The following is a 57,671-nucleotide window of genomic DNA, read 5'->3' as shown; positions in this document are numbered from 1 at the left end:
AGCGGCTCTCTCGACTGGTACCGCCGGTCCCGCCGGTCTCCCCGGTGATGGGGCAACGGCCAGGGTGGGCAGCGCCGCAGGAAGGGGCGCGACCACCGCCGGTGCGGTCGCTGCGGCGTCCACGGTGACAGTCGTGGCCATGCCCCCGCTCCCGGAGGAGTCGGCTGTCACTGCCCCTGCGACGGCGGGCCAGCACGGCCCGCCCGGTCGGCGGGGCAGGCCCTGGCGGATGCCCTGCGGAGGCGTCACCACGTGCTACGCCTCCGTCTTCTTGATCTCCGCGATGAGCTGCGGCACCACGGTGAACAGGTCGCCCACGACACCGAAGTCGGCGATCTCGAAGATGGGGGCGTCCTCGTCCTTGTTGATCGCCACGATCGTCTTCGCGGTCTGCATCCCTGCGAGGTGCTGTATTGCCCCCGAGATGCCGAGGGCGATGTAGAGCTCCGGCGAGACCTGTACGCCCGTCTGTCCCACCTGGAACGACTGGGGCACGAACCCGGCGTCGACTGCTGCGCGAGAAGCGCCGACCGCGGCGCCGAGGGAGTCGGCGAGCTGCTCGACGAGCGCGAACTGCTCCTTCGAGGCAAGGCCCCGACCGCCCGAGACGACCTTCGCGGCCCCGCGCAGTTCGGGCCGCTCACCGCTCTTCTCAGTGGGCTCGACCGCACCGACCGCGGCTGTGGGCCGGCCGCTCGCGGTGGTATCGAGCAGGACCACGTTCGCGGGTTGCGCCACGACGCGCGCCTCGACTGCGCCCTGCCGCACCGTGATGACGGGCGCGCCGTGCGTTACGGCCGAGGTCACCGTGTAGGCCCCGCCGTAGGCGGAGTTACGCGCAATCACCCCTAGGTCGTCGCGACCCACGCCGATCGCGTCGACGATCAGCCCTGCGCGTGTCCGGGCAGCGAACCGGGCTGCTACCTCCCGGCCCTCGACAGAGTCAGACACGAGGTTGCGTGCGACCGCGCGCACTACAACCTGATCCTCGCCAGGCTTTCAGGGGCGTGAGCAGGGCCTTGGTCACCGACTGAAACGACGATCAGCGTGGCCCCTCAGCTCTGCTGCGACGCGTGCGGATTCTTGACGCGGATTCTCTCATGCGACCCCGCCCTGGCTCAGAGGGCCGGGGCAGCCGGTACGGCCGTTGACCAACGCCCATGGCCCCTCAGCAGCGATCTTGAAGAGCGCGATGATTTTGGCCTAGGGGCGTGCATTCATCTGTCAGGCTGAAGGTATGGGAGATTACAGATGGCGTGAGCGGCCCAGACGCAATGTCCGACGACCAGGCGGACTCGCGCACGAAGCCACTACTCCCGCGCGCCCGGTCGGCCAGCCCCGAGCCCAACTTACGTCCCCACCAGTGCCCCAACTCTCGATCGACGCAGCGGTTGCAATCGTCGCCGCCACGGCTAGGGGTACTAAAATCCTGCGTGTAATGGCGGTAGCTAACACACCGATGACCGCTCACCAGATTCGCGCCCAGATTGAGGATGGTCGCGCCCGGACCCGGTTCTACGCGCTGCTCGACGACCTCCTTGAGGTCGGCGTCATCTTCACCATTGGAACCCACACCGACCAGCGCCTTTACTCTCCCCATCTAGCCCTTGCCCAGTCCGCCCTCACCATCTACCGCAGCGCCCTAGGAATTTCACCGTCTCCGGGTGCAGACCCGAAACCTATCCACCAGGACATTCGACTCCGTGCCTTGCCCACTGAAAAGCAGCCCGAGCGCCACGCCCCGGTCGACACGGCCGGCCAGGCCGAAATCCTGGAGGATACCCAGCCCCGCGACGCCTGAACCACCCTGCCGCACCCTCAGGGCCCAATTGCTACGCGCGCATCGAACTCACAGCAGCCGACGCACGGCTACACGTGCTCTCAGCATCGATGGCACGCGACCGCGCCTCGTCGGACGAAGCCAGTGGTGCTGCCAGAACTACCTGTTCGGCAGCACCACGCCGGCCCCGCGTTAAAGGCCAAGGCAAGCCTCTTAAGACACGGGCTGTGGGGCCAGCTCATCGAATCGCTGCAGTGTCGGGCTGCGGCCCTCTGGCAGGTACGGGGTCTCGCCCCGGGGGAGCGAGGATTCTGGCCCCGGGGCGAGACTCTTGCCGCGAACTGGTGGTCGGCGGCGCCCCGCAGTAGGGCTACTTAGTCTGCCAGGGCACGCTCGCAGCCCTGGCACGAGTGGTTCGCTGCCAGCGTGGGCCAGGCCGAGTCGTCGCCGAGGCCTGGGTCACCCAAGACCAAATCTCGCTTGGGTGCTAATCAGCGACGCAAGCGCGCCGGACGAGCACAAGGGTGCCGGTGGTCGCCCTCCAGGGATTAACCACCGGCACCTGCCCACCCCAGCACCTATCTGAGAGGACACTCCTAGTATGAGCACACACGCGTCGGAGCCTGGGCCAAAATCGGCCGCCGCAGCGACTCGCCCTCACTCCATGGATCCCACACCGCAGCCCGGCCTACAACGACGTCACGACATCCATTCCGTCTTCCACGACCGCAGATCATCCATCCCGCGGCGCGTTGACCGGTTGTGAAGGACTCGCTGGACCCGCTCGAGCTCAGTTGATGATCGCAGCATGGTTGGACCGTCGCGGGAATTCCTAACACAGGAGACAGTTGGTGTCCGATACTACGGACTGGTGGCAAGTGCCAGCGGCACTGATGCCCTTGCCCGGAATCGACACGCCGAACTATCGGATAAGAGCCGCTACTATGAATAGTCAGATCAACTCGTGTCCGCCCCGGGCGGGCAAGGTCCCGTCGGCCCTCGTGGGGCGCACGGCGAACGGACGAACAGCTCGCTCCCTGATCTTGTACGGGCTATGAGGAGTGGGTAAGGTCGTCGACCTCGAGGCCACCCAGGATGATCGTGAGGCTGACGTCGTTCGCCGCCGTTTCACCTGAAAGCTCCTCATATCGGCGCGGTCCCTGAAGTCTCGCCGAGAGGTTATCTCCGAGAAGCTGCAAGCCGCCCTCGGGACGGTCTCGGCCTTCTCGATCAAGGCTGGGCCATCAGGAGTCGATCTCGGTGTGCAGGTCACCCAGGGGCGAGGTGACACCGGAGACCTCTCCTTCGACCTCGAGGAACTCGTAGAAGACCTCGCACCAGCACTCCGAGAAGCCAAGATCGGGTTCGCCGTGTTCGTCGACGAGGGCCACACATCCCTTGCCGACGCACAAGCAGCCTCCGTCTACGACACCGCTGCCCTCGACGACTGTTTCTTGCGTTCGCGTTGGGAGCGGGCGACCTCTTCGAAGAAGCAGAGCGCCGATCGGTGTCCAAGCTCGTTCAGGGCACATGAAGAAGGGCTGATCTACGCGCCAGAATGGGCAAGGTTGCCTTTTCTGTGCCCCACATGGCCAGTTACATCAGCCGTCAATACGCCGCGGACCCCACAGACGACTGAGTCGCAACGGCCGTAGCGAGCTCACGAGAGCAAAGTCGAATTTCCTCACGGGTAACGCTGGGATTCCTGACCCAGATGGCCTGGTGCCAGTGCAGCGTCTGGTTCTGCTCTGACGGCCTCGGCATCAGGCGTGGGGAGGATTCAATAGGCTCGTCAGCACGCCGGTCGCCCCGTGATCCTCCTCGGCGACTGCTGGTCCTTGGTCGAGGATGAGGCGCCTTCCGGTGAGTAGACCGGCCATTGGGCCAGTCGGGCCAGGACAAGAGCCTGGGATGTGTCGACGAGCAGGATGGGATCATGTGCCATGAGGAGCGAGCCGCGACCGCCGGCCGGCGGCAAGGGCCTGCCGCTTGGTGAGATCGAGGCCTCTACTGGATTACTCAAGCGACCCTGCATGGCCACCTGCGCATCCTGGAAGACCTGGGGTTCGTCACCGGGGACGTCCCGCGCGACCGACCGGCGTCGAGGGCGTTCGGTGCGATACAGCTTGTGCCGTGAGCAGTTCGCCGAGCACCTGGCCATCTGGCTCACCTGGACGCTTGGGGCCGATGCTTCCGCACACCGCGCACACGAACCCATCATGGTCACGGCGCCACGAGGAGCTCACCGAACCAAAGCACATGAGCAACCACGGTCGGGACCCGGGCTTCTAATCGCCTGTAGCTTCAGGTTGATTGCGCCCCTTGTCGTTCCCTAAGTCTTCCCATCAGTGCCCAACGGCGCCTCGACCAGTTCGATCGTCGCGGAACCCACCTCATCCAGTGACTGACAGGCTTCAGAAGTGGGCGGGAGAGACGTCGTGTTGCGTGCGGTCGAGAGCGGCACGGTAAACGGCCAGTCGTTCGATCTGGAGCTCAGTAAACATCGGAGCGGCGTCGACGTCATCCGCATGCCCGGTGTAGAGGAGGAGGGTCAGGATCTCGTCTTGGGTGTCATCGAGCTCGGCCAGACGAGTATGGTCAGCAGTGTTCAGCCGCGACCAGGCATCGGCGAACGTAGGCGCGCTCAGTGTCTCAGGATCACCTGCGCGGGCTCTCCGTGGCAGGCCGGCCTTGGTCGCATGACGTGCCGAGTTACTCGCCTCCCGCGCGGTCACGAGCCACCTTCCTGGGTCGCGAAACCGTTCCGGACAAGCGCTTCGATCTCATGGCGGTAGTAGCGGCGATGCCCGCCCATAGTGCGGATCGTGGAGAGTTTGCCGGCCACGGCCCAACGATGGACGGTCCTTGGGCCGACGCGGAAGATCCGGGCGACCTCGGCAGTGGTCAAAAGGGTTGAATGAGGTAAGTAGTCCATCGTGTCCTCAACTCACTGGCGAGGTTGGCGCTCGCCCTCGGCGTGGTAGGGGTCATTTGACGTGTTGGATGGGGGCTCGTGGTAGAGCCCGTCTACCGAGAGGCCGTGGCAGCGCCTGGTGGGGGACCCGGTCTGTCCGAGAGCCTGGCGTCCCTCGTTGCGGCGATTGCCGCCGCCATCAAGGTTGCGCTACTGATGCGTTGTCTGATCCGGTCCTCCTTGCTGAACGCCGCCCCACTCAGCGCGATGTAACATGTAACATGTTACATGTTACATCGAACATGACTTGCCTTGGCTGTCGGCGTGGGCTGCGACGCCAACAGAGGCGCCACCCCGTCAAGCACGGTTCGGGACATCAGGCCCTCGCTCTTCGCATGGGTGATCGATCGGCTGCGACTCACGGACCTGCTCGACTTTGTCCAGGTGACGCGCGCCCCTGACAGGTCGCCAGGTCAGCTTGTAGTGCTAGGCGGTGACTTTGCACGCTGTGGCCGCCGGGTGGCGACGGGGCGCAGGATCCTCGAGGAGAAGGGCTTCGATGCACATTTTCGCTTTCGATATGAGGGCAACTGTGCCTGTGCTGGCTGCTGAGTTCTCGGGTTGTGAGGATGGTCGAGGATTATGACGACTTTTGGGCTTGAGGGTGATGTCGGTTCGGCTGGTCGTGGAGCTGGGTGCACTCCCGCGGACATGGGTAGTTCCTCATGTCTAGAGTGCGCGCCTCACGTAGGGGGTGGGTATGGACGTGGGGTGTCGGTGGAACTTGCCACCCCACCGGCTCCCCGTCGCCCCCACCGAACGGATGTGCGAACCGCGGTAGCCAACTACACTTCTCGGCTGCACCAGTCCTATGGCACTTCGAGCACAGGGCTCGGCCTTGGCGTGCGGCACGTGGTCGCCGTGATCGATCGGTGCCTTGCGGCGACTCCTCAGTGGGAGGGGGTGCGCTTGGTCGAGCAACTTAGCCAGATATGTGAGGAGTGTTTCACTTTGGTCGACGAGTCTTGCCCGGGGGAGGAGTTCAACACGGGCGTGGCTCTAGCTGCGAGTGACTTGTACATCGCCCTGAACACCTGGCCTTCGCCCTACTTTTGTGGTGAAGTCTTGGACGCGCCGCTCGACGCTCGCACGGCCGTGCGCCTCGGTGGCGCGCAATGACCTGAGGCTCGATGCGGACGCACCTAGTCCTTATGTCGCATATATGACATAAGGTCCATTATCGGCGCCTCGAAGTGGGGTTCCGGCCGGCGGGCTACGATCGGTGGTCGAGCTCATCTTCGATGACGGCTTCGAGCTCGGCCGCCGTCGGGAGCACGCGGCGGGTTTCGGCCGGCAGGCCTTGGTAGTCGGCCACGGCGACAGGTGCGCTGGTGCTCGCCAGTGCGTACTTGACGATCGGGCCCGACTTGCCCGTGCAGAGCAGGATCCCGATCGTCGGGGCATGGATCTCCGGTCGGCGGAGCTGGTCATCGATGATCGCGATGTACGTTCCTAGCTGGCCCAGGTGGCCGGGCTCGAACGAACCGATCTTGAGCTCGACCACGACGTAGCGCAGCTGCTCGACATGGAAGAACAGCAGGTCGACGTAGAAGTCATCCACGCGGTCCGAGGCGTCATCGGGCACGCTCAGGCGGACCTGTCGGCCGACGAAGGCCATGCCGCGCCCGAGCTCGAGCATCGTGTCCTGCAACCTGTCCATGAGTGCCTGCTCGACGTCGCGCTCCGCGACCCGCTCGACCAGGGCCAGGTGCTCGAACACGTACGGGTCCTTGACCAGCTGCTGCGCGAGCTCGGAGTCCGGCGCCTCGAGCGCGTGCGCGAAGTTCGTCGGCGCAGCACCGAGCGCCGAGCGCAGACCGGCCTTGATCTGGTGCTCCAGCACAGCACGTGACCAGCCATCCTGAGCCGCGCGTGCCGCATACCAGTCGCGTTCCTCGCGTGACTGGAGCCGCTCCAGTAGGACCACGACATGCCCCCAGGGCAATCGGCCAACAGGCTGTTGGCCGAACTCCTCGAGCGTTGGCCAAACCTCCGCGATGCGACGCATGTTCTTCAGATTCGACGGCGACCAACCCCGCTGATCCGGGAACTCGCGCCTTAGATCCGCTGCCAGGCGGTCGATGACCTTGCTCCCCCACCCCGCGACCTGCTGACGATCGAGAATCTCGTGCCCCACCGACCAGTACAGCCGGAGGACCTCAGAGTTCACCGCCCGCGCAGCCCGGACACGGGTCGCACGCACCCGCGCCTTCAGGTCAGCGAGTAGCGCGGCGTAGCCAACAGGCTCGAGGTCAAGTCCCGATGACGTCATGAGGACATCCTGCCCGAAGCCGCCTCGCCCTCAGCATCGACGAGGGCGTCCGAACCTCGACGTCCGTGTCGGAGCCGGGGCAAGATCCGTCTATCGTGGTGATGGGACCCCTGACTCGCCCAAGATGCTGGCGTGAGATCAGGGGTCTCATCGTCGTCTGTGGCGAAAACCCGGGGTTCCGCGACGTCGCAGAACCTTCTTTCGCGACGCCTGACAAACGGTCGGTTTTGCGACGTAGAGCTCGGATGGACGCTCCACCAGCGACGAAGCACGGCGGAGCGTCTCCTGACTGCCGCCACCTCGACGCGTGCAATGCCGCAAAGTGCCGATATGGCCTCTTCCTCGCAGGTCTGAGGAAGGGGACTTACCACTCAGAAAGACTTGTCGGCGTCGCAGGCATTCACAAGTACGGCTTTCCCCGCGACGTCTGGACTCACCTCTGGCATCCTCGAACTCACCGTTCCAGACGCCTGTGTTCCTGGCAGGCACCGGGACCGCTGCTCCTCGGTGGGCCCTCATGCAAACCTCGGCACCGAAGCACGGAGGCTGTTCAATGGCGGCAAGCAATGGCAGTGACCCAGGGCGATCGTCCTCTCTCGACCCACACGTGAACGGCAGGACGCAGAATCAGGCGAACAACGCCGGGAAGATCACCATCTTTGGGCTGGCGATCCTCAACATCGTGGCGGTCGTGAGCCTGCGCGGTCTGCCAGCGGAGGCGGAGTATGGGCTCAGTTCGATCTTCTACTACGTTTTCGCGGCGGTGTTCTTCCTTGTCCCCGTCTCGCTGGTGGCTGCGGAGCTCGCGACGGGCTGGCCGGAGAAGGGCGGTGTGTTCCGCTGGGTCGGCGAGGCCTTCGGCGGGCGGTGGGCGCTGCTCGCGATGTTCATGCTGTTCCTGGAGGTGACCATCTGGTTCCCTACGGCGTTGACTTTCGGTGCGGTGTCCCTCGCGTACACGGGACCCGACAAGAGCTTCGACGCGCAGCTCTCGGGGAACAAGGTCTTCGTGCTCGTCGTCGTGCTTGCGGTCTACTGGCTTGCGACGGCCATTGCCTTACGCGGCGTGCAGTCCTTCACGCGCATCGCGAAGTGGGGCGGCATCATCGGCACGATCATTCCAGCGGTGATTCTGATCGTCCTGGGCTTCGCTTACCTCATCTCGGGGGAGAAGTCCCAGATCGATCTGGCCTGGGGGGATGTCCTGCCGGACTTCTCGAAGTTCGGGAACGTGGTTCTGGCGGCGAGCATCTTCCTGTTCTACGCCGGCATGGAGATGAACGCGATCCACGTCAAGGACGTCAAGAACCCGACCAGGAACTACCCGATCGCAGTCATGATCGCGGCCCTCGGGACCGTCATCATCTTCGTACTCGGCACCCTCGCGATCGCGTTCGTCGTCCCGCACGCCGACATCAACCTGACGCAGAGCCTGCTTACCGCGTACAACGACATGTTCGCGTGGGCCGGGATCCCCTGGGCCGCGCCGATCATGGCGGTGGCGCTTGCCATCGGCGTCTTCGCGGGGATCGTGACGTGGGTCGGTGGTCCGTCCTCGGGACTGTTGGTCGTCGCGAAGGCCGGGTACCTCCCGCGGTTCTTCCAGAAGACCAACAAGAACGGAATGGCGACCCACATCCTGCTCATCCAGGCCTTTGCCGTCACCATGCTCTCCGTGCTGTTCGTCGTCCTGCCGTCGGTCCAGGCCGCCTACCAAATCCTCAGCCAGCTCACCGTGATCCTGTACCTGATCATGTACATGCTGATGTTCGCCGCGGCGATCTACCTGAGATTCAGCCAGCCTGCACGCCCCCGGCCCTACCGGCTGCCCGGAGGAACCACCGGGATGTGGATCATCGGTGGGGCGGGCTTCATCGGATCGCTTCTGGCGTTCGTGTTCAGTTTCATCCCACCGGACCAGATCTCTGTCGGCAGCCCCGCGCTGTACGTCAGCATCTTGGTCGTCCTCGCCATCATCTTCGTCGGCATCCCCTTCCTGGTCTACCGCGCGCGCAAGCCGCACTGGCGAGACCCTGACAGCGACTTCGCGCCGTTCACGTGGCAGGCCGAAGGGGGGCACCCCGGCATCCCGTCGACCTCGTCGACCCCGACGAGCAACGCCGTGACGCAGGCCCCCCCGGACCGCCCGGCTGACGCCCCGAAGCAACCCATCTAAGGCGGTCTGTGATGACTCTAGAAATAGGTCGAATCTCCGATGCCGTCCAGTCAGCCCACCGTGACAACGAGCACCTGGCGGGCGGGACGAACGCGAGCTACATCCCGTTTCTCGCGTCGGTCGACCCGAGCCTATTCGGCATCGCGGTCGTGACCGTGGACGGCCAGGTGGTCGAGGCGGGAGACACGGGGTTCGAGTTTGCGATCGAGTCCATCTCGAAGGTCTTCACGATGGGACTCGCGATGGAACACGTGGGCGCGGACGCGTTCCACGCGAAGGTCGGTGCCGACCCGACGGGCCTGCCCTTCAACTCGGTCATGGCGCTCGAGCTGCACAATGACCTGCCCATGTCGCCGCTCGTCAATGCGGGTGCCATGTCCTCGACGAGCCTGGTCCCCGCAGTCGGCGCCGAGGATCGGTGGCGCAAGATCCTGGCGATCCAGAGCGCGTTCGCGGGCCGCGAGATCGTCCTGAGCGACGAGGTCAACGCTTCCGAGCAGAGCACCAACTTCCACAACCGCGCCATCGCCTGGCTGCTCTACGGGGGCGGCGCCATGTACTCGGACCCCATGGAGGCATGCGACGTCTACACCCGGCAGTGCTCGACCCTCATCACGGCCAAGGACCTCGCGGTCATGGGTGCGACGCTGGCCGCGGGCGGCATCAACCCGCTCACGAAGGAGCGCGTCGTAGCGGCGGCCACCGTCCCGCACATGCTCGCCGAGATGACCATGGAGGGCCTCTACACGGCGTCGGGGGACTGGGCGTACACCGTCGGGCTGCCGGGCAAGAGCGGAGTGGGAGGTGGCCTGATCGCGGTCGCCCCCGGGCAGCTCGCGATCGCGGCCTTCTCACCGCCGCTCGACCCAGCAGGCAACAGCGTTCGCGGGCAGGCCGCCGTGGCTCAGGTCGCGAACGCGCTCGGACTGGGGCTCTACCGCACCCCCGGGGCCTAGTGCCCCGACCGTAAGCAGGCCCGACGTCCCCGACGGCGGGCCGAGGACCGTTCGACGAAGAGGAGAGACCATGTCTGGATCCAACCGAGGCGCCGAGTCCGAGGAGCGCGACGTCGTCGCGGTCAACCCGCTCTTCGCCCGTCCGGGAGAAGCGACCGAGCTGCCCCGCAACGTGCTCCCTGCGGGGGAGTCCCTCCCGGAGACCGCGTACCAGATCGTCCACGACGAGGCGATGCTCGACGGCAACGCCCGCCTCAACCTCGCGACGTTCGTCGGGACGTGGATGGACCCGTACGCGCAGCGGCTGTACGAGGAGACCGCCGACAAGAACATGATCGACAAGGACGAGTACCCGGCGACGGCCGCGATCGAGACGCGCTGCTGGAAGATGCTGGGCGCCCTGTGGAACGCCCCGGACCCGGAGAACACGATCGGGACGTCGACCATCGGCTCCTCGGAGGCCGCGATGCTCGGCGGGCTCGCGCTCAAGCGGCGCTGGCAGCACGCGCGCCGCGCGGCCGGGAAGCCCACGGACCGGCCCAACCTGGTCCTGTCGAGCGCGGTGCAGGTGTGCTGGGAGAAGTTCTGCAACTACTGGGACGTCGAGGCGCGCTACGTCCCCATCTCGCTCGAGCACAAGGTGCTCGACGGGTTCGAGCTCGAGAAGTACGTGGACGAGAACACGATCGGCGTCGTGGCGATCCTCGGGGTCACGTACACCGGCATGTACGAGCCCGTCACGGAGATCGCCGCCGCCCTGGACCGCATCCAGGCCTCGACGGGGCTCGACGTCCCCATCCACGTGGACGGGGCCTCGGGGGCCATGATCGCCCCGTTCATCCAGCCCGAGCTCGAGTGGGACTTCCGCATCCCGCGGGTCGCGTCGATCAACACGTCGGGACACAAGTACGGGCTCGTCTACCCCGGGCTCGGGTGGGTCGTGTGGCGGGACGTCGCCTCGCTGCCCGAGGACCTGGTCTTCCGCGTCAGCTACCTGGGTGGCGACATGCCCACGTTCGCCCTCAACTTCTCGCGGCCGGGAGCACAGGTGCTGCTCCAGTACTACCTGTTCCTGCGACTCGGGTTCGACGGCTACCGCAAGGTGCAGCAGGCCTCCCAGGACGTCGCCCTCTACCTCTCAGGCGAGATCGCGAAGATGCCGCAGTTCGACCTGTGGAACGACGGGAGCGACATCCCCGTCTTCGCGTGGAGCATCGCGCAGGGGCACGGCAAGCACTGGAACCTCTACCACCTCTCGGACCGCCTGCGGCTCAAGGGCTGGCTGGTCCCCGCGTACCCGATGCCCGCGGACCTCGAGACCCTGACGGTCCAGCGCATCGTGGTGCGCAACGGGCTCAGCATGGACCTCGCGCACAGCCTGATCGACGACCTGCGCACCGAGGTCGACTACCTCGAGGCGCTCTCGGGACCCATGCCCGTCGAGGGACAGCACCCGGGCTTCCACCACTAGCGGATAGTCAACTGAAGCTACCAGCTCCCTTAAGCGCTGCCACCACCGAATCCGGGCAGGATCGACTGCCCAGGCATCGACTCCACGGCCAAACACCGACCCTGTTGCACCTAAGAGCCTGACGAGGCCCCTGACTCGCCCCAAGATACTGGTGCGTGATCAGGGGTCTCGTCTCGCCTAGTGGGCCAGTGCCTCCCAAAAACCCAGATTCTGCGAAGCCGCAGAACCCGTTTGTGCGACGCGTGACGAACGGTCGGTTCTGCGCTGCCAGGCGCCGTTGTGGACCTTCGACAAGTCGACGGAGGCAACCTCCGGGACGTCCGGCTCGCCCATGGTGAGCGCAGGCGCACTATCGACTGCGTCCGGAGTCAGCTCAGCGCCTGGCCGAGGTGAACGATGTGGGCTGTGTCGTCCGCGCCAGGAGGCTGCGCCCAGATCACCTGGTACACCTCATCCCGCCCATGCACCGGAACGGCTACGGACCATGCGGTGCCCCCAAGAATGCGCAGAGCCGTCTGCCGAGCGCGCGGCAGACCCTCGGCGATCGCGCTGAGCGCATCCTGGATCTCCGCCCACAGTGCAGCGTCGTGGGTGCGGTACGTCTCGGCGTTCTCCGCGGCCAGCGACTCGAACGTGAGGTGCACGCCGATCACCATCCTCTCTGCGCCTAATCTACCATGAAGTGGTATCGGCCCTTTTTTGGTGCTGTCCGCCTTGACCTAACAGCCAGTTAGTAGCAAACTGGTAACTGCGTCGTTGCTGGTCTCGGGCACGAGACGCGTAACGCGCCCCGCCGGATCAAGTGGTCTAGGCGGAACCTGGCGAACGGACATGGCATGAGCAACACCATCGAGATCGATGCCCGCGGCCGAGCGGCTCTCGGCAAGGTCGCCTCGGCTGGGACCTACCGCGCTACCACCCGACCAGATGGTTCTGTCCTGCTCGAACCAGCCCAGGTGCTGACTCGGGCAGAAATCGCGGCGCTAAGTGACGCACACGCCGCCGAAGCGCTGCGCCGGACCTTCGAAGGAACCCACGAAGCTGTCGAGTTCGACTGGCAGCGCTGACCTCGCGCAAACGCGACGGTGACCCCGCACGACAGATCGTCGGGGTCATCGTCGCGTTGCGTCTCAGGCGGCTATTTTCCTAACAGGACACCGCCCACAGTCGCAGCTACTTCCGCCGGAGAGACTTGGCAGTTTCAGCGATGAAGCGTGCCGTCAGGGCGAACACGAGGTCACATTCCCCGACCGTCAAGTCGCGCGTTCGGTGGTGCCGCTTCCGGCCCAAAGATGACTCTGGGTCCACGTAGTCCATGCCGTGCACGATCGCGTTTCGGGCCTCGAAGAACGGGTCAAGGGCCGCGAGGTCGTGGTCGGGAACCGAGGTGCGGCCGATGCCAAGAGCGTCCCGCACGCGGCTCCTGAGTTCCCCGGAGCCCTGATAGCTCGCCTTGGTGCGTGCGTTCACGTAGAACTGAATCAGTTCGGCTTCGGGATCGGTCGCGAGCACTGCGTCTCGAAACGGCTCCGACGGCTTGGGGGCGCTTAGCTCCTGCTTCAGGAACTCCTGGAATCTGGCTCGTGCGCCCGAGTTCGGTCGGCGAATGAGAGCCGGTAGAGCATCCCGGCACAACCGCTGGAGGCTCGCGTCGATTCCGCTCGACGTGAAGACGAGCGCTGCGCGCAGCAACTCGATCTCGTCATTCGAGTACCGTCCGCGCGTCTCCCCGGTGGAGTCCTTCTTCTGCTTGCGCACGATGGCCAACGATTCGAGCAGGGCGCTCGTGCTTCCGTGCGCAGCTTCGAGGTACTTCCACGCTTGGCGCACCTGAGGTGCCTTCCCGCCGGGCGCTGGGGGTAACGGTGCAAGAGTCGGGGGTAGCTGGGGCGCTGGCGAGGGGACGGAGGCAAAGGTGGGCGCCACTTCGAGCGCCGGCAGTGGTGCGCTCATCGGTGGCTCGCTCCCCATGGATTGATGGTCCCTGCCCCCGAACAACCAGTCGACCCGCACTACGGGTGATCCTTGCCTAGAGTCCGGTGCTGGGAGGTAAGTATGACGGCGAGCAGGATGTTCGTGCTCGCCGATGAGCGACTGAACTAGGACTGCCGCCCTGGGGCCTCGAGCGCTCAGCGACGCTCGACGGCGTCGGCCCACAGCCAGGCCCACCCCTCGCGCCCGTGGGGATCGAGGTAGCGGACCCAGACCTGGCGACCTGCCCAGGCGATGGCCTCGCCGTCGACGCGGTGCTCGCCGGTCTGACGCTGGGTGATCCACGCTCGTACCGGGATGCCCTCCTCGGGACGCACGATCGCGGCCTCAACGCGCGCGAGCTGCGGCGCCTCCTCGGCGCCGTCGCGCAACGGAACGGACTCGAACCCGGCGGGCCATCCGCCTGTCGGCGACCGTCGACGGGAACCCATCACCCCATTCTATTCGAACGCCTGTTCGATTAGTGACGGATACTGGATGGGTGACGAGGACCGCGCTCGAGGCGCTTGAGGCTGCTCGCGCGACCTTGCGTCGCGCCGAGCTCCGCGCCGGTGTGCGCTCGTCGACGACGTCTGCGCCCGATGTCGAGGAGGCCGATCGGCCACTGGGAGCGATCCTCGACGGCGGCCGCTTGCCGGTCGGCGCGGCGAGCGTCATCCAGGGGTCGACGTCGCTGTTGCTCGCGCTGCTTGCGCAGTCGCAGCGCTCCTCGGGCTGGGTCGCCGTCGTCGGGGCCCCTTCGCTCGGCTACCTCGCGGCCGCGCAGGCCGGGATCTCGCTCGAGCGCCTGGCCGTGATCCCGCACGCCGGCGAGGATCCTGCCGGCGTCGTCGCAGCCCTGCTCGACGGCATGCGGTACGTCGTCGTGGGCCCCGCCACCGCGCTCAGCACCTCCGAGCGTCGGCGCCTGCTCGCGCGCGCTCGGGAGCGCGGTGTCGGCCTGGTCAGCACGCGAGAGTGGGAGCAAGCCGCCGTGCGCCTGGACGTCGAGGCCCACCGGTGGTCGGGGGTCGACCGCGGCTCGGCCTACCTGCGTCGCTGTGAGCTTGAGGTCGCTCGCACCATCCGCGGCACCACCGATCGTTGGACCCTGACGCTGTCGAACGGCGAAGGCCCTCACGGACTCGTGGAGCCGGGCAACGCACGGCTACGGCAGGCGAGCGGATCCGCGCCGCTTCGTCTGGTCGTTTGACGTTGGTTCGTCGCCCCCGGACCGCACCATCGGAGGGCTTCGAAGGAGCGATCTGGGCCCGAGATTGCCGATCGTGAAGGCGCCCTCAGGTCGGGGCGAAGAACGCCATCGAGAGGCTATGCGCGCGGGCGCGCTACGCGCCGGGTGCGTCGAATCGATCTCCGGCCGAGCCTGTCGACCCGGTAGCTGGGCTCGCTTCCTGTGCGCGCTTGGAGTTGGCTTGGGCGCTGGCCCGGCGGCGCGTACGGGCCTTCTTCACCGGCTCGCCGAAGCCGATCTTGCGCAGCTCGTCGACCGTCCAGCCTGCTGCGAGAGCGGTGTTGAACGCCTTGACGTCCTCTCGCTCCGCCGAAGCGACGCGCTCGGCCATCCTGCGTTGAAACTCAGCAAGCTCGCGCCCGGTCTCTTCGCGCACATCAGCCACACCTTGTCGAGCCTCTGCTACTGCTCGAATCGCGGACATGCGAGCCTCCTGTGCTCGCTGTGCGCGCGCCAGAGCATCTTCCACGCTGAGTGTCTTTGCCATGCCTCCAGCGTAGTGAGAACTCCAGGCCTACGGAACCCCAAAGGCGCCGTCCACGGCGTCGGGCTTCGAGAGCCCCTGCGAGGGCGATCAGCGACAGGTGCTCGCCGAAGAGCGAATGATCCTGGCGGAGCAAGCTAGAGACTTAGCCCTGCTAAGTTGCTTGAGCGCTGGACGGCTGCGCCGCCCGCTGCCACACTTGGGGTGTGGTCCCCGCGCAGGGCGGGGTCGCTGCGCTGGGCATGAAGGGCGGTGAGACGGAATGAGCCAGGACAACCCGACGGGTCGTCGCGAGAGCCGTCGTCGCCGTGCCAATGTCGCCGGCGGAAGGCAGCACAAGCACGAGGTGAAGGTCTCCCCAGAAGAGGAAGGGTTCCTGCTGCGTCTGGCCGCTGAGCAGCACGTCACGGTGTCGCGTCTTCTGGTCGAGTCGGCTCTCATGTCGGGCGCTGCCGAGACACCGACCGAGCGAAAGAACGCGATCGCCACGCTCTTCGGTCTGCACCGGCTGCTCGCATCGATCTCCAACAACGTGAACCAGATCGCACGTGCTACTAATGCGACGGGCGAGGTGCACACGGAGCTGCGTGCAACCCTCGACGCGACGCGTCGAACTGCCGAGCGCATTGACCGCGCCATCGACGGGTTGAGCCTCCCGTGATGCCGAACGTCGTGCGGGGCGATCGCATGGCCGGACTGATGAGCTACCTCGCCGGCCCGGGACGCCACAACGAGCACACCGAGCCGCACCTGGTCGCCGGTGACCCTGCGCTCATGGCATGGCACGACGACGCCGAGCTTGGGCACGAAGGAGCGATGGCGATCGCGCGCCATCTCGACCAGCCGCGCACCGCGTTCGACGTCGAGGTAGCCGGCGGCCACGTATGGCACTGCTCGCTGTCCATCCGCGCCGAGGAAGGGCTACTGACCGACGACCAGTGGAACGCCATCGCGAACGACTTCGTGACCGCCATGGGGTTCGACGACAACGACGGCAGCAAGGCTCCCTGCCGGTGGGTCGCCATCCGTCACGGCGTGTCCTCGAACGGCAATGACCACATCCACCTCGCGGTCAATCTCGTGCGCGAGGATGGCACCAAGGCTTCCGCCCACCGCGACTTCGTTCGTGCGCAGAAGGCGGCGCGCGCGCTCGAGGTGAAGTACGGCCTTGAAGAGCTGGAGTCGGCTGGTACCGAGCGCGCAACGCGCGGCTACAACCCGGCCGAGCGGGAGGCACAGGCTCGCGCTCGAGCGCGCGCGAAGTACGACCGCAACCGCACGAGTTCCCCGGGCCAGGGTCTACCCACCTGGGACGCTCTGAGCGGTCCCGAGCGGCGCGCGCTGATCACCGCGGAGACCACGGCGGATCAGCCGCGGCACGGACTCGCCCGGACAGTGCGCGGCTGCGCGACCGCGGCCCAGGACGAGGGCGAGTTCGTCCGACGACTGCGCCGGGCCGGCGTCCTCGTTCGCCCGCGATTCGCCGACGGCCGGACCGATGTGGTCACCGGCTACTCGGTCGCTGCGCGCCCCCAGCACGGAGAACGCGCGATCTGGTACGGAGGCGGCCATCTGGGTAGAGACCTCACCCTTCCGCGCCTGCGCAGCGGATGGCCCGACGACCCCACAGCGGCGACTACCGCTGCCGCCGAGTGGAACGCTGCGAAGCGTGGACGACGTGTCGCCGCGCCCGGGCGCGAAGTGCACGAGCCCGACCCCAAGCTCTGGGAGCAGTACAGCCGCGAGATCGGCGCACTGCGCGAGACGCTGCGTGCCGTCCCGATCGAGGACCGCGACACCTGGGCACGCGTCGCGCGAGACACCGCCGGAGCGTTCGCAGCGTGGTCACAGCGCGTGGAGGCTGAACCCGGACCACTCGCGGCGGCCGCCGATGCACTGGCGAAGTCGGCCCAGACACGACACCGTCCGGTGCGCCCGACCAAGGCCGGCATGGTCGCCGTCTCGGGCGCCGCGATGCTGCTCGCCTCCGCCGCCCGAGGCGGCCAGGGAACCGCCGCACAGGCCATCATGCTGCGCCAGCTCGCGAACCTCGCGAAGGCGGTCCATGACGTGCACCGCGCATCTGGCGAAGCCCGCCGCGCGGCCGAGATCGCGGCCGCCGAACGGAACCATCTTCGACGGCTTGCCGCGCGACTGCCACAGCCCGTAGCGAGCGGGACAGGGGTTCCCCTGGCACCGGAGGTCACAGCGACCATGCAACGAGTGCAGCAGGGTCACGCACCAGAGGGACGACCCGGCTCGCCAGTGCCGAACACCATCGAACCAACGCGGGTTCGCAGCACCACCAAACCGGGAGCAGAGCGCGGCCCGGAACGCTAGAAGAGGGGGCAGGTCATGGTCGACGAGTCGGATGGGATCGAGGAAGCGTTCGAGGGACAGCTGCGCGTTGCACTGACCGCTGCAGGGCAGATCGGCGAGCGGTTCGCTCGGGCACGCGAGGAGGCCTTGCGACGCGCACAGGCGGTGAGTGAGCAGGAAGCGCGCGAGCTCCAGGCGCGCATCGCGGCTGAGCGAGGTGCGAGCCGTGTCGAGATGGCACAGGTTCATCGGCCCGAGTGGTGGGACAAGGCGGAACCGCAGGACGTGGGCAGGGCCCATCAGCTCGCACGCGCATGGGCCGACTCCGACCCAGAAGCGGTACGCGCGGAGCAGCGCATCAAGGACGAAGTCCGCAACCGCTACGGCGTCGACGTCGACACGGCGAACGGCGACCCCGCACAGGTTCAGGCCGCGGTAGCTCGCGCAGAGCAACTGCAGCGTGAGCAGCAGGAGCAGCGCACCCGGGCCGGGGTCGACGCCGCCGAAGCTCAGTCGCTCATGACGGACGCCCAGAGGGCCGACCAGGCCGCGGAGCGCGCACGGGACGCAGCTGAACACGAGCCTGACCCAGCCGAGCGCGGTCAGGCTGCCGCAGATGCTGCGACACACGAGACCACCGCCGACCGTCTACGTCACGACGCAGCGCCGGCGTACGACAGCGCCGAGCGCAGAGAAGCGTTCGCCAGCGACCTCAAGGGACGCGGTGTGGGCGAGGAGGACGTCGCGACACGGCTTCGAGCAGATGTGAGCTACGGGAAGCCGGCGACCGAGGCGACGAGGACGACGTCGGCAAAGGCACCCAGGGCGCGCAAGGTCCGCGGAGCCAGAGGCGCCCAGGTGCAACGGAGCGGTCTCGATCGATGACGAACGGGACAGGGCTCGGGGTCACGACGGTGGTCCAGGTGGCGTGGGGACTCGCCGCGGTGGTGACCGTCGCCCTGATCGCGGCCACGATCCTGCTTCTCATGGCGGAGATCAACGCCGGGCGTCTAGGACGGCCGCGAGTGTTCAGCGAACGCCGGCAGAAGCGTCTGGTTTGGGCGTTGGCCCTCGCGGTGCTGGCGCTAGCGATCCTCACCTTCGTCGGGCTCGCTCTCGGAGCGTGAACGAGACAGCGAGGGCCCGCACCGGGTGGTGCGGGGCCCTCGTTGTCTTCGAGCTCAGAACTCGTGCGGAGACTCGCGGACGTCGGGGAACATCCCCTCAGGGGGCGCGACGTACGGAAGCGGGGCACCTGACCGACAGGAGTTGAGCTCACCCTCGGCGCCAGCGAACGGCCCATCAGGGTCGAACAGAACTGCCATGTGCGGATCGGCGTGGTCGCGCCACCACACGCTCATGCCTGTCGCTGCGTCCTGACGCAGGTGCTCCCATGCGCGCCACACCGCCTCGAGACGAATGACGGCCTCGTCATAGCGCCACCATTCCGCAGCCCACACCCGGCCGGTGCCGCGGCCGCCGACCTTCCGCCGATAGACATGGCGCAGGTACTCGCGCATGAACTCGTCGACGGATCCGTAGACCAGTGGCGGCAGCTCCTCGGGGCCAGCGCTCGTCCCAGCGCCGTCCTGCTCCAACGCGACGGGCGAACCGAGCTCGTCGTCCAGTTCTGCCCACTCTCCGAGCCCATCGCTCACGATGCCTCCTGCTGATCCACGGTCGCGGCCACTGCCGCGAGTTCGGTCTGTGCCTCTCGGATCGTGCGCTCAGCCTGCGGGTCGTGCGCCGCGATCGATGCTCGCACCCCCTCGGCGTGCGGGCCGGTCATCCACGGCTGGGTGCGGATCAGCGTGGGGCGGGAACCGGAGGCGAGGACCACGGCTCGCCCCTTGGGCATCGCGGCCAGGTCCGCCACGTCGAGGATGCGTTCACGATGAAGCTGCTGCGAGATGGTGCGGTGCCCGCGGCCGTAGGACACCGAGGATCCCTGACGGTCGTAGTCGCCGATCATCCGAGAGAGGTCCTCGAGGAAGGCGGCCTCGCTGACACCGCCGCCGTAGACCTTCACGTTCGAGGCGCTCCAGAGCTTCTTCATTCCTGCTTCGCCCCACACTTCGGTGCCCTGCGACCACGATTGCAGGATCGTCATCAGGACGATCCCGCGCGACCCGTAGTGGCTGTAGAGGTTCGGGAGCTCACGCCAGCGGCACACGTTCGCGGCCTCATCGAGGACGCCGACCAGCGGCACTGCGAGCCGCCCCCCGGCAGAACGCGCGGCCTGTTCCTCAGCTGCCTCGACTACAGCCACCGTGAGTGCCGTGACGAGCGGCCCGGCGGTGCCCCTGCCCTCCTTGGAGAGCGAGTAGAGCGTGCCGCCGTCGCGGACGAACTCCGCCGGGCTGAGCTGAGTGCGCGTGTCGATCACCCCCTGCGGGGTGACCCATCGCGAGACCGCTCGGTTCGTCAGGCACGAGGCCATCTGTTGCGCTGTGCCGAAGATGCCACCGCGTTGCTTGTCCGGTGCTGCGACGACGCCGGCGACCTGGTCTGAGGTCAGGGTGAAGCCGTGCGTCCTGAGGATGTCTGCCGCGGTCTCGTCTGTCGGCCGTGTCAGCCAGGTGTAGACGTCAGTGATCGGCCGCGAGTCGAGCGCGGCCGCGAGTAGAAGCCCGGCCAGAAGGTCCTGCCCGGCGGGGTCAAAGTAGGCGTCGGTCCGTGCGCCAGGATCGCGCGACCCGGCGGCGAAGTGCTCGGCGAGCTTTGCGGCCTTGACCTCGTCCGTGACGTAGCTCAACGGGTTCCACCACCAGGTCGGTTCCTCGAGCGCGATGCCCTGCGGGTCGAAGACCCAGACCGGGCCCTGGACCGCGCGGACGTCACGCGTCGCGTCCACGACGTCGCGCTTGTTCGAGGTCACCAGGACCGCGCCGGGAGCGTCGAGGATTGCAGGGACTGCACGCGACGTGGTCTTGCCGGTGCGCGGCCCCCAGATGTCGAGGTGCATGTCCTCCCAGGACCCGAAGAGAGGCTGACCGGCCGCCACCGTCCGCCCGATCGGCACGCCGGGGGACTCGGCGACCCCGAGCCGCGAAGCCGTCGCCAGAGCGTTCTTCCGGCTCAGGGCCTCCACGTCACGGCCGCGACCCATGTACGTCGCGGCCCGGTCGACGCGGGTACGCGACCGGTTGAGCCGTCGGCGGGCGAGGCCGACGAGTACCGCCAGCAGCACCAGGAGAACACCCATGCCGACGAGGATCGCGGTCCCGGCCGGGGGCCACGGGACACGGCCGCGGATCAGGCCGAAGAACACATCGAATGGGCTGCTGGGGATGCCCTCCGCCGTGCCAGCGAGGCGGTGCCCGATGGTGACGGCCGCGTAGAGCGATCCGACGACGACGACCACCGCTACGATCCCGATCCAGACCAGAGCAGCCTCAGCGCCGATGCCGCCGGGGTCTCGGCGACGGTTGTTCGGCTGGCTCATGCTGCTCCCCCTCCAGCGCCGGCCATGGCGACGGATCCGACGCGGGACTGTGAGTGCCACAGCTTGTTGGTGTCGTTGATCGAGAGCTCCGCGTCAGTGAGCTGGACGGAGATGGGGATCCCGGGGCGGCCACCGACCTTGACCAGGAACTTGCCTCGCCCTGGGGGCTCGGCCTCTCGACCGGTGGAAGGGTCCCATGCCGGGGGGTCCTGCCAGCCGATCAGCAGATCCTGCTCGGCACGAGAGAAGGGGATCGCGGAGTTGAGCTGCGGCATCTCGGCCGAGGGGAGACCACCGCAGATGACCATGCCCGAGCGCTCGACGAAGCCCTTCGCCTTCATCCGATCCTCCTCGCTCGACAGGGCTAGCAGGTCGCTCATCGTGTGAGAGATCATCGCCATGCCGACGCCACGCTGGCGGTTCAGGCGGGTCAGTGCGTCGACACGGTCAACCATGCCGCGCCCTGCTCGCAGGGCCCGCCATAGCTCGTCCAGGATGACGAAGTAGTGACGCCGCGGCTCGAGCCCGGCGTCCGCGAGGGCGTTGGCGACGTTCACCGTGCCGAACCCGGCCGACCAGCAGGCGAGCAACGTCGCGGCCTGTAGGTCCATCTCGGAGTCGTCGATCGCCGAGACGTCGTAGACCACAGGGGCGTCACGACGCATCGGGCGGGTTGTCTGTCGCGAGAAGGTCTCGCCCAAGCGGCCGCCGCCGACCAGACCGATGAGCGAGGCTTCGAGGTTCTCGGTGATCTCCTTGTAGCGAAGGTCGTTGCCACGGTCCAGGGCCACCGCCCGAACTTCCTGGGGGCCTTCCTGGATGACACGGAGCAGGTCGCCCAGCACCGGTACACCTTGGTGCTGGACGTCCAGGACCTTGAGCGCCCGGTCGATGATGGTCTCTTCGCGGTCCGTCGGCGGCGCCGAGCGCATGATTGTGATCAGCGCTGAGACCATCGTGTGACGGCGCCCGTGGGCGTCCGCCAGTACCTCCTGTGCCTGCTTCTCGAAGCCCTGTGCTCGCAGGCGATGGGCGGCCTCGGTCGCCTCGCCAGGGTCGAGGACGTTGAGGTAGCCACGGCCACGGCCCAGGGTGATGACCTGGCCGCCCATCGCCTCGATCAGGTCGACGTAGTCGGGCTTGAGGTCGCCGAGCACCAGGGGCATGACGCCGAACCCGGCGAGCCCGGTAGCCATCCGCCGAACGAGCGTCGACTTGCCTAGACCCGGCTTGCCGAGGACGAAAGCCGAGGGGTTCGAGATGAGCTTCGCGCGCTGGAACCAGCTGATCGGGTCACAGCACAGGGTCGCGCCGGTGGTGATGTGTCGGCCGAGCGGAACTCCCACCATCGGGGTGCCCGAGCCGATCGAGAACGGCCATAGGCCGCAGACCTGGACCGTGGTCCCGCGCCATTCATCGGGTGCCTGCACGTAGTTCGCACCGCCTCGACCCCGGCCGAGCCATCCGCGCATCGGCGGCCGGATTGGCCGGATCGATGGTGTCGCCTGAGTCCTCTTCTTCGCGCTTGTCTTGGTCATCGCTGCCCCCTCCCGGCGTAGCCGGCCATCAGAGCTTGTCTCTGAGCTCGGCCGGTACCTTCACGTGCTTGGTGAGAATGAGCCCCAGCGGAAGGGCCGCAGCGAACGCGGAGTCCTGCGATCCGTAGACCGGGCGCAGCCGAAGTCGCGCCGTCGCTGAGAGGTTGTCGATCGCCGCTCGAGCATCAGCCTCGCGAGCCCCGTCCATGACCGTGGCCGTCACGAGGACACCGAAGTTCACCAGGCCAGCCCCGGACGCCTCCTCCGAGGCCGTCGCCGCCGCCGCGCGGACAGCGAGGACGTCGCGAGCCGCGGGCTTGGACGTTGAGGTCTGACGGAACTCCGCGGCGCGCAGGTCTGATTCCACCATCGCTGCTGCCTTCGCCGGGTCGATCGGCCGGTAGAGCAGTGTCACGCGCTTCCGGGCGATGTCGCGGTGCGGGGCAAGCAGACGGGCAAGAACTCCCGACTGGACGTTGCCGCGAGGTGCTGAGGTCATCGCCCAGGTGCACGAGTACGCCGAGTCATGGCGGTAGCCATTCCACGCCGCCTCGGTGGCCGAGGGGCCGACGTCGGGCCATGAGAGCTCGGGCGTCTCGCCCGCTGCATGGGCTTCGTCGATGAGGACGGCCGCCGCCGGGTCGTAGGCGACACGAATCGTCTCGCACAGCTCCTGAGCGGACAGGGGGTGCGCTGCACCGGCCCCGGTCGCCTGCAGGCTCTGCGTGAGCCCAGGCATGCGGGCGGCCAGCTCGCGCCCCATCTCATCCACGGTGCGCTTCTTGCCCCCTGCCCGCGTCGCTGCTGCGAACGTGATCGCCACGAAGGCCTTGACCGTGGAGGACCCAGACGGGTAGCGCTGCACGGTCTCTGTGAGCATCTGCCGCGCGAAGGCCGGCGCTTCCGGGTCGATGTTCATCTCCACCTCGCGACGCAGGCGGGTCCCGGAATCGGGAGCCGTCTCGATCGTCACGGACGCGGCCTCGATCCCCGGCTCATCGGCGAGGTTCGCGAGCCAGTGCCCCCAGTCAGCGACCCAGACGTCGATCTGCTCCTGGTCGACCAGCGCCGCGCCGTCGGGCTCGGTTCCGATGATGACCGAGAAGTTCCCGGTGGCTGGTGTGTGGAGGAGAGCGAACCGTCGGCCGTAGCTGTCGCTGTGCTCGCTCAGTCGGGTCGGCGCCGCCAACCCGGGGAGCTGGTACGTCCCCCACACGGCACGGCCGAGCGGGCCCGACCGGTACAGGTGGGTGCCACGCGATCGGGCGGACCACCAAGCGGCGCGGGCTCCCCCGCGCGCCAGGAGATTCTTGCCGTGCGAGTCCTTCGTGAGGACGGTCAACAGGACTGCACCGAGGACAGCGGCCATGACGACCGCCTCGAGCAGGCCAGCGACCATGACGGTGATCACCACGACGATGAGCCCTCCGAGGAGCATCGCGGTTCCCACCGAGCCGAGCCCGATCAGGCCTGGTGACGTAGGACGCCTCCAGTTCCCGTACGTGCGCGGGCCCCTCACATTTGCTGTGTCAGCTGCCACTCGGACCATCCCCTTCCCCTGCGGCCTGCTGGCCGATGCTCTGCGCGGCGCCGGCTGCTGCCTGGCCCGCCTGCTTTGCTACGTCGAGTGCGGCTCCTGCCGCGATACCTACGGGCCCACCGGCGGCACCGGCGGCCGCCGCACTTCCACCAGCTGCGGCGCCAGCGCCAGCGCCAGCGCCAGCCCCAGCGGCGCCCGCGCCGGCTGCGCCCGATCCGGCGCCGGCGCCAGCTCCTGCGCTCCCTGACCCAGTGGATGCGCCGCCACCAGGTGCGGGCTGTCCCCCGCCACCAGGGGCCGACGGGTTGCTCGATCCGCCGCTGGACGGATTCGTGTTGACCGGCTGGGGTGCGGAAGGCCCACCTGTAGCGGAACTTCCAGACGGTCCGGCCGACCCCGAAGAGCCGCTCGCGCCGTCGGAGCCGCTCGCGCCGTCGGAGCCGGACGAGCCTCCACCGCCGGACGCGAGACGGCCGATCGCGGCCGCGCCACTGGGCAAGGCAGCCATCGCACCCATCGCCATCGCCCCACCGGCTCCCGCGGACATCGCCCCCACCAAGGGGGTGACGAAGCGCATGAGTGCGGGCATCGCGAACAGAGCGATGACCATCAGCATCAGACCGGTGAGCACAGCGAGAAGTCCTGTCCCGTCGTCCTTGAAGACGTCTGTACCGACGAGCTGGAACGCGGCCGCGTAGACGATGGCGGCGGCGGGCTTGTAGAGAATGAACGCCACCAGCCACGAGATGCACTTCTTGAACCAGGCCTTGCCCATCTCGGTGTTCGTCGCGCTGGCAGCCAGAGGCAAGATGCCCGTGAGGATCACGAGCATCCCGCCCCTGGCCACCATGAGGATGATCTGGAACGTCGTCGCGAGGATTGCGATGAGTCCCAAGATGATGATGAGCAGCGCCCCGAGGCCGCCTGCCGCCGGATTTGTGGTGAGCGCGAGCAGGGTGGCCATGTTGGTCCCGAAGCACGTACCCCCGTCTGTGGTGACGTCGCAGTTGAGTGACCCGTTGATGATCCACACCGAAAACGAGTCGGCGGCTGTGACAAGCAGGCCGACGATCGTCACGCCGGATCCCGCGACGACCACCAGCGTGAGGAGGCTCTTGATCGTCTCTCTGCCGGGTTCTGCACGCTGCTCCCACACCATCCGCGCGGCGCCGATGATCACCGAGAGAACTGCTGCCGCGCCCATGTACCACCACAGCGACGACTGCAGGAAGGCGACGGTGCCGGAGGCCCCGTTCGGACCGTTCGGCAGGACGCCACTGACGATCGCGCTGGCACCTGAGATGAAGACCACCGACGCGAGAATGAGACCAAGCTTGCCGACTGCGGCAATACCCTCGCCAGCGCGCATCCGGAAGGCGATGAGGCCACCGAGGATGAACAGCGAGATCACCGCGGCTGCGAGTGAAATCCACATCACGTAGTTGAGGACCATAGTGATGTTCTCGGAGTTGGGTGCCGCTGCCCCGGCCGTCGTCGACGACGCTCCACCGCTCCCCGTGAGGTTGGGGGTACCAACGTTGACCCACAGGGTGCCGAGCGAGGCCACCGCCTTCCCGAACGCTTCCAGGACGGCGTTTGCCATGTTCTCGATCGCATCACCGATCGCGCTCTTGGCGAGTTCTTCGGCCTTGCAGCCGACGTCGATAAAACCGCAGTCAGCCATAGCTCATGCCCCCCAGCTGGTGTAGCCAGCGAGGTCGGGGATCTGCGCGAAGTTGTACTGCATCTCCCCCGAGTCGCTGACCACGAGCTTCCAGTCGCCGTCTTCCCACGTGAGCGGATAGACGCCGGAAGCGTAGATTGTTTGACCGTTCGAGGTCGCTCGGACCGCCACGTCAACGCGGGCCGAGCCGTCCCCGTACTCGAGCAGGCGGAACCCTGCGATTTCGATCCGTCCCGAGGACGCCGAACCTGACATCGCGTTTGCGATCGCGGCGTCACGGCCGGGACCGGCCGCTGTGAAGTACGTGGCGAACGCCGCCTGGACCGTCGGGTCCGAGCCCTGGGCCACCGCGTTCGCGGCAGCGAAGAGCGCCCCGGAGGGTGACTGCTGGAAGCAGTAGCGCACTCCGTTGGTGTTCGTCTCGGCAGGGCCGAATGCGGCGGAGGTGGGGTATCCCGTCGTGCCCTGGAATTCCCACACCGCCTCAGGAGCTGTGGAGACGCTGCCGGTCAGTTCAACGCCCTCCAGGCCGCAGACGCTCGCACCATCGACCTCCGTGGTTGTGGGGTCAGACGGCGCGGCCGTCACGGTCGGGATCGGAGTGGCTTCCATGGGGTCGTTGGGGTCGTCGTCGCGCCCAGCGACGACGACCCCAACGACCACCCCTGCCACGATGAGCAGGACCACAACGAGCGCGGCCAGGACGAAGCCTGGGCGGCCGAACGGGTTCTGTTCCGTCTCGTCGGAAGCCATGTCGTTGCCCCGGCTCACGCGCCCATCAGGAAGCCGACGAGTGCGCCGGCCGCGCTGATGACGATGACGCCTCCGAGGGCCATGCCGATCTTGCCGACGTGCTCGCCGCCCTCGCCGCGGCGGGACTGCCAGGACATCATCGCCCCGGCGGCCACGAGGCCCATGATGCAGAGAGCCAGGGCAACCCACTTGGCCCAGCCCATGATCGACAGGAAGCCCTCCGTGCCCGGCGGCTGCACCGGAGCCGGGTCGGGGATCTGTGCCGGGATGAGTGCGGCGAGGTCGTTCGACGCGGTGAGGATGGTGTCAAGGACGGCCATCAGTGTTCCTCTCAGTTGGTGGTGCTGCCCGCACCAGGTTGGAGAATCGCGTTCAGGTCGTCGACAAGCCGACGCACCTCGCGCGGGACGCTCAGGAGGGACGGTTCCTCTCCCAGGCGCCACGACTCGATCCACGGCACGGTCCACGTGCGTGGGACGCCACCGCCGACGATCTGCGCGAACTCTCGCAGCGGGCGGGGCAAGCGGCCGGGAGCGTCAGCGACGATCACCAGGCCGAGAACATTGACGAACGGCACCAGGCCAGAGGCCCACTGCGTGGCAGCCACCTGGGCAGCTCGAAGGCCGTCGTAGCTCGAGCGAGCCACCAGGACGACAGGGGCTGGGCGCGGAGAGGCCACGAGATGCGGCCAAGCGTGGTCCGCCACCTGCGAGTGCTCGACGAGATGAGCAAGCTTGCTCTCCCCCGCTCCCCCGTGCGCACCCAGCCACCAGAGAGGCCTCGCCTCGCCGGGGCCGTACTGCACGACAGGAAGCTGATCCACCGTGTCGGGGGCCGGCACGCCGCGCTGTGGGGCGACGGGCCCAGTTGGTGCTGCGGTCGCCATGAGGGTTCGGGTCGCCGCCGGAGCGGGTGAAGACGCCGCTGGCCGCGAGACCCACGGATTACTTGCATCGTTCACGGTCACGCCCCCTTGATACTGCGCTGTACGTACGTAGTCTCTGACACGGCAAGTTTAGCCGAGGAAGACGATAGGAGCAATATCATGCGAAATAGAGTGACAGAGAGTGAAATCGGGTGTCAGCGTGATGAATCGTCTAGGGTGACTGTATGCGCAGACGTGTGCGGGTGCTTCCGATGACCACCAGCGGACTCGATGCGCTCTTCGACGGGCTGGGCAAGACGCTCACGGTCCCGGAGGTTGCTTCCCTGCTCGGCATGACGAAGCAGGGCATCTACCACTGGCTTCGTGACGGTGTGATCCCGGGCTACAAGGTGGGGGCCACGTGGTTCATCCTTCGGGACGAACTCAAGGAAACCCTGCGAGCAGGCGCAAACAGCCGGCCCGCGGAGGGCGAGAACAAGGAGGACTAGCAATGCAGCTACGAGCAGGGGGTCTGGCCTTGGCAGCGGTGATCACCGTTGCCCTGGCCGGGTGTTCGTCGGGGACCGAACCAGGTTCATCGCCGTCGGCCCCGACGAACACGATCGGTTCCGAATTGCCTGACTTCGATAAGTTCACTCCCGCGCCAGACGGCGCCGTAGACGAAGACACCGGGGAGACGATCGGAGCGCACCCGGAGGCAGTCTGGGACGAGCCGTCGCGTGCTGCAGCGGTTGCCGCAGCAAGCGAGGTGATGGGGAAGTTTGCACGTCCTGGTCTCGACTACGAGACCTGGTGGGCCGAGCTCGCGCCGCTGCTGAGTGAGGAAGGGCGGAGCGACTACTCCTTCGTCGATCCCCGCAACGTGCCCGTATCCGAGGTCACCGGCGTAGGGGTGCTTGTTGACGACGCGAGCGCGAACGTCGCGGTCGTCGAAGTCCCGACCAACGGCGGCACCTACACGCTGACATTGAGCCGTCTCTACGGGGACTCTCCCTGGGCTGTGGAGCGCATCATGCCGCCCGAGGAGGCGAGCTAGAGGTGGCCGGAGAGAACAAGAGCGGAGCCGTGCTCCTTGTCGCAGGGATCCCGGTGCTGACGCTGGGACTGGTCTTCAGTCTCCTGCTCTTCGGCGGGAGTGCAGGAGCAGCGTGCAACCCGCCTACCGACGGATCAACGAGTGTGACGATCGACCCTGCGACCGTGCCCGCTGGACCGATCGCTGGATACAGCGGCGAGCAGCTCGTCAACGCGGCCTACATCCTCAAGGCCGGAGCCGACCTGGGACTGGGCGTCCGCGACCAGACCATCGGTGTCATGACGGCGATGGGTGAATCGAGCCTGGTGAACGTCAACTACGGCGACGACCTGCACGGGGTCACCAACCCGGACGGGACACTCACGTGCTCGCTGGGGCTCTTCCAGCAACAGTGGTGCCTGGGCTGGGGCACCCAGGACGAAGTGATGGACCCGTACATCTCCTCCACCAAGTTCTTCACCGCGATGATGAAGGTCGAGAACCGCGACTCACTCGAGCCTACGGGCGTCGCACACCGCACCCAGCGCAACGCGAACCCATTCCACTACGCCAAGTACTGGGACGCCGCGGTGGCCGTGGTCGAGCAACTGTCTGGCGTCGACACCGGGCTCAGCGCGGGCAACGGCAACCAGGTGTGTGCCGGCGAGGGAGGGGCAACCCTCCCCGGCCAGGTCAACGATGGCGGGTGGGCCACCCCGGGAGCAGGACCGGTCAAGAGCCAGTACGGCATGAGGTACAACCCTGGGCAGATCAACCACGGGCAGCTCCGCCTACATGCCGGCACCGACCTCGCGGCCGGCAGCTGCAACGGCCCGATCTGGTCTGCGCGAGCGGGCACGGTCATCTTCGCTGGCCTGGTTTCCGACGGGACCGGGATCATCACGGTCGACCACGGCGACAACATCAAGACCAAGTACCTCCACATGTACCGCAGCGGGATCTTGGTCAGCGTCGGCGACAAGGTGGCCGCAGGTCAGCAGATCGGACGCACCGGTTCGTCTGGAAACTCGACCGGGTGCCACCTGCACTACGAAGTCCACCTCAACGGAAAGCCCGTCGACCCCGAGCCGTTCATGGCTGAGGTCGGGATCAAGCTCGGCTAGCGACAGGAGAGAGCCCATGACAACCACGACCGTGCCCACCTGGCCCCACATCGAAGCTGTCATCCGCGAGGACGGAACCGGAGAGGTGACGATCAACGGCACCTCTCACGCCCTCGAAGCCAACGGCCTCGAGGAGGCGCGCAACAGCGTGATCGAGACCGTCGCGGCGACCGCCAAGAAGGTCGGCCGCCCCGTACGCGTCGCGACGACGAGTCCTGACGGTGACTGGCCGCTGATCGTCCACCCAGACGGCACGGTGGCTGCTGACGCGGACACCGCGACCCCTCCCCGCGGAACGCGGGCCGTCAAGGCCCTTCCCACAGCTGCGCCGGGGGCGGCATCTGCGGCTCCCGACACCACGCCCGAACCGGGGTCGGTGAGCAGCACCCCAGCCCACAACCCTCCCGAAGGAGCCGAGGGCTGGGTCCGTGAGAACCAGCCCCAGCCCACAACCTGGCGAGAGGTCCGCCAGTCTTTCCTCGTTCGTGAGCAGGTCGAGGAGCCCGCAGCCAAGGGGATCCGTGGTGCTCTCGCGAAGGTCGGCATTCGTCTGAACCCCAGCGAGGCGGAGCGCCGCGAACGCGGCGACGAGCACGCTGTCAGCCAGCACTGGCCCGGGCCCCGCACGATCGCCGTGGTGAACGGCAAGGGGGGCGCTGGCAAGACCCCGACAACGGTGCTGCTGTCCGCGATCTTCGCCCGCTACGGCGGTGCCGGCGTCCTCGCCTGGGACAACAACCAGACGCGCGGAACGCTTGGCTGGCGCACCGAGCAGGGTCCTCACGAAGCGACTCTGCTCGACATGCTCCCCCAGACCGATCGCCTGCTCAGCACGAGCGCCCAGTCCGCGGACCTGGCGCACTACGTGCATCACCAGACGCGCGACCGATTCGACGTACTTCGCTCGCAGCCCGTCATGCTGGCCGACCAGCAGCGGCTGGGGGTCAAAGACGTCGACGCGATTCACAGCGTCGCCAGCAAGTACTACCGGCTGGTCTTCATCGACTCCGGCAACGACGAGAGCGACCCCCTGTGGCTGCGGATGATCGACCACGCAGACCAGCTCGTCGTCGCCACAACGACTCGTGCCGACATCGCCGAGGCTGGTGCACTACTCCTCGAAGCACTGGGCGAGCGCGACGAGCGGTCAGCCAAGTTGGCCGCTCGCGCTGTTGCTGTCGTAAGCCAGGCCGAGGAGAAGGCATCTCGCGCCGAAGTCGACCGTGTCGCCAACGGATACCAGGCGATCGCCCGCGACGTTGTCACCATCCCCTTCGATCCCGCGATGGTCGATGGGACCCTGCGCTACGGCTCCTTGCGACCTGCCACCCGTCGAGCCTGGCTCGCGGCGGGAGCCGCCGTAGCCCGCGGCCTGTGAGCACAGCCGAACGCGTGCCTGACTGGCCACGCATCCTCGCGACCATGCACGAACGAACTTGATACTCCGGGCCAACATGAGCCGCGACACACCCGCGCATATCCGCGCCTTCGGCAATCGCAATCGCTACTGTCTGCGATATGGCACACACGACGGCGACGCGAGGACGGCGGGCTTGGGGGTCACTTGACCCCGAGAACGTGACGAATCTGTACGCGCGTGGGATCTCCAAGGAGGCCAAGGCCTTCTATGACCAGGTGGCCAACGCTACCGGCGTGCCACTTCCGGTCCTGCTTGAGGAGATTGCGAAGCGCATCGAACTTGATCCTGATGGTCGGCCTGCATGGTGGCCGGCGGAGCAGGAAGGACTCGACCTCAAGACTGCGTAAGAACGACGAAAGGCCCGCCCCGAGGGGCGGGCCTTAACTCAGAAGCCCATCACCTGACAGCTTGGCGGCGAACGGTGAAGGGTTCCGGTTGACGCACCTAGGTGCGTCCTAGCGTCTGGAGACCATCATAACCACCGACGCGGCGGGTGCCCAGCCCGGCGTGCGCCGAACGCGGCGTGTCGCGGGTGATTCATCCCTATCCGTCCAGGTTGACGTTCTCGATGTCGAGCGCGCCCGGGAAGAGTGGGCTGCCTGCGCCGAACGGCTTGGGGGCGGCGCGCGGCGCCGGATGCGGATCGGACGCCCTCGACGTGCAGGGATCGAGTACCGCGGGCGTGACGAACGCCCCCTGACCCGCGCCCTGCCTTCCTCGCCGGCTGCCGTCCGCATCTACGGAGACGACGGGACGTGCCGCGCCCTCTGCTTGGACCTAGACGTGGCCCCCGGCGGCCGCGCCCTCGTCGACGCTGACGCCCTGCGCTTGGCAACGTGGCTCACCGATGTCGGCGCCCGCATCGTCACCGACATCTCCCCCAGCGGCGGCCGCCACATCTACGTGCCCCTGGCCCGGCCCATCGAGTACCGCACAGCCCGCGAGATCGTCGAGGCCCTGGCCACCATGTACGCGTCCCTCGACGCCAGCCCCCACCGGTCGCTGCGGTCAGGGTGCATCCGTACCCCTGGAGCCGCCCACAAGGCCGGCGGCCACCAGCAGCTCACGATGACCCTGAGCGCGGCCGTCGACGTCCTCGTGCGTGGCAACTCCCCCCGCACCCTCGAGCGCATCCATGCGGCCCTGACCGAGGAGATCGCCGCCTGGCGCGTCTCCCAGGACGTCGAGGAGCCGAGGCACGAGCTCGAAGGCCAGCCTCAGACCCGCGTGCACGGACTGGCGCCCCAGCTGACCCGCATCGCCCGAGACGGCATCTACGACGCCAGCCGCTACCCGTCCGACTCTGAGGCCCGCCAAGCCGTGCTCGCCGGCGCTGCACGCGCCCGATGGACCCTCGCCGATGTCGCCGTGCGCCTCGAGGACGGCCGCTGGCCGGGCCTAGCGGGCCTGTACGCCCGCTACTCCCCTGGTCACCGCCGCAAGGCCCTGACACGCGACTGGCACCGCGCCCAGGCCCTCGTAGGGCACCACACCGCAGAACCCGCCTCGACCAGCGGGAATGACACTGTGCACAGATCCAACACAAGCGCCCAAGAGTCACAGGGGGGGCGCCACCCACCACAGGTGAGCGAGGACGAGCACGGCTTCATCCGCACCTGGCGCGCCGCCCTACGGATCTCTGAACGGGCAGGCTTCCCCGGTCGTCGCTGGTACGGGGCCCGTTTCCTCCTCCGCGCCCTCGGAGAAGCCGCTCACAAGGCCGGCACCCGCTACATCGCCTTTGGCACCCGGTCCTTGGCCGTGGCTACAGGCATGGACCACTCGACCGTCTCCGTCCTGCTCCACCAGCTCACTGCGGCCGGATGGATCGACCGCCTTGAGGAGGCTCGCGGCGAGAACGCAGACCTGTACGCCCTGACGCTCCCCCAGACCATCGCGGAAACCGCTCCTGGCCTGCGATGGGACAAAGGCAAGGCCCATGCCCTGCGCCCTGCGTTCCGCGAGCTTGGCTACGTCGCGGCACTCGTGTTCGAAGCTGTCGAGCAAGACCGAGCCCACACCATCAGAGACCTCGTGACTGCCACCGGGATCTCGCGTCGCGCGGTGCACGACGCCGTCGATCTCCTGACCGCCTGGGGGCTGCTCGAACGCACGATGACTGGCCTCCTCCCCCACGCAGGGCTCCTCTTACAGGTGGCTGAGCACCTAGGGGTCCTTGAGGGGGTCGCAACTCAGCTCCGCCGTTATGCCACTGAGCGCGCCGCCTGGCAGACCTACCTCGCCCGCCACGATGACAACGCGAACCCCCGCGAGATCACGGACGCCGACTGGTGGTGGCCACCAGACGACGCCGTCGCATGCTGGACGCTCGTCGACGTCGCAAGCTGACTTGCAGGCGGGGTGCCAGACTGCACCGCTCACCTGGCGGAACTCTTCATCCTGACGTTGCCTCAGGCTTTCGGTTGACACCGGTACCGGGGATCTCGCGTCGCGCGGTGCACGACGCAGTCGAACTGTGGACCGCCTGCGCTTGCTCGAGCGCATGATGGTGGCTCTCCCCCGTGGGTGCTTCTCCTGCGGTGGCCGACCGCCTAGGCGGTGCACTTGGGGCGATCGGTGCCCAGGTGCGCCTGGGCCACCCAGCGCCCAACCTCGCAGACTTCCTAGCCCCAACCGATCTGAACGCTCACAATCTGTCTGGCTTGCTAGATATCTAGCAAGCCAGACAGAGTGCTAGATATCTAGCGAGACGTGGGCATGGAGGCAACCACGATCGCCTCAGGGAAGGGTGGGGTCGGCAAATCGACCTGCACTCTGGGGCTCGGCGCTGAGCTGGCACGTCGCGGAGGGTGCTTCTCCTGCGGTGGCCGACCGCCTAGGCGGTGCACCTGGGGCGATCGTTGCCCAGGTGTGCCTAATGCCACCGAGCGCCCTACCTGGCAGACGTCCTGGCCCCAACCGATCTGAAGAGCGCGCTATCTATCTTGCGTGCTAGATATCTAGCACGCAAGATAGATAGACTGATAGCGAGCAAGCAAGATAGACAACACGCTAGATATCTAGCAAGATGGGGCTATGGAGACAACCACGATCGCCTCAGAGAAGGGTGGGGTCGGCAAATCGACCTGCACTCTGGGGCTCGGCGCAGAACTGGCACGTCGCGGAGCTCGGGTCGGCATCATCGACCTGGACCCGCGGTCAACCGCGACCACCTGGCTCGGCGTCGACGTCCCGCCGGGGGAGCACATCGGCGCAATTCTTGGCCAGGACGACGTCGCGGGCGCCGCGGCCGATCTCGCGTTGACGTCGCCCTGGCATCCGAACCTCACCGTTGTCCCAGGGTCCAGAGATCTTGCGGCCCTGGAGACGGCTCCCCAGGAGTACGGAGATCTTCGTCTTCGCCGCGCGCTCGAGGGCTGGGACCGCGACGTCGTCCTGATCGACTCGCCCAACCGGCAGGGGGGGTTCCTTATCCGTTCCGCCCTGACCGCGTCTGACCGCATTCTCTATACGACTACCCCCGACGAGGACGGCCGGACCGGGGTCGAGTGGGCCCGCTCGAATGTTGCCCGATTTCGCCAGCTCAGCCCGCTGAATCCGGACCTGCGCGAAGCCGGAGTCATCATCACCCGCTGGCCCGACACGATCGCCACCCGAGATGCACTCGGAGCCCTTGAGGCGCTTGAGCAAGACAATGACGGCCTACTGCTGCGCCCCTTCATCCCCGAACGAGTGATCGTCCGATCCTCCCGGGCGGGCGAAGTCTGGTGGGGCGACTACGTGAAGGGGCTTCCCGTTGTCGAGGCCTTCGCTGGCCTTGCCGACCAGCTCTGGCCCGCCTACGCACGGTTGGAGAGCGAAGCGTGACGATCGAAGAGCAGCCGACCCCGCGGCGACGGCGGGTTGCGCCTCCGGTGGCCGACCCCATGGCGCCCACGGCGCCCAAGTACCCCGTCGCACCGGCACCGGCACCTGCACCTTTGCCGACGCCAGATCGTCAGGAGACGACCCGGGGGAGTGACGCGGCGCCCACACCGGCGGCGTCGCCAGCGCCACGCCGGAAGGTCCGATCAGAGCCCACCGTGCCTGTCTTCGTACGGACAGGCACCTCGACCAAGGAGCGCTTCGAAGACCTTGCCGCAGCCGCTGGGCTGAGCCAGCGCGAGATGTTCGAGAAGCTCGTCGAGCAAGCCTGGCAGCAAGAGCATTAGCGATAGATAGATAGCAAGCCGGTAAGCCTGTCCGAAGCGCGAAGGGTCCGCTCGTGATCGACCTGCACCACACAGACGACATGATCGAATACGTCTCCGCGGCGAACCTCGAGGACCAATTAGCCAACCAGCTACCTGCCGGCGGTCCGGCCCTCGTGTTCGAACTGCACCCGCCGCGCCCGGACTGGCCCACTGCCTAATTGGAGCCGACGCGCCTGCCGCCTCCTGGTGACAGGCGCGTCGTCCTGCCTGGCAGGGAGGGCGGGGGGCCCGTGGGTGAGGCGGCTGGTCGACGTGCGTCGGTGCCCCACGCTGCCCCGCCCCGCCGGTCATTGCGTCGGGGCAAGAAGGACCGGCCTGAGAGGAAGCGTCGGAGCGAGAAGGGACGGAGCTCTGTCCCGCGCATCGTCGAGCCCACCGCCGCGCCCCACGCCCCAGCGGAGGAGCACCAGCCGACCCCCGCGCCCCGTCGTGAGAAGAAGGGCCGGGATCTCTGGGGCAAGGTGTCTCGGGCCCGGGCCAAGGTCGCCGACGTGATCCTGCCCGAGAGCGACGACGAGGGCGACGAGGTCGCGAGCTACCCGCGCTGGCCTGTGATGATCCTCAGCGGGTCCGCCTTCGTTGCGATCTGGGGCGGCTGGGTGGCCCTGGGGCTCATGTGCGGGTTCGGGCCGGTCAATCTCCTGCCCGGCATCGGGAGCGGTCTCACGGTGAACTTGGCGATCACGCTGCCGCTCGGTATGGAGGTCTACGCCGCCTACGCCCTCGGGGCGTGGCTCACCCGACGGCGCATCAACTCCAAGGCCCGGACCTTCGCCAAGTGGCCTTCCCTGTTCTCTCTCACGCTCGGCTGGGGCGGTCAGGTCGTCTACCACCTGCTGGCCTCACAGGGCATCGAGCAGGCGCCGTGGCAGGTCGTGGTCGCCGTCTCCGGAATCCCGGTCCTGGTCCTGGCATTCGGGGCGGGGCTCGCTCACCTGCTGACCGTGCCCCACAAGCGCACGCGCCGCCCGGCGGTCGCGGTTGCCGTGCCCCTCGAGGACGTCGCGGCTCCCGTCGCAACTCCGGTCGTCGCGACGGTTCCTGTCGTCGCGGAGGTGCCCGCGCCGGTCACAGCCACGGTTGCTCCGCCACCGTTGGTCTTGGTCCCGCTGCTGCTCTTGGCCCCGTTGTTCTTGGCGCCGCTGTTGGTGGGGGTCTTCTGTTGGGCCCGCTGTTGCCGCGCGGCGGCTGCTGCTGCTGCTGCGTCTTGGTCGGCTCGCCAGGCGGTCTGGGCGTCGGTGAGTGCTTGGGTGGCGGCGTCCAGGGTGGCCTGGTGGCCGGTCAGGGTGGTGGTCGCGTCGTGGATGGCGTCCACGTTCGTCCGGTTAACTGGGGTGTCGCGGGCGGTGGTGGTGGCGGTGATCTCCTCGGTGAGGGCCTGGAGGACCTCCTGGTCCACGCCCGTTCCTTCTGCGCTGGAGAACACGGTGGTGGCGGTCTCGATCGAGGTGTTCAGCTGCGCGGTCGCCTCGTCGTAGACCGCTAGGGCGTACTCAAGCTGCCACGCCGCCTGGGCTTCACGCACCACGGTGGTGGCCGCCGTCAGATCGTCAGTGACCTGATCGATCATGGTAGCGATGTCGCCGGCGAGGAGCAGCGCGTTGTGCGCGTCGTCGATCGTGTCCCCCGAGGTGATCTGCAGGTCAGCGGTCGTGCGGGTCTTCTGAGCAGTGATGATTGCCTCAGCGAGGGTCCTGCGCAGGTCCTCGTCGGCGACCTGACCGGCGGAGTCCGTGAGGGTCTTGTCTGCCAGGACCAGGACCGCGTCCAACCGTGCGGCCGCACCCGTGTTTGCGTAGCTGGTGGGAGGTGTTGGCCTTGGCCCAGGCCACCCCACCCACACTGGCTCCCACCAGGGCGAGGGTCAGGGCCGAGGCGATGACCGCCCGGCGCTGAACGCCGTCCGGCGAGCCCGGCGCCGAGAAGGTCGAGCGGCGCGTCGGGTCAAAGGCTCCGACCCGACCGGGGCCCGCGGTTCGCTCCGGGAAGTCTGAGGCGTGGGGGACATGAGTTCTCTTCTTGATTGGAGCCGTGCTGTGACGGCCAGTCGGGAAAGATGGGGACTAGTCGGTTTCGGGTAGGTCGAACGGGATCTTGCGGTCTGAAGAAGGCAGGGTGGGCCAGCGGGACGACGGCCATGTCGGCCCCTGCTTGCCCGGTGGGGGTGCGGGCCAGGTGAATGGATTCCTGGCCCGCACCGTGGGCCCTTCGCGCGAAAGCGTGACATCCCGCGCGGGGCAGCCAGCCCACGAGACGGCACCTCGCGATACGGCTGACAGGGGGTCCCGAGAACCACCTCAGTAACATATTACATATCACTGGCCAGTTGTGACCGTTACTTCGTGCTCCACCCGGTGCCCGCGCCACTGCGGCGCCCAGGTCCGCCTAGACGACCGCGGCAACCGAGCAGATCACCTGTGCACCGGTGGGGCAGACCGCCGGACTGTACTGCTTGGGCCTTGTCGGTCCTGCTCGTGCGCTGCGACGGGCTGGATGGTGGCGGACGCGTGAGCCCTGGTCGTCACCGGCGAGGAGGAGGTCGACCTACCCAGGTGTCGGAGACCCTGCCCGTCGAGCGACAGCACCCGGGCTTCCCCTGAACGGTACCTAACCTCCTGATCGTCCCTGTTGAACCTGTCGCGCGAAGGCCCATAGGAGAGGAAGAACTGGCAGTTGAGGCCGCAGTGGGAGAGCTGGATTCGCTCATCGCCGCTCAGAGAAGAGCCTTGACCGGGAATGCGTGGCTCCCCCTGCCCCTTGTCGCCCTGCGGGCAGGGCTCGGTTACGAAGTCACCTGTGCACGGGCGCGAGCCGCGAGGTCGTGGGCTTGGACGACCAGGGCGTCAAGGGCTTCGAAAGGGCTTGGACCGGAGACCGGTGGACCACTGAGTTCCAAGGCATCGCTGGGCTCCTGACGTCCAGATTCCTCTCGCCGTGACGACGGAGGCTCTTGGGTACTCATGGCTGCTTCCGCTGCTGAGCGATGAGGAGATCTGCGCTGGCCTGGGGAGCGCGAGCCGACGAAGAAGCCTCCGCTGGTCCAGCAACCATCCTGCGATCCGCAAGGTCGGTCCATAGCGTAGTTGACATGCTCATCGAACCACCGTCCGCTATCGGCAAGTGAATAGGGTATGACGTCCAGGCTGCATATTAGATACTAGGGGTTGCGTACTAGAAGCCTAGCCAGATGCGGTCCGTGGTCGCGGACTCGGTCCGGCTGACGAAACCGACGCAAACTGCGCGCTGTCCGAGTAGCCCTCGCCTCTCGGTCGCTAACCCGTGCTGCTCGTGCTCGGCGCCTCACGTGACGCCTCGGCAGAGAAGCGTGGCAACTCCGATGGCTCCTGGCGCAGCGCGTGCGTGGCCGCACAGTCCGCTGGGGGTCGTGGCAGTGAACGTGACAGGCGGCAAGCGGCGTGACCCGACAACGGTGTAGCCCTGTTTGCGTGCATCGGCTTCATCTGGCCCCTCAGCTCTAGAACGGGATGTGCCCACCCTCGACGTCTCGGAGGGTCCCTATGGCACGGGCCAGGGCTATGACGCTCACGGCCCGAGAGTAGGCCCGTGTCGGCCTCGTCGATCTCAGCGGGGGCATGGCAGTGCGGCCCTTGATTGAGGACACGCATCAGCCTGAGGGATTTCGCAGCGAGTCGGCCCCTTCGGTGGGGGAGACCTTCGTCCATGGTGGTCGACTCGCTGTGGGAGCAGGTCCTGCACAAGTAGCCGGAAATCAACGGGCCACGACGTCAGACACGGTGCGACCCATGCCACACTCTACCGACCTCGCAATCTGATATGTTAGTTGCTCACATGCTAAGAACCTGAGAGCGGGTCGTTATGTCGTCGGTGGTGAAGGTGCAGGCTGAGCGTGGCTCAAACCTGTTGGGTGCGCGCCTCTGTGCTGCGGTCTTCGTGGTGTTGGCCGTCGTCCCCTTCGTGTTGAACGAGCCCGTGCGGCGGGTTGAAGCGGCGGTGGTGGGCTGGGTCGCCCAGGGGGTGCTCGGGGTGGATGTCACGCTCGCGCCGGTGGGCGCAGTCCTCGGCGTGGGCGCGGGCACGCAGAGCTACTTCCAGATGACTGTGTCGATGGCGTGCAGCGTCGTCCTATTGACCGCTCCGTTGTTCGCTCTGGCGGCGGTGCTACTTGCCACAGGGAGGGCGCCGGTGCGACGCGGTGTGCTGGCCGCAGCGCTAGGGGCTGTCGGGCTGGAGCTGACCAACACGGTGAGGCTTGTGCTCATCATGTGGATGACGCGCCGGACCGGCCTTGAGGGCTTTGGGTGGGCGCACACCGTCTATGGATCGCTGATCGTGCTAGCCGGGCTCATTCTCGTCATCCTGGCGTTCGTGCTCGTTGCAACCGGGCGGCGCCGTGCGCGCCGGGTGGCTCCTCGTTCACCGCGTCTGCGTGATGGGGGAGGAGGCGGCCCGCGTGCTTGAGCTGCTTATCAATATCAGCATCCTGTTTTCCTTGCTCCTGGGAGCCCTCTTCCTCGGTTACGTCGTCACGATCCTCATCCCCTTCACGCGCTACCGTGCACGGGACACGGGAGACCCCTCTGCCTTTGACTGGCACTTCGTCGTCCCGTGCCGTGACGAGGAGATCGTCATTGGTCAGACGATCGCGTACCTTCGCACCAATTTTCCAGAAGCACAGGTGTGGGTAGTGGATGACGACTCCGACGACGCCACTGCCCACATCGCGACGAAGCAGAGCACCGCCGATTCGAAGGTCCATCTGATTCAGCGCCGTCTGCCTGACGCGCGCACCGGAAAGGCTCACGCTCTCAACCATGCTTGGGGCGTACTGCGCGAGCACTTTACCGAGAACAAGCAGGACTTCGACCGCACGGTCATTGCAGTCATCGACGCCGACGGGCGCCCCTCGCACAACATGCTTCAGGTGTGCGCCGGCAAGGACCTGTTCAGCGACCCAGAAGTGGCGGCTGTGCAGGTCGAGGTGCGGATGTCCAACCGTGATGTGCGCGATCCTTACCCGGGGGATGACTGGTTCAAGAACTTGCTGGGCCGGACCTTTGTGCGCATGCAAGACATCGAGTTCCGCGGGCCGATCTCCGCCATCCAGATGAGCCGTCGCTACAGCCGGACGGTCAATGTGGGCGGCAACGGTCAGCTCGCGCGGGCGTCGGCCTTGGACTCGATTGACTCTGGGGAAGGTCCGTGGCGCGGATCTTTGCTCGAGGACTTCGAGCTCGGCCTGCACTTGCTCCTTGCGGGGTGGCGCAATGCGTACACACCCGACGCCTGGGTGGACCAGGAGGCGCTGTACTCACTCCCGCGGTACCTCACTCAACGGGCGCGGTGGGCCCAGGGCACCATGCAGTGCTTCCGGTATTTGCCGCAGATCTGGACCAACCGCCGGATCAGCAACCTCGGGGCCTTGGAGATCTCCTACTTCCTGCTCCAGCCCTGGCTGCAGATACTCGGCACGGTCTTCTATCCCATACCCGTCGTTCTCTTCGCCTACAACAGCCTCGCAAGCCCTGAGACCGTGCAGGAGTACTTGGTCAACGGCGGTGCGATCTTGTTCATCATGTACGCCGTCATCGGCGTCGGTGAGTTCGCCGTCTGGGGGCTGCTGTATCGCAGCAAGTGTGAACCGCAAGCCACCGAGCTCACCGCCATCGGGTGGGGCATGAGCTTTCTTGTCTACATCTACCTGGTCTACGCCGTCGTCTGGAAGGCCTTCAGTCAGCTCATCACCAGACAGCGCGGATGGGCCAAGACCATCCGCAACGCCGAGCAGGTGACCGACGACACCCTGATTGCGAGACTCCAGTGACCGATCTCCTTGACCGGCCCAACCGCGCATCCGTGCTGCCGACCGAAGTCCCCGCGCCACCCCAACCCGCCGCACCTCTCCCGACCCGGCGCGAGAAGGCCCTCTCCTCGCGGGCGCGCGTACCACGTCACGTTCGGCCCACCCCGCGGGCAGCTAGCAGTGATACCACTACACCCGCATTGCGTGGGCCCGCGGAAGTCGCCACTCCCGTGGCGAACGGCGCGCCGGCGACCGTCTCACGCTCGCGGTGGTACTTCCCAGCCGTCGACGGCATGCGAGGTCTCGCGATCGCCTCCGTGCTGCTGTACCACACAAACTGGACGCCCCGCGGTCTGTTCGGCGTCGACGTGTTCTTCGTCGTCTCCGGCTTTCTGATCACTCTTCTACTGCTTCGTGAACTCCAAAACAGGGGTCGGATCAACCTGCGACGCTTCTACGTGCGCCGCATCAAGCGTCTGGTCCCCGGCCTGGTCATTGTCCTCGGGGCAACCCTCGCCATGCTGTGGCAGTTCGGCAGCACACACGAGTTCGAGTCAGCCGCGAGCAAGACGCTAGGCGCCCTAGGACAGGTGGCCAACTGGCAGCAGATCGTGTCGGGAGTGGACTACTGGGACTCCTTCGCCGCCATCAGCCCACTCGCCCACATGTGGTCCCTATCGATTACCGAACAGTTCTACGTCGTCTGGCCACTGGTCGTCATCGCCGTGTGGTGGATGACCCGGCGTTCTGCGCTGGCGACATGGATCGTGCTGACCTTGCTGCTCGCGGCTTCCGCCCTCGTGGCCCCGCTCATGTTCGACGGCGACAACGGCAACCGCCTCTATCTAGGAACCGAGTCCCGAGCAGTCGGATTCGTCGCGGGCGCCGCCGCCTCAGCAGTGGTCTTCTGGTGGATGTCCCGTCGCTCGCCTCGCCGAGCGCTCACTCGTGACCCGGGGCCCTGGGCACGTGTCACGGTCACCACGCTCAGCTTCACCAGCCTCTCCTTCGTCGTCGTGGCTTCCGTGATGACGACAAGCTACCTCGAACCCTGGCTCTATCGCGGCGGACTGGCTGCCGTCGCCGTCGCGGCCGCGATCTTCACCGCCACGTTGTGCACACCAGCCAACGCGCTCGTGCGGTTCTTCTCGTTCAGCGTCTTCGTCGCGTTCGGGAAGATCTCATACTCGGCATACCTGGTCCACCTGCCTGTCTACTGGGCCCTGACCACGCTGACCCCGTCAATCTCACCGTTGACGCTGTTCTTGGTGGGGGGACTGCTGACGTGCATCATCGCAGCCTTCCTCCACCACGCCATCACGGAACGCATGCGCAAGGCCACCTGGAAGGCGACCCGGGGGATTCCTGCACTGGTGGCCGGCACGGCGATCATCGTCGCTGGAGCCGTCTACCTACCCCAGCACAAGACCGACGCACCACCGCTGATCCAGCGCCCGGTGACTGCCGCTGGCCACACAGCCCTACCCGTCGCCCCAGCACCAACCTCCATCCCGGCCGGGATCCCGACCATCCTCACCGTCGGCGACAGCCTCGCCAACGACTTCGCGACCATGCTGCGCGCCAACGCTACCCAAGAGTGGAATGTGCGTGACGCCGGCATCGGAGGCTGCGGCCTCATGTCACCAGAACGAGTGCGCTCCTCCGGCGGCTACGTCTGGGAAGACCAGGAACGATGCGCGGACTGGGAGACAACCATGCCCGGTCTCATCGCCGACACCGCCCCAGATGCCGTCCTCGTCCATGCCTCGTGGGACGCCGCCGACCAGCAGGTCGACGGCTCCTGGCTCACGCCATGCAGTACCGGATACACGGAGCGCTACACCGCCCAGCTCGACAAGTTGCGTGAAAGCACCGAGACGAACGCACCAGGTGCACGACTCTTGCTTGCGACAGAGCGGCCAACGAACGGCATCATCTCCACCCCCGCGACGACCAGCTGCTACAACGACCTGCTCGCGCAATACGCGGCCGCTCATGACTCCGTCTTCGTGCTCCCCTGGGACACGCTCCTGTGCCCCGACGGGCAATGTGCAGACACGGACCAAAACGGTCGGGCGTTGTTCCTCAGCGATGACGTCCACCTCTCACCCGCTGGCCTCGCAGCCCTCGCCCCCTGGCTCGAGAACGCGCTCGACGACGTTCTCCCGACCACCCCGCTCTCCTCCTGAGACCCCCCGCGCCTCCCACCCCCACACGAAAGTCCCTCCCATGACCTCTCTGCCCCCTCACGGCGACATCGTCGTCGTCCTCGGAACCCGACCCGAGATCATCAAGCTCGCCGGCGTGATCCGCGAGCTCGGCCCTCGAGCCCGCGTCGTCCACACCGGACAACACTGGGACGACGACATGGCCGGCCAGTTCTTTCGGGACCTGGGCATCGGCAAGCCCCACGTCAAGCTCACAACCATCGCCGGACACGTACGCGCCCTCCAGATCGCCCACGGCATCGGCGAGCTCACCGAACACCTCATCGCACACCCCGCGGCCGCAGTCATCGTCCAAGGCGACACCAACAGCACCTCGATCGGCGCGCAGACAGCAAGCTACCTCGGCATCCCCGTCGTCCATGTCGAAGCCGGACTCCGGTCCCACGACCGCGCAATGCCCGAAGAGCTCAACCGACTCCTGGTGGGCGCACTGACCGACGTCCACTGCGCAGCCACACCCTTCAACCGCGACCAGCTGATCCGCGAAGGAGTCGCGCCTGAACGCGTCCACGTCACCGGCAACACCGTGGTGGAGGCAACGCTCGCGGCACGGCGACAACCACACGCCCCATGGACCGAGATGGTCGACGACTCCACCCGCCAGCGCGGCTACGTGCTCGCCACCATTCACCGCCCCGAAAACACCGACGATCGACGCAGCCTGGAGCGCATCCTCACCGCACTGAGGACCACGAGCAAGCCCGTCGTGCTCGCCCTGCACCCGCGCACCGCGCGGGCTATCGAGCACTTCGGACTGAGCAAAGCACTCGACGGCCTGGAGATCCTCACCGGCCTTGGACACGCCGAGTTCCTCGAGCTCGCAGCCCACGCAGACCTCATCATCTCGGACTCCGGCGGCGTCCAAGAAGAGGTCACTGTCCTCAAAAAACCCCTGATCGTCGTGCGCGCCTCAACAGAACGCCCAGAGTCCATCGACACCGGGTTCTCCATCCTCGTCACCCCCAACGACGACCTCGCCACCACGATCGACCAAGCCCTCGCCGGCGAGATCTTCCCAGAGCTCACCGACCGCCCGAGCCCCTACGGAGACGGCCACGCAAGCCGCGACATCGCGAACATCGCCTGCGACCTCGCCGACGCACAACTTCACCCGCCAACCCCGGCCTAATATTTCAGCGTCGTGATATGTTACTAGTTGACCACTCGACAGAAGGAAGTTTCGCATGTACGGAGCAGGCACCACACCTCCCATCGCGGGAGTAGGGGGCCTTGGCACCGTGGGCGGGGCACTCGCCACAACCGGCTTCGACACCCTCGGGTTCGCTCTCCTCGCGCTGGCCGCGATCGGTGCTGGCCTGCTCCTGGTGCGGGAGTCATGGCTACGGCGAAGCGTCGCCCCCTCTCACAAGCGTTGACGCCCACCGGCATCACCCAGTACAGCGCTGCGGTCAGATCGACCCGCCAGCGCGCCGCGGGATCTCATTGCCCGCAAAGACACAGGAAGGACGTGCTGTGAAGCACTCATTCAGAAGAGCGGTGGCCGCGACCGCGGCGATCGCGGCGGTCGGGTTCACCGGCCTCATCTCGGCGGGCTCCGCCAGCGCGGCAGGGCTCGGTGAAGGCGACGTGCCCGCTCGATACGAGGGACCGTTGGTTCAGCAGCTCACGGGCGGATCAAAGGCAAGGGTGGTGGCGGCGTTCGGCGCCACGTTGACAACCGAATGGGGGGTGGGCCAGAGGCTCGACACTGCAGAGGCCCAGACCGCTCTCCTCACCGACGAGTACTTGGCCGCCTTGCCGCAGTTCTCGTTCCCCGGCTCGGAGCCAGGGCCGATCATCTCGCTGGACACGGGGCAGTGCCTCACGATCCTCTCCCCGTTCGTAGACGAGGGCTTGAAGAAGTTTGAGGTCCTCCCATTGATGGACTGTGATGGGTCGTCGAACCAGCAGTTCGAACTCCTCCCTGGAAAGTCCACGGGCACCACCAGCAGCAGCAAGTATCTGTACGTTGCCGGCACCAAGAAGGTTGTGGATCTCCAGTTCGCCAATGCGGTCTGGAGCACACTGTATTCGGTCTGGCCAGCGTCGGACCTCGGCGTGAAGGCCGAACAGGTCATCTCCCCGCTCGCGACGGACGAGCCGGTAGTGAACCAGCTCGATGCATCGGTGACGGTCTCCGGGACGGCGACGCCCGGCGCGACCATCGAGGTCACCGTTGGTGACCAGACGGTCACGGTGACGGCTGACCCGGATGGTTCCTGGACGGCGACGGTGAGCGACCTTCCCGCCGGTGACAACACGGTGGCGATCACGCAGATCATCGACGGCACCGAGCAAGACTCCACGACGGTCGATGCGTACATCAAGGCTCGTGTCACGGCTGAGGCCGGCACGGTCAACGACAAGGCCGGCACGCTCCCGCTGAGCGGGACCGGGGAGCCGGGCGAGACGGTGTACGTCTGGCTGGGCGGCACGGTCAAGAGTGTCGAGGTCGCTGAGGACGGCTCGTGGTCGATGGAGCTGGCGAACCTGCCCGTCGGCGCCAGCACCGTGAACATCTTCCAGGGAGACGGCGAGACCTTGTCGTCGCAGACCTCGGTCGACGTCACGCGCGGGGAGTACGTGGTCACGGACGTCACGATCGGCGAAGCCATCGTGGACGAGAACGCCAAGTCGGTTACGGTCACCGGTACCGGTGAGCCGGGAGCCTCCATCGAGGTCACGGTGGGCGAGACCACCGAGACGGTCACGGTCGCCCCCGATGGCACCTGGACCACCACGGTCCAGCCGATCCCCTCGGGCGAGTCGACGGTCACTGTCACCCAGAAGGACGGCGACGATGAGTCGTCGACCTCGACGGTCGTGACCCTCGCCCCCGACGCTCCCGAGCTCGGCGAGCTCGTCGTCAACCAGGAGGACAAGTCGGTGACGGTCAGCGGGACCGGCGAGGCCGGCGCTGAGATCGAGGTCACCGTTGGTGGCAGGACCGAGACCGTGACCGTCGCCCCCGACGGTACCTGGAACGTCACTGTCCAGCCCGTACCCTCGGGTGACAGCGACGTCAGCGTCGTTCAGAAGGTCGACGGCGTCGAGTCCCAGCCTGCAACCGGCAGCGTTCACGTGAACTCCGACGTGACCGCGCGCATCGAGACCCAGGACGACAAGGCCGGATCCGCCGTACTCACCGGTACGGGCGAGCCGGGTGCTGAGGTCGAGGTCACCGTCGGTGGCACGACGCAGACGGTCACAGTTGCCCCTGACGGCACCTGGACCAGCACGGTCACGGACCTGACTCTCGGCGAGAACACCGTGACTGTCTCGCAGAAGGTCGATGGACAGGCTTCCGGGTCGACGTCCATGACGATCAACCGCTCTGAGATCGAGGCAGACCCTGTGGTGATCGGCGACGTCGTCGTCGACCAGGACGAGCGTTCGGCGACGATGAGCGGTTCCGGCGAGCCTGGAGCCGAGATCGTCGTCACGGTCGGAGACGCGACCGAGACGGTCACTGTCGCCCCTGATGGCACCTGGACCGCCACGGTCAAGCCGCTGCCCGCAGGCACCAGCACCATCACCGTCACCCAGAAGGTCGACGGCAAGGGCGCAGGCACTGCGAGCACCGAGGTCAGCATCGACGCGGTCGCCCCGGCCGTGAATGCACCCGTCGTCAACAACGAGGAGAAGTCGGCCACGTTCACCGGCACGGGCGAGCCTGGTGCTCAGGTTGAGGTCACCGTGGCCGGAAAGGCCGAGACCGTGACCGTCGCGCCCGACGGCACCTGGACCGCAACTGTTGACGGCCTGCCCACGGGCACCAACACCGCGACCGTCACCCAGACGGTCGGCGGGCAGGCTGCCGGCTCGGTCACCGTGGATGTCACCGTCGAGGAGATCCCGCCGGCTGTGGTTCCCTTCACTGCCGAGGTCAAGTCCCTTGACAATGAGGAGGGCACCGCCGTGATCGGCGGCATGGGTGAGGCAGGCGCTGAGATCCGGTACACCGTCAATGGTGCGGAGAAGATCACCACCGTCGCACCCGACGGCACCTGGACCGCGGCCCTGACCGGCCTGAGCGCCGGCCAGGTCGACGCCACGGTCTCGCAGTGGATCGATGGCGCACAGGTCGGCGACTCGATCGACCTCACGATCGTGATCCAGGAGGTCCCTCTCATGGACCCGGCGATCGCAGCTGGCGGGCTGGGACTGCTCGCCCTCGCCGGTGCCCCGATGTTCCTGCGGCGCCGGATGTTCACCAAGGAGAACGCTCAGGCCACCGCGGCCTGAGGAGCATCTCCAGGTAGACCCGGGGCAGGTGGCACCTAGAGCCCTGCCCCGGACCTACCACCTGAACGGCACGAACGCTTGGGGTGGGTGGCGAAGTACAGCCACCCACCCCAAGCGCCCTTCTCCCACACGAACAGGACACTTGCATGACCCGCAGCGCACGACAAATCTCTGTTCGCACGATCACCACGACCGTGACCGTGCTGATCGCTTTCACGGCCTGCTCAAGCTCGGACAAGGCCGCAGATGACTTCTGCGCCACGGGCGAGAACCTGGTCACCGCCTTGGCTAGCCTCGATCCCTCCGACCCAGCGACCAGCGCGGCCGCGCTCAGCGACGTGTCTTCGCAGATGACCACAGTCGAAGTGCCTGAGGACCTCACCACTGACTGGAAGCAGACGAAGCTCGGCGTCACAGAGCTTGCACAGGCCCTTGAGGCCATGATTGACCTCGACTCCGGCGACCCGCAGTATTCGGAGAAAGCCATGACGGCAATCTCCGTCGCGGCCGACACGGAGTTCCAACAGGCGAAGGACCGAATCACCGGTCACATCTCAGAGCAGTGCCCGGACCGCTCCACTTCCTGACGCGCAAGCCCAGAGAGGCAGATGCACCATGCCGCAGACCCCCCACGATGCTACCGACGCAGTAGCAATCCTCGAAGCACTCGCTCACTTCCTCGAGAGCGCGCGATCAGATGCAACGACGCCCTTCGCCCGGGAGCACATCGGATATATCCGGGAGGCCGCACATGATGTCGCACTGACTCTGCACATGACGGACGCGCTCGAACAGGCCGCGCAACGTATCGACCGGGACGAGTGGATGGCGATCTTCCGGGCCATCCTCGAGGGGAACACCCCCCGCTGACCCGTGCCCCACGCCAACTCGCTGGCCGGTCGAGGCAAGAGCCCTCACGACCACACGAACAGCATCCAGATGGACAGACCGGAGCAACGGGCTCCCCACATCGGTCGATCTATGCCACACTACTGATATGCCAGTTCCAAGTATGCCCGGGCGCCCATCGCGCCGCCTGGTCCGCGATGACGTCTTCGACGGGATCCTGGGGTTGATCCTCGACGGGACCCTCGCACCAGGAGAGCGGATCAACGATGCGGACGTCGAAGCATGGCTCGGCGCATCCCGCACCCCGGTGCGCGACGCTATTGCTCGGCTAGAGCGTAAGCGCCTCGTGGAGATCGTCCCTCAACGCTATACACGAGTGGCCCCCTTGGACACTGAGCGGCTCCGCCAACACCTTGAGGTCCTCCGGCCGATGTTCCTGCTGGCCGTCGAGGAAGCGACGAGCCGGCTCACGGCCGAAGACAAGGCGGTACTGCGAGAGTGCCGTGCGCGTCTGGGCAGCGAGGCCACAGCCCAGGAGATTCTAGTCGTAGCTCGGACAGTCGGGCATGTCTGGATCGATCGGCTTGCAAACAAGCACGTGTCGCAACTTGTCCATTCGCTCGGCTTTCTCGTCATGCTCCATTTCGTCCAAAACCCTCGCGAACTGATCGGGGTCGAAACTCCAACGCCCCTGGACCGCCTGGTTGACGCGGGGATCAATGGCAACACAGAAGACGCCTTGACGGCTGTTGATGATCTGATCGATCTGCTCGAAGAGCGCCTCGTGCACGGCACCAACGACGCCTCGGAAGGCTGACGAATGCCCATCCCCACTCCTCACGCGCACCACCGACCGGTCGCCCGGCGCCTGCTTCGGGATGAAGTCTACGAACGACTCCGCGCCGCGATCATGCACGGAACGCTCGAACCGGGAGAACTTCTCCGCGATGACGAACTGATCGCTTGGCTCGGAGTGTCACGCACGCCAATCCGAGAGGCATTGTCCCGACTCTCCGAGGAAGGACTCGTCGTCACACTCCCGAACAACTCCACACGGGTCGCGGAGTTCGAGCAGTCCAGCATTGACGAGGCACTCGTCGCCGCTGAGGCGCTTCGCAAGCACGCGCTCAGGTCCGTCGTGGGACAGATGAGTCCCGAGCAACTCTCACAGCTCGAGGGGCCCCTCGAAAGGCTTCGAGAAGCCGTCACTATCGGTGACACGACCGCGATCACGCTCGCCGCGATCGACTACCTGTCGAAGTTCGACGCGGCAACCGGGAATGAGGCGCTGGCCGATACCACTGCGCTCCTTGACGCCCACATCACACGCGGCGCTGCTCGATGGCCGGACGGAGCCTCGAGGAAGGAACTGCTGCGGGCCTTCGATGATCTCCACCAGTCTGTCCTGGACGGGGACGTGAAGGGCGCTGTGGACGCTGTTGGCAGAGTCCACAATCAATCCCCCCGATGATCGCTCGTCACCTTCGCGGCTAGCCGAGAATTGAGGGTGCACACAGCAGCATGATGCGCTCTTCAAGTCGGGCAATCTCTGCCCTGAGGGATTCACGATAGTGCCCGTCCGCGCCCTCATTGAGGACCGCATACTCGACACCTCCGTCAAGATGGAGGACGGTCGTAAAACCAGTCATCTGCCGGTGTGCCAGGTCGAGTTCGTGGAGAAGTCCGGCGATTCGGGCCCGTCGAGCTTCGTGGATTTGGCCCACAAGGCTCGACGGGATCGCAAAGTACTGCGCCGAGCAGGCTCGGGATTCTTCTGCCGAGTTCATGACTGCACAGAACCGTGGATGGCAGTGGCTTGGCCACCGCCCGTTAGACGCTGCGCCACTGCCAGTTTCAGGTCAAGAATGTCGGCAATGCGTAGCAACTCGCTTCGAGCATGGGTATATCCGCTGCCTTGGTACGTGCAGTCCGAAAACTGTGAAGAACGCCGCAGACGTAAGTCGAATGGAGCTTCTTTCAGATCAACCATGAACTTCTTCCATCCGCCTGTAGCGAAGAAATATTGCAGAGGCAGGACTACACCGCGAGCAAGGTGAGACGCTGCGTGCCCAAATTCGCGGTGCAGAATTGACTCAGCGTTCCGAAGGAAAATCAGCACTTCACCGACAGTGAAGTGCTCGTCGGGTGCGAAAGGGACGTCGACCCGTGGGCGTATCGTCCGGCCGTCGGTCAGCGCTCGACGCAAGACCCTCAGACGATCTCGCATGTCGGCGATGCCCCACTCCGCCACGCGTGTTGAACTCTTGGGGCGGACCACAACAAAGCCCATCTCTGCAAGTTCATTGAGCGCGCCACGCAACGGCGTCCGTGATATGCCGATACTAGCAGCTAGGCTGGTCGCCTCAAGTCGCTCACCAGGCGCTAGGGTCCCGTCAACAATCTTGTGCAACAACTCCTTGAATGCAAGTTCTCCCAGGCTCGAGCGCTGGGCGATCGGCTGAATTGTAACGCTCATAGTTGGGTTCGCAGACAACTCCACCGCTTCCTTCTCTCTCTCCGCTACTCCGAGCAATACCGCCATTGCCCAGGATGCTTCACTCGCACGCCGTTCCTTGTGGTCGATTTACTTGACGAGTGGCTCATCGTCATAGGGTCGCGAGGATGTCCCCAGTTGGGCCCGCATTGACAAATGAACGAACTCCTTGCGGAGCAGGAGCGTGCTGCCTTCTCGCAGGGCCCAGATTCGGTGAGTTGCCTGAGGTGGCGCAGAGAGCATCCAGAGAACGTGGTGGGCGCGATCCGTATTCCACGGCGTGTTCTGGGCAATCAATTGCAGTCGGTGTGCGTCTTGAAGGCTCAGACGTCGAGTCTGTGGGAGTCGTTTGTTTCCGTAGCGATGAAGTTCTGAAAGAATGAGCCCGGAGATTAGGAAAGTCATAACCGTGCCTGCCCATGAAAGGGTTAGAGTGTAGATCCATGCTGTCGCCGCGACGCACCCCAATATTGTGTTTAGCTGCCGCTTTGCGGCAGGGTAAACGTGCATGTTGGCGATCCGCGCAAGGTTTGATGTACCGGGATCAATGAGAGAGGGCGGGTGTTGACGGTGGCCAGTGATTCCCCCATAGCGATTCACGGAGCGCGCCTTGCTTCGGGCGAAGGCGAGCGCTGTGCTGATTTTTGCTGCTCGGAGTCTCTGATTGCATCCCCACTTTTCAGCAGCGCGTACACCTCGTCGAGTCGAAAGCGCCGATGCCCGCCAGAAGTGCGTGTCGTGGAGAGGATTCCGTCGCGGCTCAGCCTGGCGACGGTACGTGGCGTCACGCCGAGAAGGCGAGCAACCTCACGCGGCCCCAGAAGGAGTTCTGAATCGTCAGGCGTGTCTTTCATCAGCTTCCTCGTGATGTCTGCTGCCCTCAAGCAACGGCTCTCCCAGGGAGTGGATCAGAACTCGGTGTTCATAGATGTTGGACCGTCCCGAGGGCGTGGGGGACTGCCCGCCGTCGTGCGTGGGCACACTGTGACAACAGCGCTGCCATTATGCTAGCATATTAGATTGACATGTTAGCAGATCGGAGCCTCGGGGCCAGTGCTCGGGCACCTACCGGCCTGAGCGTGTGCCTAGGGTCGGATCAGCGCTCTCCAGCGGCTCCCCCCAGGCTGCAAGGTTTGGCCACCGGTTGAGAGCGTGCTCGAGGTCGTCGACAACCGAACGTAGACCCGCGGTGAATTCGTTTCCCGGCAGGTGCGCCGAGCGCTCTTCCTGGCACCATATGTGTAGTTGGATGGCCGCTGTGTGTGGGTCGGCTGTGTCAAGACGGGGGAGTAATGCTTCAAGGTCGTCGGCGCCGCGGCGCACTCCGACGGCGTAGACGTTGGCGTCGCCCTTGAATGGATACCCTTCCCGAAGGGTCTGAATGTATCGTGCGATGCAATTGTGCGCATCCCTCTCTCGTCCCGGTCCGGCGGCGTTTTTGCTCTCACTTTCTTCACTTACGAATTCTCCTTCGACGGGGCGTGATAACGGTTCACATTCATTCCAATCTGTCCATCCGCCTGAGGTCCGTCTCGCGGGTTTTCCTTCTGGACTCAACTTCTCGGCCTCGTTCTCTGCGTCGGTGGTTTGGGAGGGGCGTGCGCCGGTCTTCGGCGCTACGCAGTTGAAGCTGGGCTGGGTGGCTGTGGGGCTTCCGGTATGACAGCTCCCGGTGGCCGCGCGCTCGAGGTGATATGTAACCTGTTAGAAGATCACGGAGCATGGCCTTGTTGGAAGTGAGTTCGTCAATCTGACAACGCCGCCACTGCTTCTAGGGGAATTTGATTGCATTGAGGGTGGCGATTCGATCGGCGGTACGCGCTCGGCGTGTCGACTGGCCCAGTTTGAGACCGTTCGGGGCTGACGTGGCTGCGGGCGATGTAGGCGGTGTGGTGCTTGTTCATGTAGGCAGTTATTGCGACGGGGCCCGCAGGCTACCGCGGGTAGCGGTCGAGTACGCTCCACTCGAAGCAGAGGACATCGAGTTGTCGAACTTGTTCCAATCGACACCTGTTGGCGGGAGTGGTTCAGGTGTTGCCTGCGCACTCAGATCCCCAGGCGTCGGTAGTGCGATAGAGCGAGGGCGCTCTTGTGTGTGTCCGTATTCCTCTTTGAAGGCTGCGAGTAGTCGGCAGCAGGCGTGGAAGCGAAGGTCTCGTGCTACCTGATGGGACTTGCTCTCTGGGTGGCGCACCAGAGCAGACGTGCTACTGAGGCCCGTTCATCGCTGTTCTCTCCGGCGTTGGGCACGTTCAAGGGCGCCGCGGTAGACGGACAGCCGTTCAACCTGCAGATCGCTGAGGGGCGGAGCGTCCCTTTCGTCCTCGGGTCGGGCGGCCAGAAATGTGAGCACTTCGGTCTCGGCCCGGTCGAGTTCGGCCAGGCGTTGACGGTCGCCCAGACTCAGCAAGGTCCAGGTCTGGGAGTAAGTCGGCACCTCACCGAATGGCAATCGCCGGGGCCGCTCAACTTGTAGGGTCACCGCCGCGCGGTGAGCGTCTTGCGCTTCGATCATGCGTCCTCCTTCTGCTTGATGACTTGCGCGACAAGCGCTGACCCTCGTGGGGCGAATCGGCCCAGAGTGCTGCGATGGAGTCAATGTGATGGTGTTTTCGCTGACGGGCGGGGTGCGAGCGTCGGCGGTCCGGTTGTCGTGCTCGTCGAGGCTCCCTCCGCCTCTGCCTGGGGCCGGACGCCTTCCAGGCGTGATGCTGCGCGCGGCTGCTCACCACCGTCGCGGCAATGCGAAGGAGGCGGCGTGTCCCGACCCGCCGCGTTCCGCGTCCACAGCTTGCATCTATGGTTTTCGCGGATGCTAGTATGCTACATGCCAGGGGGCCTCTGTGCTTCACTTCGGCCTGTGCGCCTGTCGGCTCGGCACCCCGTCTGAGCCCTGGTGCCGATCTCAGATGAGGACCGGACGCATCGCGATGTGTGATTTTGGAGACGCGCGCGCCCATTTGGAGATGATGTGACTCACGACGGTGCTGTTCCGGCTGGCCAGCTTCCTGGTCTAGCGGACGGTGAAGGCCAAGGGGTGCTGCGTGAGGCTGCGGTATCTCCCGGCGCTACGAGGGCGTCGGTTGTGTGGGCGCCGGTTCCCGTTTCCGCGGCTGTGGCGTCGACGCGTCGCCAGGTTCGTGAGAGTGGGCGCGGGGCGGTGCGGAGTGCTGGTCGGTCTGAGTATCGGCACGATCTTGATGGTCTGCGGGCTGTGGCGATCTTGCTCGTCGCGGTCTATCACGTGTTCCTTGGGCGGGTGTCCGGCGGGGTGGATGTCTTCTTGATGTTGTCGGGGTTCTTTGTGGGTGGTGGACTGCTTCGTGGGTTTGTTTCGGGGCAACCTGTGCGCCTGTTCGCCTACCTGCGCAAACTCGCTAGGCGGCTGGTCCCGGCGCTTGCGCTGGTGCTCGCGACGGTGGCGGGGGCGGGCGCGTTGTGGTTCCCCCAGACGCAGTGGAAGCAGATCGCTGAGGAGTTGTTCGCGTCGATCACGTACCGGCAGAACTGGTTTCTCGCGTTCGCCGGGCAGGAGTATGGGGCCGCCGATGCGGCGCAGAGCCCTCTTCAGCACATTTGGTCGATGTCGGTGCAGGGGCAGATCTTCGTGGGCTTGCCGTTGGTGCTCTTGGTGGTGTGGTGGCTGACGGCGTGGATATCTCGTCGGGCCCGGTACCTGGCGGTCGTGGTTGTGGTTGTGGTGTTGTGTGCCGCGTCGTTGGTGTACGCCGTTCACGGAGTCAGCGCCAGTCAGCCGTTCGCGTACTACGACACCGGCGCACGCCTGTGGGAGTACTTGGCCGGAACCCTGCTCGCTGTGGTCGGCACGAAGATCCGCTTGTCGCGCGTTGTGGCATCTGTGGCCGGGCTGGTGGGGCTGGGCACGATCTTGATGACCGGAGTGCTGCTCAACGCGGGAGCTACGTTCCCCGGCCTGGCGGCGTTGGTGCCGTTGGCGGGTGCAGCACTGGTGATCGTGTCCCGGCAGGGCGTGGTGAGCCAAGTACTCGCCTGGGGGCCGATCGCCAAGGCTGGGCGGTACGCCTACACGTTCTACCTGTGGCACTGGCCGGTCCTCATCTTCGCCATCGGCGCGCTGGGCTCCAAACCCGACCTGGTGGCCGGGGTGGGCATCTTGTGCGTGTCGGCGGTGCTTGCCGCGATGACCCACCATGGCCTGGAGAATCCGCTGCGCGGCCCGGGCCGTGCCCCGGTCGGGCGCTCTGTCCTGGTGTGGCTTGTGGTCGCGGCCATGACGGCAGCACCGTTCGCCTGGAGCTGGCACGTCGCCCAACGGGCGGCCGCCGCTACAGGGGTTGCTTCTTCGGTGCCCCCTGCCGTGGACACCGAAGAGGCACCGGTGCCGCCTGAGCCTGGGCAGGAGGAAACTTCGACAGGGCAGGAGCAGGGGCGAGCAACAGCGTTGGTTCCGCTCGACTCCCTGTCCGGGACCTACCCCGGCGCGCTCACGATCGCCGACCCCACGCACTTCCCGTTCATCGAGGGCACTGCGGCCATTCCAGACCTGCTCTCGGTCAAAGCAGACAAGACCCAGTCATACAAGGAGGGCTGTTTCGCCCGGACCAAAGACTCCACTGCGGTCACGTGCGAGTACGGCGACCGCAGCGCCGAGCGCGTGCTCGCGGTCGTCGGTGGATCCCACATCCAGCAGTGGGCCGACGCACTGGACGTGCTTGGCCAGCAGCACCAATTCCGAGTCCGCCTCTACATCAAGCACGCGTGCGAGTTCTTCGCGACCACCGACGGCGTGCCGGGCTCCATGTGGACCGACGCATGCATCGACTGGAACGCCAACGTCATGAACGAACTACTCAAGGACGGCCAACGACCAGACGCCGTCTTCACCACCGCCACCCGCGGCAGCGACGACAAGTACGGTGAACGTGTCCCTGGCGGCTTCGCGGTCGCGATAGAACGACTCGATGCAGCAGGGATCACGACCATCGGATGGCGCGATCTCGGGTTCCTCCCCGAAGACCCCGTCGACGCCCTGGCCGGCCCCTCAGCCAAACACTCGCTGCCCCAGGACAGCCTCTATGCCCCCAGCTTGCCCACCCAGCCCCTCGAGGAACGTCTCCAACACCTCACCATCGTCGACCTCACCGACATCCTCTGCCCCAACGGGCAGTGCCCTCTGGTCCAAGGCGGTCGAGTCGTCTACCTCGACACCCACCACCTCACCCCCACTTGGGCAACATCCGCAGGCCCCATCCTCTGGGAACGAATCCAACCCGCACTCAGCTGGTGAAACGAGTCCCGGCTGCAGCGTACGAAGGCTCAGACGGGCCTACGCTCCGCGATCCGCCCACCGCTGTCACTACGAGGAGAGTCGAGACAGACAAACAGATCGTGCGTGGTTGCGGAATGTCCGCGCCGCGGGCTCTCGACCCTGCGGGGGTTTGAAGCGGACGTTAGGAGGAGATCGCTACGAGGATCGACTTGCATACTCATTCCCACCACTCGGACGGGACTTCGTCCCCGGCCCGGGTCATCGCGGACGCGAAGGCGGCCGGGTTGGACGTGGTGGCGTTGACCGATCACGACACGACTGCGGGGTGGTTCGAAGCGGCCGGGGTCGCCGCCGCTGCGGGTATCGGGTTCGTGCCCGGGATGGAGATCTCTACCCGTATGGGTGGTGTCCCGATCCACCTGCTGTCTTACCTGCATGACCCCACCGACCCCGCGCTGATCGCCGAGGCGGACAAGGCGCGGGCATCAAGGTTGGGGCGTGCGCGGGCGATGGTCGAACTGATCAACGCCGACTACCCGTTGACATGGGCGAGCGTGCTCGAGCACGTTGCCCCCGGTGCGACGGCGGGGCGGCCGTACATCGGTGACGCGCTCGTGGCGGCCGGTCATGTCCCGGATCGTCCGGCGGCATTCGCGCGCATCTTGGGCCACCGCGCGTACCGGGTTCCTCACTACTCCACCGACACGGTCACCGCGGTGCGGTTGGTCCGGGCTGCGGGTGGTGTGCCGGTGATCGCGCACCCCGGTGCGGACCGTGGCCACGCCATCACCGATGCCATGATTGAGCACCTCGCTGGCGCCGGTCTGGTCGGGATCGAGGTCGACCACCGTGATAACCCACCCGCGCGCCGCACCCAGCTCCAAGCGCTCGCCCACCGGCTCGACCTGATCGTGACCGGTTCCTCGGACTACCACGGCGCCGGCAAACCCAACCAGCTCGGCGAGTACACCACTACTCCAGAAGCGCTCGAACACATCTGGACGGCACGAGGCAATACGTCGGTATGGCGTTCTCTCATATGAAGGCACTGCGAGTGCCACCGTATGGTGCATGCAGTCCACGAATCGCAGCCGCCATCTCGGACGAGCGGGCAAGTTCGTCCGTCATCACTACAAGCGGATCCGCCATGACGGGACAATTTGACCGCGGCGTGGTTCCAAAGCTGCTCGTCGTCTGGCGGGACAAGGCTGCGCTGCCCGAGGACCTCGTCTTCTCGGTGAGCTACCTGGGCGGCGACATGCCGACGTTCGCGCTCAACTTCTCCCGGCCCGGCTCGCAGGTCCTGCTCCAGTACTACCTGTTCCTCCGCCTCGGCTACGACGGCTACTACAAGGWGCAGAAGGCCTCGCAGGACGTCGCGCTCTACCTCTCGGGCGAGATCGCGAAGATGCCGCAGTTCGACCTGTGGAACGACGGGAGCGACATCCCGGTCTTCGCSTGGAGCCTCAAGAAGGGCTACACCGACAAGTGGACKCTCTACCACCTGTCCGAGCGGCTGCGGACCAAGGGGTGGCTCCTGCCGTCGTA

The 57,671-nt window shown here is 66.3% G+C and carries 50 protein-coding genes and 2 pseudogenes; 30 read left to right on the top strand and 22 right to left on the bottom strand.

Annotated elements, in window-relative coordinates; genetic code table 11:
- Positions 1-255: 255 nt before the first annotated feature.
- Positions 256-954: pseudogene (locus ASE15_RS03340) on the bottom strand (electron transfer flavoprotein subunit alpha/FixB family protein); the annotation flags it as partial.
- Positions 955-1,459: 505 nt separating this feature from the next.
- Between ASE15_RS03340 and ASE15_RS03335 the strand changes: the two are divergent.
- A complete protein-coding gene (locus ASE15_RS03335; protein ID WP_056761235.1) occupies positions 1,460-1,801 on the top strand; it encodes a hypothetical protein in 342 nt (113 codons plus the stop codon).
- Between the two features lie 1,223 nt (positions 1,802-3,024).
- Here ASE15_RS03335 and ASE15_RS20695 read toward each other — a convergent pair.
- The 4 genes from ASE15_RS20695 to ASE15_RS03315 form a co-directional block, all read right to left on the bottom strand.
- Positions 3,025-3,171 carry a hypothetical protein gene (locus ASE15_RS20695; protein ID WP_157277112.1) on the bottom strand — a complete coding sequence of 49 codons (147 nt, stop codon included), beginning with the start codon at positions 3,169-3,171 and terminating at the stop codon, positions 3,025-3,027.
- Between the two features lie 1,023 nt (positions 3,172-4,194).
- Complete coding sequence (locus ASE15_RS03330) at positions 4,195-4,515, bottom strand: hypothetical protein (RefSeq protein WP_056761232.1); 321 nt, start codon at positions 4,513-4,515, stop codon at positions 4,195-4,197.
- Positions 4,512-4,715, bottom strand: coding sequence for a BldC family transcriptional regulator (locus ASE15_RS03325; protein ID WP_056761230.1), 204 nt, complete (start codon positions 4,713-4,715; stop codon positions 4,512-4,514). The genes ASE15_RS03330 and ASE15_RS03325 overlap by 4 nt, the downstream gene beginning before the upstream one ends.
- Positions 4,716-5,967: 1,252 nt before the next feature.
- A complete protein-coding gene (locus ASE15_RS03315; RefSeq protein WP_056761224.1) occupies positions 5,968-7,026 on the bottom strand; it encodes a YhcG family protein in 1,059 nt (352 codons plus the stop codon).
- A 607-nt stretch (positions 7,027-7,633) separates the two neighbouring features.
- Between ASE15_RS03315 and gadC the strand changes: the two genes are divergently transcribed.
- From gadC to ASE15_RS03300, 3 genes are all read left to right on the top strand, one after another.
- Positions 7,634-9,202, top strand: coding sequence for a putative glutamine/gamma-aminobutyrate antiporter GadC (gadC, locus tag ASE15_RS03310; RefSeq protein WP_056761219.1), 1,569 nt, complete (start codon positions 7,634-7,636; stop codon positions 9,200-9,202).
- 11 nt (positions 9,203-9,213) lie between these two features.
- Positions 9,214-10,158: a glutaminase A gene (glsA, locus tag ASE15_RS03305; protein ID WP_056761216.1), complete on the top strand. Its 945-nt coding sequence runs from the start codon at positions 9,214-9,216 to the stop codon at positions 10,156-10,158.
- A gap of 70 nt (positions 10,159-10,228) precedes the next feature.
- The gene (locus ASE15_RS03300; RefSeq protein WP_056761213.1) at positions 10,229-11,629 is read left to right on the top strand and encodes a glutamate decarboxylase; all 1,401 of its coding nucleotides are present in this window, start codon (positions 10,229-10,231) and stop codon (positions 11,627-11,629) included.
- Between the two features lie 368 nt (positions 11,630-11,997).
- On the opposite strand, the gene ASE15_RS03295 is transcribed toward ASE15_RS03300, so the two are convergent.
- Entirely contained in the window at positions 11,998-12,285 is a 288-nt protein-coding gene (locus tag ASE15_RS03295) for a hypothetical protein (protein WP_157277111.1), read from the bottom strand.
- A gap of 180 nt (positions 12,286-12,465) precedes the next feature.
- On the opposite strand from ASE15_RS03295, the gene ASE15_RS20690 reads away from it, so the two are divergent.
- Positions 12,466-12,696 carry a hypothetical protein gene (locus ASE15_RS20690; RefSeq protein ID WP_157277110.1) on the top strand — a complete coding sequence of 77 codons (231 nt, stop codon included), beginning with the start codon at positions 12,466-12,468 and terminating at the stop codon, positions 12,694-12,696.
- Between the two features lie 106 nt (positions 12,697-12,802).
- On the opposite strand, the gene ASE15_RS03290 is transcribed toward ASE15_RS20690, so the two are convergent.
- Both ASE15_RS03290 and ASE15_RS03285 read right to left on the bottom strand, forming a co-directional pair.
- The gene (locus ASE15_RS03290) at positions 12,803-13,459 is read right to left on the bottom strand and encodes a hypothetical protein (RefSeq protein ID WP_056761206.1); all 657 of its coding nucleotides are present in this window, start codon (positions 13,457-13,459) and stop codon (positions 12,803-12,805) included.
- A 299-nt stretch (positions 13,460-13,758) separates the two neighbouring features.
- Positions 13,759-14,052 (bottom strand): hypothetical protein, encoded by a 294-nt coding sequence (locus ASE15_RS03285; RefSeq protein WP_157277109.1) that lies wholly within the window; start codon positions 14,050-14,052, stop codon positions 13,759-13,761.
- A gap of 50 nt (positions 14,053-14,102) precedes the next feature.
- On the opposite strand from ASE15_RS03285, the gene ASE15_RS03280 reads away from it, so the two are divergent.
- Positions 14,103-14,813: a hypothetical protein gene (locus tag ASE15_RS03280; protein WP_056761200.1), complete on the top strand. Its 711-nt coding sequence runs from the start codon at positions 14,103-14,105 to the stop codon at positions 14,811-14,813.
- Between the two features lie 133 nt (positions 14,814-14,946).
- Here the strand turns inward: ASE15_RS03280 and ASE15_RS03275 are convergent, their stop codons facing one another.
- Positions 14,947-15,339: a hypothetical protein gene (locus ASE15_RS03275; protein WP_056761197.1), complete on the bottom strand. Its 393-nt coding sequence runs from the start codon at positions 15,337-15,339 to the stop codon at positions 14,947-14,949.
- Positions 15,340-15,598: 259 nt separating this feature from the next.
- Between ASE15_RS03275 and mobC the strand changes: the two genes are divergently transcribed.
- From mobC to ASE15_RS03255, 4 genes are read left to right on the top strand one after another with little or no spacing between them, the layout of a single operon-like run.
- On the top strand, positions 15,599-15,997 hold the full coding sequence (gene mobC, locus ASE15_RS03270) for a plasmid mobilization relaxosome protein MobC (RefSeq protein ID WP_082618145.1): 399 nt from the start codon (positions 15,599-15,601) through the stop codon (positions 15,995-15,997).
- Positions 15,994-17,676: a relaxase/mobilization nuclease domain-containing protein gene (locus tag ASE15_RS03265; protein ID WP_056761189.1), complete on the top strand. Its 1,683-nt coding sequence runs from the start codon at positions 15,994-15,996 to the stop codon at positions 17,674-17,676. The genes mobC and ASE15_RS03265 overlap by 4 nt, the downstream gene beginning before the upstream one ends.
- A 15-nt stretch (positions 17,677-17,691) precedes the next feature.
- Complete coding sequence (locus ASE15_RS03260; RefSeq protein WP_056761184.1) at positions 17,692-18,540, top strand: hypothetical protein; 849 nt, start codon at positions 17,692-17,694, stop codon at positions 18,538-18,540.
- Complete coding sequence (locus ASE15_RS03255; protein WP_056761180.1) at positions 18,537-18,782, top strand: hypothetical protein; 246 nt, start codon at positions 18,537-18,539, stop codon at positions 18,780-18,782. The genes ASE15_RS03260 and ASE15_RS03255 overlap by 4 nt, the downstream gene beginning before the upstream one ends.
- 54 nt (positions 18,783-18,836) lie before the next feature.
- Here ASE15_RS03255 and ASE15_RS03250 read toward each other — a convergent pair whose 3' ends face one another.
- Genes ASE15_RS03250 through ASE15_RS21805 form a run of 8 tightly spaced genes read right to left on the bottom strand, consistent with a single transcriptional unit; the run spans position 18,837 to position 27,501 of the window.
- A complete protein-coding gene (locus ASE15_RS03250) occupies positions 18,837-19,313 on the bottom strand; it encodes a DUF4913 domain-containing protein (RefSeq protein WP_082618144.1) in 477 nt (158 codons plus the stop codon).
- Positions 19,310-21,100, bottom strand: coding sequence for a type IV secretory system conjugative DNA transfer family protein (locus ASE15_RS03245; RefSeq protein WP_056761176.1), 1,791 nt, complete (start codon positions 21,098-21,100; stop codon positions 19,310-19,312). The genes ASE15_RS03250 and ASE15_RS03245 overlap by 4 nt, the downstream gene beginning before the upstream one ends.
- Entirely contained in the window at positions 21,097-22,638 is a 1,542-nt protein-coding gene (locus ASE15_RS03240; RefSeq protein WP_056761171.1) for an ATP/GTP-binding protein, read from the bottom strand. The genes ASE15_RS03245 and ASE15_RS03240 overlap by 4 nt, the downstream gene beginning before the upstream one ends.
- A 28-nt stretch (positions 22,639-22,666) precedes the next feature.
- Complete coding sequence (locus ASE15_RS03235) at positions 22,667-24,178, bottom strand: SCO6880 family protein (protein ID WP_369800542.1); 1,512 nt, start codon at positions 24,176-24,178, stop codon at positions 22,667-22,669.
- Positions 24,168-25,862, bottom strand: coding sequence for a hypothetical protein (locus ASE15_RS03230; protein ID WP_056761168.1), 1,695 nt, complete (start codon positions 25,860-25,862; stop codon positions 24,168-24,170). The genes ASE15_RS03235 and ASE15_RS03230 overlap by 11 nt, the downstream gene beginning before the upstream one ends.
- A gap of 3 nt (positions 25,863-25,865) precedes the next feature.
- Entirely contained in the window at positions 25,866-26,615 is a 750-nt protein-coding gene (locus ASE15_RS03225) for a hypothetical protein (RefSeq protein ID WP_056761165.1), read from the bottom strand.
- A 14-nt stretch (positions 26,616-26,629) separates the two neighbouring features.
- Positions 26,630-26,935, bottom strand: a complete 306-nt coding sequence (locus ASE15_RS03220) for a hypothetical protein (protein ID WP_056761162.1) — start codon at positions 26,933-26,935, stop codon at positions 26,630-26,632.
- A gap of 11 nt (positions 26,936-26,946) precedes the next feature.
- The gene (locus tag ASE15_RS21805) at positions 26,947-27,501 is read right to left on the bottom strand and encodes a DUF6668 family protein (RefSeq protein WP_369800541.1); all 555 of its coding nucleotides are present in this window, start codon (positions 27,499-27,501) and stop codon (positions 26,947-26,949) included.
- Between the two features lie 251 nt (positions 27,502-27,752).
- Here ASE15_RS21805 and ASE15_RS03210 point away from each other — a divergent pair, with 251 nt between their 5' ends.
- From ASE15_RS03210 to ASE15_RS20685, 8 genes are all read left to right on the top strand, one after another.
- A complete protein-coding gene (locus ASE15_RS03210) occupies positions 27,753-27,989 on the top strand; it encodes a helix-turn-helix domain-containing protein (RefSeq protein ID WP_157277107.1) in 237 nt (78 codons plus the stop codon).
- 2 nt (positions 27,990-27,991) lie between these two features.
- A complete protein-coding gene (locus ASE15_RS03205; RefSeq protein ID WP_056761157.1) occupies positions 27,992-28,537 on the top strand; it encodes a hypothetical protein in 546 nt (181 codons plus the stop codon).
- A gap of 164 nt (positions 28,538-28,701) precedes the next feature.
- Positions 28,702-29,640 carry a M23 family metallopeptidase gene (locus ASE15_RS03200; protein WP_235534107.1) on the top strand — a complete coding sequence of 313 codons (939 nt, stop codon included), beginning with the start codon at positions 28,702-28,704 and terminating at the stop codon, positions 29,638-29,640.
- A gap of 16 nt (positions 29,641-29,656) precedes the next feature.
- A complete protein-coding gene (locus tag ASE15_RS03195) occupies positions 29,657-31,018 on the top strand; it encodes an AAA family ATPase (RefSeq protein WP_056761150.1) in 1,362 nt (453 codons plus the stop codon).
- 200 nt (positions 31,019-31,218) lie between these two features.
- Positions 31,219-31,407, top strand: a complete 189-nt coding sequence (locus ASE15_RS03190; protein ID WP_056761148.1) for a hypothetical protein — start codon at positions 31,219-31,221, stop codon at positions 31,405-31,407.
- Between the two features lie 436 nt (positions 31,408-31,843).
- Positions 31,844-33,409 carry a hypothetical protein gene (locus ASE15_RS03185; RefSeq protein WP_082618143.1) on the top strand — a complete coding sequence of 522 codons (1,566 nt, stop codon included), beginning with the start codon at positions 31,844-31,846 and terminating at the stop codon, positions 33,407-33,409.
- A 687-nt stretch (positions 33,410-34,096) separates the two neighbouring features.
- Positions 34,097-34,888, top strand: a complete 792-nt coding sequence (locus tag ASE15_RS03180; RefSeq protein WP_056761145.1) for a ParA family protein — start codon at positions 34,097-34,099, stop codon at positions 34,886-34,888.
- A 397-nt stretch (positions 34,889-35,285) separates the two neighbouring features.
- The gene (locus tag ASE15_RS20685) at positions 35,286-35,432 is read left to right on the top strand and encodes a hypothetical protein (RefSeq protein ID WP_157277106.1); all 147 of its coding nucleotides are present in this window, start codon (positions 35,286-35,288) and stop codon (positions 35,430-35,432) included.
- 773 nt (positions 35,433-36,205) lie between these two features.
- On the opposite strand, the gene ASE15_RS20680 is transcribed toward ASE15_RS20685, so the two are convergent.
- Entirely contained in the window at positions 36,206-37,045 is an 840-nt protein-coding gene (locus ASE15_RS20680) for a hypothetical protein (RefSeq protein WP_157277105.1), read from the bottom strand.
- A 2,075-nt stretch (positions 37,046-39,120) separates the two neighbouring features.
- Between ASE15_RS20680 and ASE15_RS03170 the strand changes: the two genes are divergently transcribed.
- The 9 genes from ASE15_RS03170 (at position 39,121) to ASE15_RS03125 (ending at position 49,849) form a co-directional block, all read left to right on the top strand.
- Positions 39,121-39,714, top strand: coding sequence for an exosortase/archaeosortase family protein (locus ASE15_RS03170; protein ID WP_162259111.1), 594 nt, complete (start codon positions 39,121-39,123; stop codon positions 39,712-39,714).
- Positions 39,707-41,077 carry a glycosyltransferase gene (locus tag ASE15_RS03165; RefSeq protein ID WP_200960497.1) on the top strand — a complete coding sequence of 457 codons (1,371 nt, stop codon included), beginning with the start codon at positions 39,707-39,709 and terminating at the stop codon, positions 41,075-41,077. The genes ASE15_RS03170 and ASE15_RS03165 overlap by 8 nt, the downstream gene beginning before the upstream one ends.
- Positions 41,011-43,245 carry an acyltransferase family protein gene (locus ASE15_RS03160; protein ID WP_082618140.1) on the top strand — a complete coding sequence of 745 codons (2,235 nt, stop codon included), beginning with the start codon at positions 41,011-41,013 and terminating at the stop codon, positions 43,243-43,245. The genes ASE15_RS03165 and ASE15_RS03160 overlap by 67 nt, the downstream gene beginning before the upstream one ends.
- 40 nt (positions 43,246-43,285) lie before the next feature.
- The gene (gene wecB / locus ASE15_RS03155; protein WP_056761132.1) at positions 43,286-44,413 is read left to right on the top strand and encodes a non-hydrolyzing UDP-N-acetylglucosamine 2-epimerase; all 1,128 of its coding nucleotides are present in this window, start codon (positions 43,286-43,288) and stop codon (positions 44,411-44,413) included.
- A 179-nt stretch (positions 44,414-44,592) separates the two neighbouring features.
- Positions 44,593-47,529, top strand: a complete 2,937-nt coding sequence (locus tag ASE15_RS03145) for an Ig-like domain-containing protein (protein ID WP_157277104.1) — start codon at positions 44,593-44,595, stop codon at positions 47,527-47,529.
- A gap of 146 nt (positions 47,530-47,675) precedes the next feature.
- On the top strand, positions 47,676-48,116 hold the full coding sequence (locus tag ASE15_RS03140; protein ID WP_056761123.1) for a hypothetical protein: 441 nt from the start codon (positions 47,676-47,678) through the stop codon (positions 48,114-48,116).
- Between the two features lie 28 nt (positions 48,117-48,144).
- Complete coding sequence (locus tag ASE15_RS03135) at positions 48,145-48,399, top strand: hypothetical protein (protein WP_056761120.1); 255 nt, start codon at positions 48,145-48,147, stop codon at positions 48,397-48,399.
- 127 nt (positions 48,400-48,526) lie between these two features.
- Positions 48,527-49,195 (top strand): GntR family transcriptional regulator, encoded by a 669-nt coding sequence (locus ASE15_RS03130; protein WP_082618139.1) that lies wholly within the window; start codon positions 48,527-48,529, stop codon positions 49,193-49,195.
- 3 nt (positions 49,196-49,198) lie between these two features.
- Entirely contained in the window at positions 49,199-49,849 is a 651-nt protein-coding gene (locus ASE15_RS03125) for a GntR family transcriptional regulator (protein WP_082618138.1), read from the top strand.
- Between the two features lie 19 nt (positions 49,850-49,868).
- Here the strand turns inward: ASE15_RS03125 and ASE15_RS20675 are convergent, their stop codons facing one another.
- The 4 genes from ASE15_RS20675 to ASE15_RS03120 all read right to left on the bottom strand — a co-directional run bounded on the left by ASE15_RS20675 (position 49,869) and on the right by ASE15_RS03120 (position 53,387).
- The gene (locus ASE15_RS20675) at positions 49,869-50,165 is read right to left on the bottom strand and encodes a hypothetical protein (protein ID WP_157277103.1); all 297 of its coding nucleotides are present in this window, start codon (positions 50,163-50,165) and stop codon (positions 49,869-49,871) included.
- Positions 50,162-50,920: a GntR family transcriptional regulator gene (locus tag ASE15_RS20200; protein ID WP_235534106.1), complete on the bottom strand. Its 759-nt coding sequence runs from the start codon at positions 50,918-50,920 to the stop codon at positions 50,162-50,164. The genes ASE15_RS20675 and ASE15_RS20200 overlap by 4 nt, the downstream gene beginning before the upstream one ends.
- A 548-nt stretch (positions 50,921-51,468) precedes the next feature.
- Positions 51,469-51,726 (bottom strand): helix-turn-helix domain-containing protein, encoded by a 258-nt coding sequence (locus tag ASE15_RS20195; RefSeq protein WP_082618137.1) that lies wholly within the window; start codon positions 51,724-51,726, stop codon positions 51,469-51,471.
- A 1,367-nt stretch (positions 51,727-53,093) separates the two neighbouring features.
- The gene (locus ASE15_RS03120; protein ID WP_056761113.1) at positions 53,094-53,387 is read right to left on the bottom strand and encodes a hypothetical protein; all 294 of its coding nucleotides are present in this window, start codon (positions 53,385-53,387) and stop codon (positions 53,094-53,096) included.
- A 456-nt stretch (positions 53,388-53,843) separates the two neighbouring features.
- Here ASE15_RS03120 and ASE15_RS03115 point away from each other — a divergent pair, with 456 nt between their 5' ends.
- The 3 genes and pseudogenes from ASE15_RS03115 to ASE15_RS21405 form a co-directional block, all read left to right on the top strand.
- Positions 53,844-56,141, top strand: a complete 2,298-nt coding sequence (locus ASE15_RS03115; RefSeq protein WP_082618136.1) for an acyltransferase family protein — start codon at positions 53,844-53,846, stop codon at positions 56,139-56,141.
- A gap of 191 nt (positions 56,142-56,332) precedes the next feature.
- Complete coding sequence (locus ASE15_RS03110) at positions 56,333-57,166, top strand: PHP domain-containing protein (protein WP_235534101.1); 834 nt, start codon at positions 56,333-56,335, stop codon at positions 57,164-57,166.
- A 146-nt stretch (positions 57,167-57,312) separates the two neighbouring features.
- Positions 57,313-57,671: pseudogene (locus tag ASE15_RS21405) on the top strand (pyridoxal-dependent decarboxylase); the annotation flags it as partial.

Origin of the sequence: Oerskovia sp. Root22, from assembly GCF_001429135.1 — a bacterium.
Classification (GTDB): domain Bacteria; phylum Actinomycetota; class Actinomycetes; order Actinomycetales; family Cellulomonadaceae; genus Oerskovia; species Oerskovia enterophila.
Note: the sequence above shows the minus strand (reverse complement) of the source record. Positions and strands in the feature narration are given on the sequence as shown.

Excerpts from the sequence above, each read along its gene's own strand:
- ASE15_RS20690 (WP_157277110.1), top strand. The coding sequence starts at position 12,466 with ATGAGCAACACCATCGAGATCGATGCCCGCGGCCGAGCGGCTCTCGGC.
- ASE15_RS03210 (WP_157277107.1), top strand. The coding sequence starts at position 27,753 with ATGACCACCAGCGGACTCGATGCGCTCTTCGACGGGCTGGGCAAGACG.
- wecB (WP_056761132.1), top strand. The coding sequence starts at position 43,286 with ATGACCTCTCTGCCCCCTCACGGCGACATCGTCGTCGTCCTCGGAACC.
- ASE15_RS03255 (WP_056761180.1), top strand. The coding sequence starts at position 18,537 with ATGACGAACGGGACAGGGCTCGGGGTCACGACGGTGGTCCAGGTGGCG.
- ASE15_RS03295 (WP_157277111.1), bottom strand. The coding sequence starts at position 12,285 with ATGGTGATCGGCGTGCACCTCACGTTCGAGTCGCTGGCCGCGGAGAAC.
- ASE15_RS03230 (WP_056761168.1), bottom strand. The coding sequence starts at position 25,862 with ATGGCTGACTGCGGTTTTATCGACGTCGGCTGCAAGGCCGAAGAACTC.
- ASE15_RS03240 (WP_056761171.1), bottom strand. The coding sequence starts at position 22,638 with ATGACCAAGACAAGCGCGAAGAAGAGGACTCAGGCGACACCATCGATC.
- ASE15_RS03275 (WP_056761197.1), bottom strand. The coding sequence starts at position 15,339 with ATGGCAAAGACACTCAGCGTGGAAGATGCTCTGGCGCGCGCACAGCGA.
- ASE15_RS03160 (WP_082618140.1), top strand. The coding sequence starts at position 41,011 with ATGGGCCAAGACCATCCGCAACGCCGAGCAGGTGACCGACGACACCCT.
- ASE15_RS03245 (WP_056761176.1), bottom strand. The coding sequence starts at position 21,100 with ATGAGCCAGCCGAACAACCGTCGCCGAGACCCCGGCGGCATCGGCGCT.
- ASE15_RS03130 (WP_082618139.1), top strand. The coding sequence starts at position 48,527 with ATGCCAGTTCCAAGTATGCCCGGGCGCCCATCGCGCCGCCTGGTCCGC.
- ASE15_RS03285 (WP_157277109.1), bottom strand. The coding sequence starts at position 14,052 with ATGGGTTCCCGTCGACGGTCGCCGACAGGCGGATGGCCCGCCGGGTTC.
- glsA (WP_056761216.1), top strand. The coding sequence starts at position 9,214 with ATGACTCTAGAAATAGGTCGAATCTCCGATGCCGTCCAGTCAGCCCAC.
- ASE15_RS03195 (WP_056761150.1), top strand. The coding sequence starts at position 29,657 with ATGACAACCACGACCGTGCCCACCTGGCCCCACATCGAAGCTGTCATC.
- ASE15_RS03120 (WP_056761113.1), bottom strand. The coding sequence starts at position 53,387 with ATGATCGAAGCGCAAGACGCTCACCGCGCGGCGGTGACCCTACAAGTT.
- ASE15_RS03125 (WP_082618138.1), top strand. The coding sequence starts at position 49,199 with ATGCCCATCCCCACTCCTCACGCGCACCACCGACCGGTCGCCCGGCGC.
- ASE15_RS20195 (WP_082618137.1), bottom strand. The coding sequence starts at position 51,726 with ATGAAAGACACGCCTGACGATTCAGAACTCCTTCTGGGGCCGCGTGAG.
- ASE15_RS03300 (WP_056761213.1), top strand. The coding sequence starts at position 10,229 with ATGTCTGGATCCAACCGAGGCGCCGAGTCCGAGGAGCGCGACGTCGTC.
- ASE15_RS21805 (WP_369800541.1), bottom strand. The coding sequence starts at position 27,501 with ATGGCGACCGCAGCACCAACTGGGCCCGTCGCCCCACAGCGCGGCGTG.
- mobC (WP_082618145.1), top strand. The coding sequence starts at position 15,599 with ATGAGCCAGGACAACCCGACGGGTCGTCGCGAGAGCCGTCGTCGCCGT.
- ASE15_RS03225 (WP_056761165.1), bottom strand. The coding sequence starts at position 26,615 with ATGGCTTCCGACGAGACGGAACAGAACCCGTTCGGCCGCCCAGGCTTC.
- ASE15_RS03315 (WP_056761224.1), bottom strand. The coding sequence starts at position 7,026 with ATGACGTCATCGGGACTTGACCTCGAGCCTGTTGGCTACGCCGCGCTA.
- ASE15_RS03260 (WP_056761184.1), top strand. The coding sequence starts at position 17,692 with ATGGTCGACGAGTCGGATGGGATCGAGGAAGCGTTCGAGGGACAGCTG.
- ASE15_RS03220 (WP_056761162.1), bottom strand. The coding sequence starts at position 26,935 with ATGGCCGTCCTTGACACCATCCTCACCGCGTCGAACGACCTCGCCGCA.
- ASE15_RS03325 (WP_056761230.1), bottom strand. The coding sequence starts at position 4,715 with ATGGACTACTTACCTCATTCAACCCTTTTGACCACTGCCGAGGTCGCC.
- ASE15_RS03135 (WP_056761120.1), top strand. The coding sequence starts at position 48,145 with ATGCCGCAGACCCCCCACGATGCTACCGACGCAGTAGCAATCCTCGAA.
- ASE15_RS03180 (WP_056761145.1), top strand. The coding sequence starts at position 34,097 with ATGGAGACAACCACGATCGCCTCAGAGAAGGGTGGGGTCGGCAAATCG.
- ASE15_RS20200 (WP_235534106.1), bottom strand. The coding sequence starts at position 50,920 with ATGGCGGTATTGCTCGGAGTAGCGGAGAGAGAGAAGGAAGCGGTGGAG.
- ASE15_RS03140 (WP_056761123.1), top strand. The coding sequence starts at position 47,676 with ATGACCCGCAGCGCACGACAAATCTCTGTTCGCACGATCACCACGACC.
- ASE15_RS03205 (WP_056761157.1), top strand. The coding sequence starts at position 27,992 with ATGCAGCTACGAGCAGGGGGTCTGGCCTTGGCAGCGGTGATCACCGTT.
- ASE15_RS20675 (WP_157277103.1), bottom strand. The coding sequence starts at position 50,165 with ATGAACTCGGCAGAAGAATCCCGAGCCTGCTCGGCGCAGTACTTTGCG.
- ASE15_RS03335 (WP_056761235.1), top strand. The coding sequence starts at position 1,460 with ATGACCGCTCACCAGATTCGCGCCCAGATTGAGGATGGTCGCGCCCGG.